The sequence below is a fragment of the Malikia sp. genome (assembly GCF_028687635.1).
In the GTDB taxonomy this organism is placed as follows: Bacteria; Pseudomonadota; Gammaproteobacteria; order Burkholderiales; family Burkholderiaceae_C; genus Malikia.
This window is the reverse complement of the sequence record NZ_JAQTZS010000019.1, coordinates 1-51,417: the sequence shown is the minus strand read 5'-3', so window position 1 is coordinate 51,417 and position 51,417 is coordinate 1. Positions and strand designations below refer to the sequence as shown.

General features: G+C 65.9%; 52 protein-coding genes, 1 tRNA gene, 1 pseudogene and 1 riboswitch. Of the genes and pseudogenes, 30 read left to right on the top strand and 24 right to left on the bottom strand.

Going from position 1 to position 51,417, the window contains the following annotated elements; all coding sequences use genetic code 11:
- Positions 1-226 precede the first annotated feature (226 nt).
- Together PHR85_RS11365 and PHR85_RS11360 are read left to right on the top strand one after the other, a co-directional pair.
- On the top strand, positions 227-2,188 hold the full coding sequence (locus tag PHR85_RS11365) for a diguanylate cyclase (RefSeq protein WP_300054377.1): 1,962 nt from the start codon (positions 227-229) through the stop codon (positions 2,186-2,188).
- 9 nt (positions 2,189-2,197) lie between these two features.
- Positions 2,198-2,914 carry a bifunctional diguanylate cyclase/phosphodiesterase gene (locus tag PHR85_RS11360; protein ID WP_300054375.1) on the top strand — a complete coding sequence of 239 codons (717 nt, stop codon included), beginning with the start codon at positions 2,198-2,200 and terminating at the stop codon, positions 2,912-2,914.
- Here PHR85_RS11360 and pgi read toward each other — a convergent pair.
- Entirely contained in the window at positions 2,895-4,523 is a 1,629-nt protein-coding gene (pgi, locus tag PHR85_RS11355) for a glucose-6-phosphate isomerase (protein WP_300054374.1), read from the bottom strand. The genes PHR85_RS11360 and pgi overlap by 20 nt on opposite strands.
- Before the next feature lie 304 nt (positions 4,524-4,827).
- Here pgi and PHR85_RS11350 point away from each other — a divergent pair, with 304 nt between their 5' ends.
- Positions 4,828-5,085, top strand: a complete 258-nt coding sequence (locus PHR85_RS11350; protein WP_300054373.1) for a hypothetical protein — start codon at positions 4,828-4,830, stop codon at positions 5,083-5,085.
- Between the two features lie 15 nt (positions 5,086-5,100).
- Here PHR85_RS11350 and PHR85_RS11345 read toward each other — a convergent pair whose 3' ends face one another.
- From PHR85_RS11345 to PHR85_RS11260, 18 genes are all read right to left on the bottom strand, one after another.
- The gene (locus tag PHR85_RS11345; protein ID WP_300054371.1) at positions 5,101-6,063 is read right to left on the bottom strand and encodes a hypothetical protein; all 963 of its coding nucleotides are present in this window, start codon (positions 6,061-6,063) and stop codon (positions 5,101-5,103) included.
- A 238-nt stretch (positions 6,064-6,301) separates the two neighbouring features.
- Positions 6,302-7,819 (bottom strand): terminase TerL endonuclease subunit, encoded by a 1,518-nt coding sequence (locus PHR85_RS11340; RefSeq protein WP_300054369.1) that lies wholly within the window; start codon positions 7,817-7,819, stop codon positions 6,302-6,304.
- 4 nt (positions 7,820-7,823) lie between these two features.
- Positions 7,824-8,306: a TerS protein gene (locus PHR85_RS11335; RefSeq protein WP_300054367.1), complete on the bottom strand. Its 483-nt coding sequence runs from the start codon at positions 8,304-8,306 to the stop codon at positions 7,824-7,826.
- Between the two features lie 44 nt (positions 8,307-8,350).
- Entirely contained in the window at positions 8,351-8,650 is a 300-nt protein-coding gene (locus PHR85_RS11330) for an HNH endonuclease (protein ID WP_300054365.1), read from the bottom strand.
- Positions 8,651-8,735: 85 nt separating this feature from the next.
- The gene (locus PHR85_RS11325) at positions 8,736-9,905 is read right to left on the bottom strand and encodes a phage portal protein (protein ID WP_300054363.1); all 1,170 of its coding nucleotides are present in this window, start codon (positions 9,903-9,905) and stop codon (positions 8,736-8,738) included.
- Between the two features lie 9 nt (positions 9,906-9,914).
- Entirely contained in the window at positions 9,915-10,439 is a 525-nt protein-coding gene (locus PHR85_RS11320) for an HK97 family phage prohead protease (RefSeq protein WP_300054361.1), read from the bottom strand.
- Positions 10,440-10,451: 12 nt separating this feature from the next.
- A complete protein-coding gene (locus PHR85_RS11315; protein WP_300054359.1) occupies positions 10,452-11,678 on the bottom strand; it encodes a phage major capsid protein in 1,227 nt (408 codons plus the stop codon).
- Between the two features lie 217 nt (positions 11,679-11,895).
- Positions 11,896-13,131 carry an AAA family ATPase gene (locus PHR85_RS11310; protein ID WP_300054357.1) on the bottom strand — a complete coding sequence of 412 codons (1,236 nt, stop codon included), beginning with the start codon at positions 13,129-13,131 and terminating at the stop codon, positions 11,896-11,898.
- Positions 13,131-13,595: a hypothetical protein gene (locus tag PHR85_RS11305; protein WP_300054355.1), complete on the bottom strand. Its 465-nt coding sequence runs from the start codon at positions 13,593-13,595 to the stop codon at positions 13,131-13,133. The genes PHR85_RS11310 and PHR85_RS11305 overlap by 1 nt, the downstream gene beginning before the upstream one ends.
- A complete protein-coding gene (locus PHR85_RS11300) occupies positions 13,592-13,921 on the bottom strand; it encodes a hypothetical protein (RefSeq protein ID WP_300054354.1) in 330 nt (109 codons plus the stop codon). The genes PHR85_RS11305 and PHR85_RS11300 overlap by 4 nt, the downstream gene beginning before the upstream one ends.
- Complete coding sequence (locus tag PHR85_RS11295) at positions 13,918-14,271, bottom strand: hypothetical protein (RefSeq protein ID WP_300054352.1); 354 nt, start codon at positions 14,269-14,271, stop codon at positions 13,918-13,920. Before PHR85_RS11295 ends, PHR85_RS11300 begins: the two co-directional genes overlap by 4 nt.
- Positions 14,268-14,543: a hypothetical protein gene (locus tag PHR85_RS11290; protein WP_300054351.1), complete on the bottom strand. Its 276-nt coding sequence runs from the start codon at positions 14,541-14,543 to the stop codon at positions 14,268-14,270. Before PHR85_RS11290 ends, PHR85_RS11295 begins: the two co-directional genes overlap by 4 nt.
- A gap of 419 nt (positions 14,544-14,962) precedes the next feature.
- On the bottom strand, positions 14,963-15,181 hold the full coding sequence (locus PHR85_RS11285; RefSeq protein ID WP_300054349.1) for a hypothetical protein: 219 nt from the start codon (positions 15,179-15,181) through the stop codon (positions 14,963-14,965).
- A 120-nt stretch (positions 15,182-15,301) separates the two neighbouring features.
- Positions 15,302-15,754, bottom strand: a complete 453-nt coding sequence (locus PHR85_RS11280; RefSeq protein ID WP_300054347.1) for a hypothetical protein — start codon at positions 15,752-15,754, stop codon at positions 15,302-15,304.
- Position 15,755: 1 nt separating this feature from the next.
- Entirely contained in the window at positions 15,756-16,940 is a 1,185-nt protein-coding gene (locus PHR85_RS11275; protein WP_300054346.1) for a tyrosine-type recombinase/integrase, read from the bottom strand.
- A 208-nt stretch (positions 16,941-17,148) separates the two neighbouring features.
- A tRNA-Ser gene (locus PHR85_RS11270) sits at positions 17,149-17,238 on the bottom strand.
- Between the two features lie 58 nt (positions 17,239-17,296).
- Complete coding sequence (locus PHR85_RS11265; RefSeq protein ID WP_300054345.1) at positions 17,297-18,208, bottom strand: SPFH domain-containing protein; 912 nt, start codon at positions 18,206-18,208, stop codon at positions 17,297-17,299.
- A gap of 11 nt (positions 18,209-18,219) precedes the next feature.
- Positions 18,220-18,654 (bottom strand): NfeD family protein, encoded by a 435-nt coding sequence (locus PHR85_RS11260; RefSeq protein WP_300054344.1) that lies wholly within the window; start codon positions 18,652-18,654, stop codon positions 18,220-18,222.
- A 182-nt stretch (positions 18,655-18,836) separates the two neighbouring features.
- Here PHR85_RS11260 and PHR85_RS11255 point away from each other — a divergent pair, with 182 nt between their 5' ends.
- Together PHR85_RS11255 and PHR85_RS11250 are read left to right on the top strand one after the other, a co-directional pair.
- Entirely contained in the window at positions 18,837-21,131 is a 2,295-nt protein-coding gene (locus tag PHR85_RS11255) for an arginine/lysine/ornithine decarboxylase (RefSeq protein WP_300054342.1), read from the top strand.
- 60 nt (positions 21,132-21,191) lie between these two features.
- The gene (locus PHR85_RS11250; RefSeq protein WP_300054341.1) at positions 21,192-21,410 is read left to right on the top strand and encodes a YdcH family protein; all 219 of its coding nucleotides are present in this window, start codon (positions 21,192-21,194) and stop codon (positions 21,408-21,410) included.
- A gap of 97 nt (positions 21,411-21,507) precedes the next feature.
- Here PHR85_RS11250 and fabI read toward each other — a convergent pair whose 3' ends face one another.
- Positions 21,508-22,317, bottom strand: coding sequence for an enoyl-ACP reductase FabI (gene fabI / locus PHR85_RS11245; RefSeq protein WP_300054339.1), 810 nt, complete (start codon positions 22,315-22,317; stop codon positions 21,508-21,510).
- Positions 22,318-22,354: 37 nt separating this feature from the next.
- Between fabI and PHR85_RS11240 the strand changes: the two genes are divergently transcribed.
- From PHR85_RS11240 to PHR85_RS11205, 8 genes are read left to right on the top strand one after another with little or no spacing between them, the layout of a single operon-like run.
- The gene (locus PHR85_RS11240) at positions 22,355-24,220 is read left to right on the top strand and encodes an extracellular solute-binding protein (RefSeq protein ID WP_300054337.1); all 1,866 of its coding nucleotides are present in this window, start codon (positions 22,355-22,357) and stop codon (positions 24,218-24,220) included.
- 1 nt (position 24,221) lies between these two features.
- Positions 24,222-25,256, top strand: coding sequence for a microcin C ABC transporter permease YejB (locus PHR85_RS11235; RefSeq protein WP_300054335.1), 1,035 nt, complete (start codon positions 24,222-24,224; stop codon positions 25,254-25,256).
- Entirely contained in the window at positions 25,240-26,286 is a 1,047-nt protein-coding gene (locus PHR85_RS11230) for an ABC transporter permease (protein ID WP_300054334.1), read from the top strand. Before PHR85_RS11235 ends, PHR85_RS11230 begins: the two co-directional genes overlap by 17 nt.
- Before the next feature lie 23 nt (positions 26,287-26,309).
- Positions 26,310-27,926, top strand: coding sequence for an ABC transporter ATP-binding protein (locus PHR85_RS11225; RefSeq protein ID WP_300054333.1), 1,617 nt, complete (start codon positions 26,310-26,312; stop codon positions 27,924-27,926).
- A gap of 45 nt (positions 27,927-27,971) precedes the next feature.
- Entirely contained in the window at positions 27,972-28,739 is a 768-nt protein-coding gene (locus PHR85_RS11220) for a DUF2189 domain-containing protein (RefSeq protein ID WP_300054332.1), read from the top strand.
- Positions 28,740-28,741: 2 nt separating this feature from the next.
- Complete coding sequence (locus tag PHR85_RS11215; protein ID WP_300054331.1) at positions 28,742-28,963, top strand: DUF2788 domain-containing protein; 222 nt, start codon at positions 28,742-28,744, stop codon at positions 28,961-28,963.
- A 25-nt stretch (positions 28,964-28,988) separates the two neighbouring features.
- Positions 28,989-31,001, top strand: a complete 2,013-nt coding sequence (locus tag PHR85_RS11210; RefSeq protein WP_300054330.1) for a GspE/PulE family protein — start codon at positions 28,989-28,991, stop codon at positions 30,999-31,001.
- A gap of 54 nt (positions 31,002-31,055) precedes the next feature.
- The gene (locus PHR85_RS11205; RefSeq protein WP_300054328.1) at positions 31,056-32,069 is read left to right on the top strand and encodes a hypothetical protein; all 1,014 of its coding nucleotides are present in this window, start codon (positions 31,056-31,058) and stop codon (positions 32,067-32,069) included.
- A 39-nt stretch (positions 32,070-32,108) separates the two neighbouring features.
- Here the strand turns inward: PHR85_RS11205 and PHR85_RS11200 are convergent, their stop codons facing one another.
- Positions 32,109-33,116 (bottom strand): D-2-hydroxyacid dehydrogenase family protein, encoded by a 1,008-nt coding sequence (locus tag PHR85_RS11200; protein ID WP_300054326.1) that lies wholly within the window; start codon positions 33,114-33,116, stop codon positions 32,109-32,111.
- A 76-nt stretch (positions 33,117-33,192) separates the two neighbouring features.
- On the opposite strand from PHR85_RS11200, the gene PHR85_RS11195 reads away from it, so the two are divergent.
- Entirely contained in the window at positions 33,193-34,422 is a 1,230-nt protein-coding gene (locus PHR85_RS11195; RefSeq protein ID WP_300054324.1) for an MFS transporter, read from the top strand.
- A gap of 101 nt (positions 34,423-34,523) precedes the next feature.
- Here PHR85_RS11195 and PHR85_RS11190 read toward each other — a convergent pair whose 3' ends face one another.
- The 3 genes from PHR85_RS11190 to PHR85_RS11180 all read right to left on the bottom strand — a co-directional run bounded on the left by PHR85_RS11190 (position 34,524) and on the right by PHR85_RS11180 (position 35,843).
- Positions 34,524-34,844 (bottom strand): SWIB/MDM2 domain-containing protein, encoded by a 321-nt coding sequence (locus tag PHR85_RS11190; protein WP_300054323.1) that lies wholly within the window; start codon positions 34,842-34,844, stop codon positions 34,524-34,526.
- A 475-nt stretch (positions 34,845-35,319) separates the two neighbouring features.
- A complete protein-coding gene (locus tag PHR85_RS11185) occupies positions 35,320-35,631 on the bottom strand; it encodes a cell division protein ZapA (protein WP_300054321.1) in 312 nt (103 codons plus the stop codon).
- Positions 35,628-35,843, bottom strand: a complete 216-nt coding sequence (locus PHR85_RS11180; protein ID WP_300054320.1) for a DUF904 domain-containing protein — start codon at positions 35,841-35,843, stop codon at positions 35,628-35,630. Before PHR85_RS11180 ends, PHR85_RS11185 begins: the two co-directional genes overlap by 4 nt.
- 33 nt (positions 35,844-35,876) lie before the next feature.
- Positions 35,877-36,112, top strand: a riboswitch (cobalamin riboswitch).
- 55 nt (positions 36,113-36,167) lie between these two features.
- On the opposite strand from PHR85_RS11180, the gene PHR85_RS11175 reads away from it, so the two are divergent.
- From PHR85_RS11175 to actP, 16 genes and pseudogenes are all read left to right on the top strand, one after another.
- Positions 36,168-38,057 (top strand): TonB-dependent receptor, encoded by a 1,890-nt coding sequence (locus PHR85_RS11175; protein WP_300054318.1) that lies wholly within the window; start codon positions 36,168-36,170, stop codon positions 38,055-38,057.
- Positions 38,058-38,084: 27 nt separating this feature from the next.
- Entirely contained in the window at positions 38,085-39,422 is a 1,338-nt protein-coding gene (locus PHR85_RS11170; RefSeq protein ID WP_300054316.1) for a cobyrinate a,c-diamide synthase, read from the top strand.
- The gene (locus PHR85_RS11165; RefSeq protein ID WP_300054383.1) at positions 39,419-39,988 is read left to right on the top strand and encodes a bifunctional adenosylcobinamide kinase/adenosylcobinamide-phosphate guanylyltransferase; all 570 of its coding nucleotides are present in this window, start codon (positions 39,419-39,421) and stop codon (positions 39,986-39,988) included. The genes PHR85_RS11170 and PHR85_RS11165 overlap by 4 nt, the downstream gene beginning before the upstream one ends.
- Positions 39,985-40,887 (top strand): ABC transporter substrate-binding protein, encoded by a 903-nt coding sequence (locus PHR85_RS11160; RefSeq protein WP_300054314.1) that lies wholly within the window; start codon positions 39,985-39,987, stop codon positions 40,885-40,887. The genes PHR85_RS11165 and PHR85_RS11160 overlap by 4 nt, the downstream gene beginning before the upstream one ends.
- A gap of 2 nt (positions 40,888-40,889) precedes the next feature.
- Positions 40,890-41,963, top strand: a complete 1,074-nt coding sequence (locus PHR85_RS11155) for an iron ABC transporter permease (protein ID WP_300054381.1) — start codon at positions 40,890-40,892, stop codon at positions 41,961-41,963.
- Positions 41,960-42,736 (top strand): ABC transporter ATP-binding protein, encoded by a 777-nt coding sequence (locus PHR85_RS11150; RefSeq protein ID WP_300054312.1) that lies wholly within the window; start codon positions 41,960-41,962, stop codon positions 42,734-42,736. Before PHR85_RS11155 ends, PHR85_RS11150 begins: the two co-directional genes overlap by 4 nt.
- A 37-nt stretch (positions 42,737-42,773) precedes the next feature.
- Entirely contained in the window at positions 42,774-43,343 is a 570-nt protein-coding gene (gene cobO, locus PHR85_RS11145) for a cob(I)yrinic acid a,c-diamide adenosyltransferase (protein ID WP_300054310.1), read from the top strand.
- 9 nt (positions 43,344-43,352) lie between these two features.
- Complete coding sequence (gene bluB / locus PHR85_RS11140) at positions 43,353-44,213, top strand: 5,6-dimethylbenzimidazole synthase (protein ID WP_300054308.1); 861 nt, start codon at positions 43,353-43,355, stop codon at positions 44,211-44,213.
- Positions 44,207-45,295, top strand: a complete 1,089-nt coding sequence (locus tag PHR85_RS11135; protein ID WP_300054306.1) for a CobD/CbiB family cobalamin biosynthesis protein — start codon at positions 44,207-44,209, stop codon at positions 45,293-45,295. Before bluB ends, PHR85_RS11135 begins: the two co-directional genes overlap by 7 nt.
- Positions 45,288-46,337 carry an aminotransferase class I/II-fold pyridoxal phosphate-dependent enzyme gene (locus PHR85_RS11130; RefSeq protein ID WP_300054304.1) on the top strand — a complete coding sequence of 350 codons (1,050 nt, stop codon included), beginning with the start codon at positions 45,288-45,290 and terminating at the stop codon, positions 46,335-46,337. The genes PHR85_RS11135 and PHR85_RS11130 overlap by 8 nt, the downstream gene beginning before the upstream one ends.
- Positions 46,334-47,818: a cobyric acid synthase gene (locus tag PHR85_RS11125; protein ID WP_300054302.1), complete on the top strand. Its 1,485-nt coding sequence runs from the start codon at positions 46,334-46,336 to the stop codon at positions 47,816-47,818. The genes PHR85_RS11130 and PHR85_RS11125 overlap by 4 nt, the downstream gene beginning before the upstream one ends.
- Before the next feature lie 57 nt (positions 47,819-47,875).
- On the top strand, positions 47,876-48,922 hold the full coding sequence (gene cobT, locus PHR85_RS11120; RefSeq protein WP_300054300.1) for a nicotinate-nucleotide--dimethylbenzimidazole phosphoribosyltransferase: 1,047 nt from the start codon (positions 47,876-47,878) through the stop codon (positions 48,920-48,922).
- A 26-nt stretch (positions 48,923-48,948) separates the two neighbouring features.
- On the top strand, positions 48,949-49,764 hold the full coding sequence (locus PHR85_RS11115; protein WP_300054379.1) for an adenosylcobinamide-GDP ribazoletransferase: 816 nt from the start codon (positions 48,949-48,951) through the stop codon (positions 49,762-49,764).
- Positions 49,761-50,357: a histidine phosphatase family protein gene (locus PHR85_RS11110; protein ID WP_300054298.1), complete on the top strand. Its 597-nt coding sequence runs from the start codon at positions 49,761-49,763 to the stop codon at positions 50,355-50,357. The genes PHR85_RS11115 and PHR85_RS11110 overlap by 4 nt, the downstream gene beginning before the upstream one ends.
- 156 nt (positions 50,358-50,513) lie before the next feature.
- The gene (locus tag PHR85_RS11105) at positions 50,514-50,822 is read left to right on the top strand and encodes a DUF485 domain-containing protein (protein ID WP_300054296.1); all 309 of its coding nucleotides are present in this window, start codon (positions 50,514-50,516) and stop codon (positions 50,820-50,822) included.
- Positions 50,819-51,417, top strand: a pseudogene (gene actP / locus PHR85_RS11100) (cation acetate symporter); the annotation flags it as partial. The gene PHR85_RS11105 and the pseudogene actP, both read left to right, overlap by 4 nt.

The window sequence follows — 51,417 nt, the reverse complement described above, 5'->3', positions numbered from 1 at the left end:
CGCGACAACGACAGCAGCAACGTGAGCATACGCCGGCGCAAGATGCGCGCCGGCACCAGCCTCGACTACCGCCAGCAGATCCTGTTCGGTCAAATCTCGCCAGACTCAACATAGCGCGATCGCCCTGCCGTCATCGACCAGGCTTGCCTCAAATGATTGGCTATATGATATAGTTTTCTTATATGCATGATTTTTCATGAAACCGTCAAACCTCCTGCTCAGGTGCTTGACCTCTTCCTGGAACGCGCTGGCAGTCCTGTTGCTGGCGCTGGCGGGTTTCGTCGGTTTCGATCTGCATGTCTCCCATGCCGCCATCGAGGCGCAGGAGCGCCAGCGGCTGATGCAGCTGGCTGGCATGGTCGAGGCCAACCTCAGCAGTCGCCTGCAATCGACCAGCAATGCCCTTGACTCGATCCGGCGCGATTTGCCCGAGCTGCTGCTGCCGCGCCGCGACATGAGCGCGCTCAACCAGCGTCTGCAGTCCATGATCGCTGGCATGACTGGCATGACTGGCGTGCGCTCGCTGAGCGTCGTGAGTCGCGATGGCGACCTGATCGCGAGTAACCGGTCTGATTTTCTCGGTCTGAACTTCCGCGAGGCCGAGCGCTATCAGGCCATGCGCCGAGGCGGTGACCCGAACCTGCTGTATGTCTCGAACCCCTTTCTAAGCCCGGACGGAGTGTCCAGCCTGGCGGTCGGCAAGGTGGTGCTCGACGCCAAGGGCGAGCTCAAGGGCTATGTGTCGGCCGTGCTCGATCCGGACTATTTCAGCGTGCTGCTCGAATCGGTGCTTTACGCGCTGGACATGCGCGCCGCGCTGATTCACGGCGATGGTCAGGGGGTATTCCAGGTGCCCGACAGCGAAGGGGTTGCTGGCATGAATTTCGCCAACACGCCCAGCGTCTTGTTCACGCGCCATATCCAGAGCGGACTGCGGAGCAGCCTGCAAGAAGGCATGGCCGTTCCGACCGGGCGGCACAGCCTGGCCGTGCTGAGCTCGATCCAGCCCACCATCACCCCGTCCAACAAGTTCCTGGTGATTTCCCTTAGCCGGCAGCTTCCTGCCATTTACCACGACTGGGAGCGGCAGTCATGGATCAAGCTCGCCCTGTTTGGTGCCATCGCCGGGGTGGCCAGTCTCGGTTGGCTGGCGATCCAGTGGCGCCAACGGGCTTACGCCCAGCTGCGCCACAGCCATGAGGCCGAGTCCAGCCTGGCCGACGAGCGGCTGCGCGAGAGCGAGGAGCGTTTTCGCAAGCTGTTCGAGGACACGGTCCAGGCCGTCTTGCTGCTCGAGAACGACCGCTGCACCGCCGCCAACCAGGCCGCCCTGGCCATGCATGGCATGGAGCGCCTCGATCAGTGGGTCGGCCGCTCGCTGAGCGAACTCTCGCCCCTGTTCCAGCCCGATGGCCAGCCTTCGGCGGACAAGGCGGCTCAGCTGGCGCGAGCCGCCTTGGAGCAGGGCGCCTGCGAGTTCGAATGGACCTTCCTGCGTCCCGACGGTCAGGCCTTCATCGCGCATCTGGTGGTGACCCTGATCCAGCAGGGCGGCCAGGCCTTGCTGCATGTCGTCGGCACCGACATCACCGAGCAGAAGAAGGCGCGCGAGCAGGTCGAGTTCCTGGCCTATCACGATGCCCTGACCGGCCTGCCCAATCGGGTCCTGGGCCAGGACCGCTTGCAGCAGGCCCTGGAGGTCGCCAAGCGCCAGCGCAACGGCCTGGCCGTGCTCTACCTGGACCTGGACAAGTTCAAGTATGTCAACGACTCCTATGGCCATGCCGTGGGAGACGCCTTGCTCAAGGGCGTGGCGATGCGGCTGAGCCTGTGCCTGCGGGCCGAGGACACGGTGTGTCGCCTCTCGGGCGACGAGTTCATGGCGGTCCTGCCCGAGGTGCTGGCCTACCCGCAGGTTTCCAATCTCTGTGTCCGCATCCTGTCCGAGCTGGGCGCCCCCTTCGAGCTAGAGGGAGTCCAGCTCTTCACTTCGTTCTCGATTGGCGTCGCACTCTATCCGCAGGATGGCAGCGACAGCGAAACCCTGATGCTCAACGCCGATACGGCGCTCTACGAGGCCAAGAAGGCCGGACATAACCTGTACCGTGTCTTCGAGCCGGCCATGAACGTTAAGTTGCTGCATTACGTCGAGACCTGCGAGGCCTTGCGGCTGGCGCTCGAGCGCTAGCAGTTCGAATTGCACTACCAGCCGCAGATCGACCTGCGCGGCGGGCAGGTGGTGGGCGTCGAGGCCCTGATCCGCTGGCGCCGGCCGGGACAGGGCCTGATCCAGCCGGGTGCCTTCATTGGCATCGCCGAGGAAAGCGGGTTGATCGCGCCGATCGGTCGCTGGATCCTGCAGGAGGCCTGTCGCCAGGCGGCGGCCTGGCAGCGCGCGGGATTGTCGCTCGGGCGGGTGGCGGTCAACCTGTCGGCCGTCCAGTTCCGCCAGGGCGTGGTCGAGCAGGATGTCCGATCCGCCCTCAAGACCAGCGGTCTCGATCCCAATCGCCTGGAGCTCGAGCTGACCGAGTCCACCCTGCTGCAGCACGACGAGTCGGTCATGGCCATGCTGGCCCAATGGAGCGCGCTGGGCATTCACCTGGCCATCGACGATTTCGGCACCGGTTACTCAAGCCTGGCCTACCTCAAGCGGATGAAGGTCGACAAGCTCAAGATCGACCGCAGCTTCATCACCGGCCTGCTGCACGAGGACGAGAACCGGGCCATCGTGCGCGCCATGATCCAGATCGCCCGCAGCCTGCAGATCGACACCCTGGCCGAAGGCATAGAGGACCCGCTGGTGGCGGAGCAACTCAAGGCGCTGGGCTGCGACGGCGTGCAGGGCCACTGGTATTCCGAACCGCTGCCCGCCGCCGAACTCGAGCAGTGGCTCAAACGGCGTGCGGCTTGATTCCTGGCCGCTGGAAGCTGCCAGGATCGGCTTCCATCTGCCTGGCCATGGTCTTGCCGAGCTCGACGCCCCATTGGTCGAAGGCGTGGATGCCCCAGATCGCGGCCTGGCAGAACACCTTGTGCTCGTAGAGCGCGACCATGGCGCCCATGGTGTGGGGGGTGAGTGCCGGCAGCCAGAGGGTCGAGTTCGGCACATTGCCGCGGAAGATGCGGTGCGGCAGCAGTTCCGCCACGCGGGCCTCGTCCAGTCCATTGGCGCGCAGCTCGGCCTCGGTCGCTGTGGCGTCGCGCCCCAGCGCCAGCGCCTGGGCCTGGGCTTGCAGATTCAGCAACGCGACGCGATGGTGCTCGGCCGCCAGCGGCAGCAGGCAGTCCTCGCTTTGCACGCCGATGAAATCGACCGGTACCCGGTGCTGGCCCTGGTGCAGCAGCTGGAAGTAGGCGTGCTGGCCCTCGATGCCCAGGCCGCCCCAGACGATGGGGCCGGTGCCGACCTCGACCGGGCTGCCGTCGACATGGGTGCTCTTGCCATTGGATTCCATGTCGAGCTGCTGCACGAAGCGCGCGAAGTGGAACAGCCGGCTGGCGTAGGCCGCGATCAGGTGGGTCGGGCAGCCCAGGAAGTTGCGGTTCCAGATGCCCAGCAGCGCCATCAGCAGCGGCATGTTCTGCTCGGGCGGCGCTTTCCAGAAATGGCGGTCCATCGCGTGGCCTCCAGCCAGGAAGGCGCGGAACTGCTCGGCGCCGATCGCGATCGCCAGCGGCAGGCCGATCGCCGACCAGACCGAGTAGCGCCCGCCGACCCAGTCCCAGAAGCCGAAGGTGTTTTCCGGGGCATAGCCCTGGGCGGCCGACACTGCCGGTGAGGCGGTCACGGCGATCAGGTGCGGCGCCTGTTGCTCCGTCGTGCTCAGACCGTGGTCAGCCAGCCAGCGTTGCGCCGATGCGGCCAGCGTCAGGGTCTCCTGGGTGGTGAAGGTCTTGCTCTGGACGATGAACAGCGTGCTGTCGGGCTTGCACCAGCGCAGGATCGACTGTAGCGCCCAACAGTCTGGGTTGGAGACAAAGTGCACCCGCACCGCGCTGGAGGCACAGGCGTCGAGCGCCTGCACCGCCATGCGCGGGCCCAGATCCGAGCCGCCGATGCCGATATTGATCACGTTGGCAATGCGCTGTCCGCGCTGGCCAAGCCAGCGGCCGTCGCGGATGCGCTCGGCGGCATCCAGGAAACGGTCGAGCTCCTGGCGCACCGCGCTGGAAACCGCCTCGCCCCAGGGGGCGTCAGCCATGTCGGCGCCGCGCAAGGCCATGTGCAGCACGGCGCGCTGCTCGGTCGCGTTGATGGCAACGCCTCGGCGCTGGGCCTCGCTCTGCTGGAGCACGCCCGATTCGGCGGCCAGCTCCAGCAGCGCCTGCAGCACTTCAGGCGTGACCTGTTGGCGGGAGGCGTCCAGTTGCAGGCCGGCGACGTTCAGCTGCAGGCCGCTGGCGCGAGCGCGGGACTGATCGGCGAGCAGCTCGCGCAGATGGGGCAGTTCACTCTGGGCCAGCGCCTGGAGCTTGTTCCAGGCAGCGCGTTTTTGCGGGGGGATGAAGGCGTTATTCATGGGCTTGCCTCCTCGGTCCGCTGGATCAGCGGGGGCGCGGGGAGTTCATGGACAGTTTCGAAGAATGATAGGGGATTTCGAGGGCGAAACCGGGTTCAGCCCTGGTCCGATTTGCCCATTGCCACTCGATCCGAGCCAGCGCGCCCACGTCGCCGTCTATGTGAGTCAAGTCGGCTAGACCTGAAATGTTAATTACAGTAACATGGCCATCAAGCGAGAGGACTGTTTTGATTGCTCATCGACGTCTGACAAGCATCGGGCATCAGTTCCTCGCCGTTCATGAGCAGGCTGAAAGGAGCGCACCATGCTGGAAAACAACCCACACTACAGCGCGATCAACCAAGCGTTCCCTCACATCGGAAGCAAGCTCAAGTTGCACTGGGGGCAGCCGGATTTCATCCATTACATGGAGGAGTTGCTGCACGATACCCGCAACGGTCAGCGCAGGGGATTCCCCTTCGAGGTCGTCGTGGCGCTGACCTCGATAGCCGAGGAACATCACGCCCTTTTTTCGCACCTTGATCCACGCAGCGACGTCTGGTCGATGGCGCACCTGCGCTGAATCGCCGGCATTGAGTCAGCGAGGCACGGTGCAATCTGTGCGCTGTGGCTGGCGTCGAAACACCAGCACCTCGCAGCCGAGCTCGGGCGGCAGCAACAGGCGGGCCAGATCAGGGCGGCGCTCGACCGTGAACGCCTGCTGTGAGTCGTAATCCGCCCAGTTGCCGCTGGCGAAACGGTGAGTGCTCACGACGGCGATGTACAGCTCCACGCTGCCGGTGCGGAACACCTCACGCTCGAAGCTGTTTTGGGCGGGCGGCCACGAGCACAGCACCACCTGCGGCTGATAATGGCGCAACGCGGCACCGGCCTCCAGCCGCTCGACCGCGCCGGGAAAGGCGATCCGGTCTTGCCAGCTGTAGTCATCGGTGGCGGTCACCGCCACGCCCTGCTCGTGCAGGAAGCGGCTGAGCGTCCCGTCGCCGGCGGCGATCTCCAGACAACGGCGACTCCCGATCAGCTCGCCCAGTCGCCGCACGAACTCAAGCGAATAGAAGCAGTAAATCCCCTTGCGCTCCACCAGCGGCATCAGCAGGCGCTTTTGCCAGACCAACGGCCACAGCAGCTTGAACCAGCGCAGCGATACCGGTTTGCGTTCGAGATCGCGCCGAAACAGCAAGCGCTGCGCGAGCCAGCCGTTGAACAGGTTGAAGCGTACCTTGCCTGAAGTCCGCCCGGTGGCGATGGCCAGGCCATGGCGCTCGATCGCCAGCGCGGCCATGCGCTGCCGAATGGCCGCCCGCACCAGGTCTTGTTTCTCCCGCTTGTTGAGGGCGATCTTCGCGCGCGTTTCCGGAGTTTCCGGCTTGGCGCCGGGATGCAGCAGACGGTGCAGCCGCGTCGTATCGCGTGTGGCCAGCGCGGCCTGCAACTCCTGCTCCATGGCCTTCCACTCCTCGGGAAACGCCGCATGCAAGTCATGGGCCGAAGGCCGCTGCTGCAGCCAGGCCAGCACCTTGATGGGATCGTTCAGCTTCATGTGGGATTTGTTGGACTTCAAGCAACAAAAAACCCCGCCAAGGGCCTGATTCTTTATCAGTTCTTGCGGGGCTTGTTGCGGTGCGGTAAGTTGGCTTACCGTTTGCTGTTCATGGCGGAGAGGGCGTCAATTGAATCATTCTTGTAACTCTTTGAATTTCAAGATTGTTTTTGATTCGATTTTTTCCGAGTACCCCCAGCGATACCCCCAGCACTCCAAAACCCCGTAAAAGTCCAGTTTACACGAACATAAAACCGCCGTCCTCGTAGGCGCTGCCTGTCTCGCCGGCACGGGCAGCGGCACCCATGGCCATGGCGAGGGCCTGCATGCCGTCTATTCGGCCCGTGGCGCGGCTTTTGTCCAGCTTCCTGGCGCCGGTAGGGTCTTTGGTCACGGTGGCGTTAGCGGCGCACATGGTCAGGACTGGATGGGCGCCGTGGGCGATCCGCGCGTTCAGCAACTCGGCTTCCAGTGCGTCCAGGGCGGGCGCCATGTCCTTGTACCCTTGCCCCCACTCGACCAGCGGCAGGTCGGCGCCGATCTTGTCCAGCTCCTTGCGCAACAGGTCGATACGCCAGCGGTCATAGGCCACGGCCTCGACGTTCAGCTCGCTCAGGATCTCGGCCATCTCTTGCGCGACGAACTCGTAATCCACCGTGGCGCCGGGGGTGGTGCGCAGGAAGCCTTGGCGCTGCCACACGTCATAGGGCGCGCGATCGCGCCGGGCGCGTTCCTCAAGCCCTTGTTCAGGGGTCCAGAAGTGGGGCACCACATGCCAGATGCCATCAATCTGCCCGACGATCACCAGGGCCGTCAGATCGGTCCTGGCGCTCAGATCCATGCCGCAGAACACCGGGGCGTCGTAGAACGGCTGTACGGGCTCAGAGCAGGCCTTCCAGATGTCCGGGCTGATGAATGGGCTGTCGGTGCTGACGCGCTGATTCAGCAGCAGGTTGCGGGCCGTGTTTTCCATGCTCGGCATGCGCTGGGCTTGGGTCATCTGCTCGCGCAGATCCGCCTGGCTGCGAAAGATGCCCAGCGCCGGGTTTGCGGCCTTCCAGGCCTCCAGGTCCAGCAGGTCGCACCCCTCGGGTGCAGCGTAGAGGCGCGAGACGATGCGCGGGTCGGCGCTGGCGTGGGCATCGTCCAGCCAGACAGACAACAGATCCGCGTCGCTGGCCGCTTGTGTGCTGATGGCGATTAGCAGCGGCGCCTCGTGCGCACCCTGGCTGGTGGTGATCGCGTCCACGAAGTCCGATTGCGGGCCGCGCACCTGGCCGATTTCGTCTAGGATGGCCAGCACTGGGGAAAGGCCGTGGGCGGTCTTGCCATCGGCGGCAAGGGCGCGGTACTCAGTGTTGAGCGGCAGGCCCAGCAGGCGCTTGCCGCTCGGGATCACGCGCACCAGGGCTGACAGCTTGGGCGAGAGCTGAACCATCTTGGCGGCCAGGTTGAACACCAGGGCGGCCTGATCGCGGCTCATGGCGCCGCTGACGATCTGGCTGTTCTGCTTGGCCTCTGGCCCCACCAGGTGGGCCAGCAGCAGGCCCGCTATCAGGCCCGTCTTGCCGTTCTTGCGGCTCACGCTCAGGATGGCGCGGCGCGTGCCCGCTGGGTTGTCGTACACGTCCCGGATGAAATCCCTCTGGAATTCGGCCAGGACCATCGGCATGCCGACATGGGCGCCGTCAGGCGTGACGCAGTGCTTTTCGATGAAGGCGATCACGCGGCCGGCGCGGGTCAGGGTGGTCTTCATGGCCTCACCCCACCAGCCGCAGGCGCGGGATCAGTTCATCGTCGTCGTCGAGGGGCAAGGCGGCCTGGCGCTCGTTGGCCAGGGCGTTGCCGGCATCCCGGCTGCGGCCCACGGTCGCCTCGGCATGCACATGCAGCACGCGGGACAGGGCCACGGCGCGGCGTGACATGGTTTCGAGCAGCTTGTGCTTGGGGTTCACCATCGGCACGCCCTTGCCGTTGAGGATGGTGAAGCCCTCAAGATCCACTTCGACCTGCAGGCGCTCAATATCGGACTGACAGCGGGACAGGGTGGCCGCGATGGCCAGGTCGGATTCAGTCCAGGTGTCGCGGGCACGCGCGGTGACGATGGCATTCCAGAATGGCAGGTCGGCAGCGCGAAGCGACACATGGGCGGGCGGCTCCAAGGGGCCAAGTGCTGCCGACTGCGAAGCCGCAACGGCAGCCGCCGGGCTGTCTGACCTCATGCGCTTGTCGTTGATTTTCATAGGTTTTTTTGGACTTAGGGCAAAAAAGAGAGGAACTGATCGGTCTAGGGCCGCCGGTTCCTGGTGATTTCCGGGATCAGATCCATCTGAGGATCAGCCGGTCTTGGGGCTGCGGGCCGATTCCAAGGGTGATCCGGGTCAGCCGGCTTGCCGCTGGGGTCGCAGCCGTAGGCCACCCGCTTGCCCTGGTCGCGTGCGGTCTTGCGCGAGTGGCATTCATGGCACAACGGCTGCAGCGATTCGAGGCGGTTGTCGTCGGCCCCGTTCATGTGGTCCACGTCCGTGGCGGGCACCACCAGGCCGCGCGCGGCACAGTGACGGCACAGCGGCTCACGACTCAGCACGTCAGCCCGCACCCGCTGCCAGGCCGCTGTATTCAGCTTGAGCGTGCGGCGGGGGTCGGAGTCTCGCCCCGTCCGATTGGCTCGCTTACTGCGGTCCCACGGCTGGCGCATGGTCTATTCCTTCAATGGTGGGCAGGTTTTCCAGGCGCCGGGCCTCGGATGGCAGCAGCCAGCCGGCCGCGATGCCCTTGTCGTAGAAGTCGGCGCGGTTCACGCTGTCGCCGCGCAGCAGGCCCTCGACCTGGTGCTCGACAAAGTAGATTTGCTGGCCGTCCAACATAAGCATCTGTTTGGCGATTGCCTGTTCCCAGGCCACGAGATGGCGGCGCAAGGTCATGGTGACGAACTGGCGGGCCATCTCGACCGAGTTGGAATAGTTGCCGTGCCTCAAGTCGCCGATGACCGTGGGCGGCACGCGGAACAGGCGCGCGACCTCCTCGACACTGAACTGACGCGCGGCGATCCATTCGGCATCTTCCAGGCTCATGCTGACGGACTGGAAGTCCACGCCATGCTCCAGGATGGCGGTCCTGCCGGAGTTTCTTCCGCCTGCATACTGGCTAGACCAGCTCGCTTTTATGGCCGCCCGTTGGTCGGCATTGAGCTTGCCGGGGAACTTGAGCAGGCCCAGCAGCTTGGCGCCGTTGGTGAAGGTGTTGATGCCGTGGTCGGACTCGGCCAGCGCCAGTTCAACCACCCCGCGTGCTGCAGCAATGGGACTTACGCCCAGCACGCCGTCGTCGCCCAGGCGGTGACGCAGGTGCAGCACTTCATGGGCCAGCAGCCGATGCAGCACGCCGTTGCCGTCGGTGTAGTCGTAGGCCAGATTGCCAGCCGCCCGGACCACTGAGACGCGATCAGGCGACAAGGGCCACAGCTCGCGGACCTGGCCGTCGAAGCCGCGCACGATCCGCGCATAGCCATTGCCGCGCAGCAACACGCAGGCCTGCAGGTATTCGCGCACTTCGAGTGCGGTCTGCTCGGGGTTGGCCATGTCGTGCAGCACGCGATAGAGCGGGTGATCGGTGGCCCGCTCGCGGTCTTCCCCGCTGCGCTTGAACAGGATCAGCGGCAAGCTGGCGACTGTCTCGGAGATGGCTTGAACGCAGGCATACACGGCGCTCACTTTTTGTGCGGTAGCTTCGTTGATGGCGCTACTTCGCCCGCTGGCGAAGTCACTCCAATAGGAGTCGCCACCGGGAACCCCTCTACGTTCCAAGTTGAAGGCGCCCCAGGCGCGTTTGATGATGTTCACGTCAGACTTTCAGCAGGTCTCAAGCCATAGTCGGCGGGTATCGGTCAGCACGGCGGCGCAACGGCTACGCATGGCGACAGTGGTGTCCTGGTAGGCCGGGTCGCTGGTCAGAGTGATCTCGACCAGCTCCACGTCGATCAGCTCGCGCACCGGCTTGCCGGATCGCTGCTCCCAGCGTTCCCCGCCAGCCCGCACCCTGAACCCGAAGGAGCAACCCGCCACGTCCCCCCGACCGACCAGGATGGCCAGGTCGCGGCCATGGCTGGTGTCGGGTAAGGCCAGATCGAAGGCCAGCCCCTTGCCGTCCTCCCTGAGCTGCAGCGTGCCGCCTCGGGTCGTCCCCAGCAGGGCGTCGCCCTGGTGCTGGTAGAGGGCGCGAATGTTGGCCCCGCCCCCCAGGGACTTCGTGAAGGCGCCATTGCGGATCACCTCAGTGAAACCGCCCAGGTCAGTCTCGCTGTTGAACACGGCGGCATAGCCTGTCAGGGTCTTGCCCGTCGCCGTCAGGCCGCCGTTTGAACGGATCTCCAACATTCGCGCGGTTCCTCAGATGGCGATGTCGTCAACGACGACGAAGGCGTCTTCGCGGCGCGGCACCATGTCCATGGTCGTGAGGATGCGAATCTGTACCGCACCCCGGCTGTACGGGCCTTCGGCAAATTGGTTGGCTAGGATGTCCACGGCGCCCCAGGTGCCGACGAACATCTCGGAGAAGTCGCCCAGGATCATTCGACCCTTTGCCGGCGTGCCGGCCTTCTTTTCGATTTGCTGGGTCACTGCCACCGGAATGCCGGCCAGGTTGCCCGCTTCCATCAGATAGCCCGGCAGGCCAGCTTCGCGCAGAGTAGTGCGCAGCTTGGTGGCTACCTCGGGATGCGTCAGCCAGGCATTCGGGTTGACGTTCTTGAGGGCCATCCATTCGATCAGCTTCATGGCATTCGCCCAGTTCAGGGTCGAAAGGCTCCCGGTGCCAGTCTCGGAATTCAGCAGGCCTTTCGGTTGCTTGATGCCGTCGCCATGGATCAATGCCTTGTCAACTGCCAGGGAAACCACGTTGATGAAATCATCGCGCACCAGCGATTCAATCGCGGGATTGCTTTGTTGCAGCAATTGGCGCGATAGCTCGGTAATGGCGCCGACATGCTTGGGCTTCAGCGTGATGTTGTTGAAGGTCATTCCCGAATCAGTCAGGGAATCGCCTTCAGCCAGCCATTGCGCCGTGCTGCTGGTGGCCTGGCGCGGAATCACCACATCGCCACGAAGATTCGGCAGAACGCGGGCGCCCAGCGAGCGGACCACCATTGAATTGCGCAGCAGGCCGACGAATTGATCCGCGCGGAAATCCTCGGGGACGATGCCGGCTGCCGTGGTTGTGGTTTGGGCCGCGCGGGTTTCATTGAACAGGGCGGTCGGCACCAGGATGCCGCGCGCCTGAATGCCGTTGCGCTTTTGCTCCTGGTTGAATTCAGCCAGGGCACCCGACAGGGCGCGGCCCTCGACCTGGGCATTGATGGCTTCCATCACGCTGACGCGAGATTCCAGGTCGGTGCGGGCCTTGTCCACCGGCACGCCAGCGGTGCGGCGCTCGGCGTCTTCCACGAATTGGGCGCGGGCTTCGTCGCCTTCGATGACGTGGATGGTGGCCTTCAGGACATCGAAGCGCGCCTTTTCGTCGGCGTTCAGTTGGCGCTTTTCGGTCTCGGCGGTGGAGAGCAGGGCGCGGGCTTCGGCCACATGGGCCGCCTTCCTTTGGCGGAGTTCGTGAAGTTTCATGTTGGTGTTGCGGGTGGGTAATGCCTGCAGTGAACACCAGCCCAGCGGGGTTTGTAACCGGGGGTCAGCAGTTAAAACCCGGTTGAACCGTGGCGAACCAATTAGCATTTGTCATGTATAAAATGATAAAAGCCAGCATCGGAACGGGTGCCCGGTGCTGGCTTTGTGATCAGGATGAAATCAGTTTGAAGATTCCAAGATTCCAAGATTCCATGTTTTAGGAACGGGAATCTTCGGAATCTTCACGGGAATCTTCGGAATCTTGGCCCGTTTCAGGCCCTCCCGGTAGCCTCCAGTACCATCCATCGCGTGATCCGTCGGTTCCCTTCCTCCTAAGGATGCCTAGCTTCTTGGATGCCGACCAGATCTGTTTTTTGCTAAATCCGGCATCAATGACTGGCTTGCTTGCTAGGTCGGATTTTGTCCAGGCCTCGCTGCTCAGTTCATCGCGCAGCAGGTCGCAGACATCCCGCGAGTCTTCGCTTTCGGTGTCTGAGGCTGGTTCGGCCAGCAGCTCGATGGCCGTGCCTTCCAAGGTCTCGCCCCAGACGGTCCGGCTGGTCCAGATACCAGGCAGCGCCTCGCACTGCTCCAGGCTGTAGGCGAAGCCGCCACCGTCCGGGCCGATGTTGGACTTGGCGCGCGCCAGGATGCGGCGCTCGTTGCCTTCGGCGTCCTTGGTCTTGGCGCAGACCATGACCACGCGGGGCAGAGCGGCGAAGGCGATAGAGCCCGTCAGGCGCGAGGCCGGATCTGACCCGGCACCGCCCTTGGAGAAGTGCGTGATGCCGACCAGGGCGGCGCCGATGGCGGCGGCGAAGTCCACCAGCGGCTGCAGCGCACGCCGAACCTCGGTGTTCTTGTGGCTGTCGCCCGCCACGGCGCTGACGATGGGGTCCACCAGGATGAACTTGAGAGAGGGCAGCTCGCGCGCCGCTTCCAGCAGGGCCGCCACATCGGTCGAAGGGTCGAAGGGGCGGATCTCGCCGTTCACGTTCACGCCGCTGACGAAGTAGACCCGGCTTCGATCCACGCCGGCCGCGATCAGGCGGGGCAGCAGCGTGTCGCATGGGTCGTCCTCGCCCGACCAGATCAGCACATCGCCCACGGAGCAGCGGTTGCCGTCCGGCCAGTGCCCGCCTGTCGTGACGGTCGCGGCCATGCTCAAGGCCGCCGTGGTCTTGCCGGTGCCGGGTGCGCCGCCCAGGATCACCAGCTTGCCCAGGGCCAGCCAGCCCGGCCACAGCCAGCGAACCGGCTCTGGGTTCATGACGGCGCCACTGAGCAGCACCACGCGGTTCACGGGCTTGTTTTCTGGCGGCCAGGCGGCCTGGTCGCTCATGGATGGTGGCAAGTCGCTGAAATCCATCGGGTCAGCGCCAAACCCGGCATCGTTGTTGTAGGTCTGTGCGTCCATCATGGCCTGGCTGCGGTTGATTCGGTCGAAGTCCATCAGGCAAACTCCCTTTGCACGCCTTGTATGCGGGCACTGGCCGTCAGCAGGCGATCGAAGTTGTCTGGGGTCAGCGGACCTTGGCGCGCCATGGCCGCGGCTGCCAGCACGACGCCGACCTCGATAGCCAGCAGCTCCAGCGCCGCCCGTGGCGACAGCGTAGTCGGGCGTGTGATGGCTTGGGGTTTGCCGTTCTCGACCCAGCAGCCCAGCGCCTTGGCGGCCTCAATGAACTCCAGGCCGCTGGTGGCCATTTCGTAGGCCAGCACGTCGCCACCGCGCGCGCCACAGCCCGCCATGCAGCAGAAGGCGCCGGTCTGGGTGTTGATGCGCATGGAGTCTGAGCCGCCGTGGAAGCGGCATTCAGTGGTTTTCCACTTGGCCCTGTTCGGGCCTGTCAGCTTGAGGCCTTGCGCCTCGTAGTAGGCCACGGGGTCGGGTAGGAGGTTTCGGTCGAAGCTCATTCGGCCTCCCTTCGCGCGGTGCCGAACACCTCGCGCTCAAGGTTCGCCAGCGGCTCGCTGTCATCGCTCAGGCCTGAAATGATGACCCGCGACATGCTGCGGATGCGCCCGGCGATGCCTCGCACGACAAGGTGCAGCGGGTCATCGTCCGGGATCACGTTGCTGGCCAGATGCGCGGCCAGTTGCTCAATTTCCCAGCTTGCCCCAAGGCACGCGGACTGTCGTTCAGTGCTCAGGGTGACGGAGTAGTCCGGGTGTTCTGTCAGTCCTGCGGGGCGCAGCCAGTCGGAGGTGCGGCGCTTTGGGATCACGGTGTCGGCGCTCATGCTGCAACTCCCTCGGCCGCAGCCTGGTAGCGGCGGAACGACGGCGGCATCATCCATTTTTCAGCATCGCCGTACACGGCACTACCAGCCCCATCAATGCGGTCGGAAGCCATGTCGGACGCCCAGCCGATGCGCTGTGCCATCGCCTCGACGGCCGCCAGGTAGGTCTCTTCGTCGTCCTGTCCGGGCAGCAGGTTGACCATCAGCAGCGAGGTGAAGCGCTCGATGTGCTTCGCCATCGCGGCGATGTCGTTGAGCACGATGCCCAATTGCTCGACGGTCATGGTCGGCGTGGCCGGTTTCTGCCAGTCGGTCGATCGGCGGCGCTGGGTGATGTTGTCGGCGCTCATGCTGCAACACCTTCTGCCTGAGTGGCACATGCGCGCTTCAGAAGCGTTGCGGCACGGATCGCGCGGCCCGTGGCCTGCTGCAGTTTGGCCGGGTCGCAGTCGAGCGAGCGCAGCAGGTGCAGGGCGCCGGCCAGGGCGTTTTCGGCAGCGACATGCAGCCGGATGATTTCGGGGTTGGTGGTGTCCGTGGCGGACTGGATGGGCGCAGCGCGGCGGCTGGCCAGGGAGAGGATGGGCGCAGCAGTGCGCACCATGGGATTGACCTTGGTCATGGTTTCAGGTTCCGTTGTGAGACTGAAAACCACTCGCCACGTTCTTACGCGCAGCGGGTGGGCAGATGTTAAGAACACGTACAACGCCGTGCGGCCAGCCTCGCGGACAAGCCCATCTGCCCAAAACCATGCCGCACCGGGAAACCCCGGAACGGACGAATTCGGACATGACAAAACCCCGCTTTTAGGTGGGGGCTGCAACCTCGTTGTACAGGTGTTCTTACGCACCGGGCCTTTCGGCTTGCGAAGAATGTAGCACGGCTGGGCCGCGTCCCGGCCAGCGGCTTCGGGAAAATTTGAAGATTCCCGTGAAGATTCCGAAGATTCCCGTCTCAGAAACATGGAATCTTGGAATCTTCGAATGTTCAAACCCGTCCGGGGGCGGTCTGTAGACTGCCGGCGGCAGCTCGGGCGCCGGATCATTGCAGCCCTTCCAGGGCGGCGGCGCCGGTCTCGACTTCCATGTGCTTGCGCCAGTCGGCGGCGGCTTCGGCGCTGACCAGGGTGCGCCGGCCCACCTTCATCAGGCGCGGCCCCTTGCCCTCCTTGACCAGGGCATAGAAGTGGGTCCGGCTGACGTTATGGGAACTCAGGAACTGAGGGACGGTGTAGGTGGCGGGGGCGTGGGGCTGATTCATGGCCGTTCATTTGGTTTGTTGCGAACAGCCACGAATGCTAGAGACGTTTATTGATGAAATCTATTTATATGTTTTCGACTTTTTTATAAAAAGCACATGGAAAAAATAAAATATGAAAACTCACTCTTTGCCCTGGTTTCCATAGGAATTGTAGTAGGCGGCTCTACAAACTGAGACACTGGTGATGTGCTTTTCGGCGGCCTTCTCGAAGGCTTCCATGACCTTCATTCCGTCATCATGAATCATCACCCAACATTCCATGGCAATCCGATCATCCTTGTCGCGCTTTTCGTTTGGAAAATCTTCCTTTTCGAAGAATGGAGATGGGAATACGACAAAGGCTTTCTTGTCCTTTATTTCGTAGTTGGATAAGATTCTCTTTGCCAGCACATATCGGGCCTTTTCCTCAATCGTTTCTGGATGCTGTATGCACATTGCTTCCATGCTGAAGATGCAGGCGGCAAGCTTTACCAGTTCCTCGTTTGCTGAATCGAAATTTGAATCGCATATTTCATTGAATCGCCTGTTGATTTCGGTGTAATCTTTGTGTGTGAATCCGTTGGTGGCCTTCATGTCATTCCTTGATGCAATTGGTTAGGTGGTCACTCCAGGCCTGCATCATAGCCGCGCGCTGCAGAATATAGGTGGCGTGGTTGTAACTGGCGCTGACTGAATTTCGCTCCTGGTGCGCGAGCTGTATCTCGATATGCGCATGATCGAATCCCTGTTCGTGCAGAATGGTTGATGCAATGCCGCGAAATCCGTGTCCGGTCATTCGGTGCTTGTAGCCCATTCGCGCCAATGCCATCAGGATGGTGTTATTGCTCATGGGACGCTTTGGGCTGCGCTCGCCAGGAAACAGCAACTCCCGATGGCCCGTCACCAGGTGCAGCGTTCGCAGCACTTCCAGGGCCTGCCTGGACAGCGGCACGACATGGGGCGTCTTCATCTTCATGCGCTCGGCTGGAATGTCCCAGCGGGCCGCTACCAGGTCGAATTCGTCCCAGCGGGCGCCGATCAGTTCAGACGTGCGAACGAAGGTCATGGCCATCAGCTTCATGGCCAGGCGCGTGGTGGGCGTGCCCTGGTAGGCCTCGATCTTGCGCAGCAGCTCGGGCAGCTCCCTGGCGTCGAGCCGGGCGTAGTTCTCGCGCTTGCGGGTGGTCAGCACGTCGCCGGGCTTGATGTCGGCGGCTGGGTTGCGGCTGGCCAGGCCGTGGGCGATGGCATAGCGGAAGATCTGGCCGCAGGTCTGCAGAGCCCGCTTGGCGATGTCCAGGGCGCCGCGCGCCTCGATGGTCTTGGCCATGCGCACCAGCTCGGGCGCCTCGATGTCGGATATGGGTCGGGTGCCGATGGCCGGGAACACGTCAGCCTGCAGTCGGCGCCAGGTCGATTCGACATGGTTGTCGGACCGGGCGGCCTTCCAGCTATCGAACCAGAGTTGGGCGACCGTGGCGAATGAGTTGTCGGCTGCCAGCTTGCGGGCGTGCCGGTCTGACTTGCGTTGCGCCATGGGGTCGATGCCGGCCAGCAGCTTGCGCCGCTCATCCTCATGCCGCATGCGAGCCGTAGGCCCATTCATGTCGGGGTAGATGCCGATGGCCATCACCTTCTCCTTGCCGTCCACGCGGTACTTCCAGCGCCACAGTTTGGAGCCGGTCGGCGTCACCAGTAGGTACAGGCCACGGCCATCGGTCAGCTTGAAGGCTTTTTCGGCGGGCTTGGCCTTGCGGATCTCGGTCTCGGTCAGGGGCATGTCGGGGCGGTTTTGCTAGGGGGTTTTCAGAATACCCCCAAACCGATACCCCCATGCCCCCAAAAATACCCCCAAAAAACACTGACTACAGCAGAACAGCAGCGAACACAAAAGAACGACGGCAAACAAAAAGCCCCTCTAAATCAACGACTTAGAAGGGCTTTTGTGGACTTTGGCGAACCGTTAGGAACAGCCAAAAACTGAATCATGGCGGAGAGGGCGGGATTCGAACCCGCGGTGGGGATAAACCCACACACGCTTTCCAGGCGTGCGACTTAAACCGCTCATCCACCTCTCCGTGAAGACTCGTATTGTAGACAGGAATGCCGGCTTTTTTCAAGGGCTGCCGATTTTTTTCAATTCCTGCTCGACTTGATCAGTTGCATGGCCGAGGCGACCAGGCCGGCGACCTCGTTCATGTTGCCGGGGACCACCAGCGTGGTGGTCGCATCGGCGGCCACGCGGCTGTAGGCGGCCACTGCCTGCTCGGCCACCTTGAGCTGCACCGCCTGCTCGCCGCCCGGCACCTGCAGGGCGGCCGCGATGCGTTCGAGCGCCTGCGCCGAGGCATTGGCCACGGTCAGGATCGCGGCCGCCTCGCCCTCGGCCTTGTTGATGGCTGCCTGCTTGTCGCCTTCCGAGCGCGCGATCGAGGCCTGGCGCTCGCCGGTGGCGATGTTGATCTGCTCCTGCTGGCGGCCTTCGGAGGCGGCTATCAGCGCGCGCTTCTCGCGCTCGGCGGTGATCTGGGCCTGCATCGCGTGCAGGATCTCGGCCGGCGGGGTCAGGTCCTTGATCTCGTAGCGCAGCACCTTGACCCCCCAGTTGAGGGCGGCCTCGTCGATCGCGGCGACCACCTGGGCGTTGATGATCGCGCGCTCCTCGAAGGTCTTGTCGAGTTCGAGCTTGCCGATCACGCTGCGCAGCGTGGTCTGGGCCAGCTGGGTGATGGCGGTCACGTAGTTGGAGCTGCCGTAGCTCGCGCGCATCGGGTCGGTGACCTGGAAGTAGAGGATGCCGTCGACCTGCAACTGGGTGTTGTCGCGCGTGATGCAGACCTGGCTCGGCACGTCGAGCGGGATTTCCTTCAGGCTGTGCTTGTAGGTGACCTGATCGATGAAGGGCAGCACGAAGTTGAGGCCCGGCGCCAGCGTGCCGGCGTACTTGCCGAGACGCTCCTTGACCCAGGCGTTCTGCTGCGGAACGATCTTGATCGACTTGATGACGAAGATCGCGGCGATGACGAAGAGAACGAAGGCGATTTCCATGATGAAGACTCCTAGTCGGGTTGGGCTTGCACGATCAGGTGACTGCCGCGCACGGCCACGATGCGGTAGCGGCCCGCAGCGGGCGAAACCGCCGGCTGATCAAGCTCGACGGTCCATTCTGCGCCGCGATGCCTGACCTGGGCACTGCCGTCGGCACGCCAGTGCCCGACCTGCACGAGCTGGCCGATGTCGAGGTTGAGATCCGGGCTGTCGGAGCGGTCGCTGGAGTCGGTGCGTTGTCGGGCCAGCTGGCTCCAGAGCAGCACCGCGCCGCCGCCGATCAGCGCGGCGGCACCGAGTTGCACGGTCGGTCCGGCGCCCAGCTGTGCGGCCAGCGCCGCCGCCGCCAGTCCGAGCGCCAGCATGAGCAGGTAGAAGGTGCCGCTCAGCAGTTCCAGCGCCACCGCCGCTCCGGCCAGCAGCCACCAGACGGTCGAATCCTTCATGCTTGCACTCCCAGGGTTGATGGCCGAATTTGCGCTCAAACGCGTGCGCGAGCGAACAGCTGACACATTATTTCCTTACACTTGGCGCCATTGCGCGCCGGACCAGATTCCTGGCGCATACAAGCCGTGCGGCCGGTGACCCGGTTCGCGTGTTTTTTGGCGCTCAACCGTTGTCACGCTTCATGAAATTTCGCTTTCCCATAATCATTATTGACGAAGACTACCGCTCCGAGAATGCCTCGGGTCTGAGCATCCGTGCCCTGGCCCAGGCGATCGAGGTCGAGGGCTTCGAGGTGCTGGGCGTGACCAGCTACGGCGACCTGAGCCAGTTCGCCCAGCAGCAAAGCCGCGCCAGCGCCTTCATCCTGTCGATCGACGACGAGGAGTTCACGCCCGGCCCGGATCTCGATCCGGCGGTGCTCAACTTGCGCGCCTTCATCCAGGAAGTGCGGCGCAAGAACCTGGACGTGCCGATCTACATCTACGGCGAGACCAAGACCAGCCGCCACCTGCCCAACGACATCCTGCGCGAACTGCATGGCTTCATCCACATGCACGAGGACACGCCGGAGTTCATGTCCAAGCACATCATCCGCGAGGCCAAGTCCTACCTGGAGGGCATCCAGCCGCCGTTCTTCAAGGCGCTGCTCGACTACGCCGAGGACGGCTCCTATTCTTGGCATTGCCCGGGTCACTCGGGTGGCGTGGCCTTCCTGAAGTCGCCGGTGGGTCAGATGTACCATCAGTTCTACGGCGAGAACATGCTGCGCGCCGACGTCTGCAACGCGGTCGAGGAGCTCGGCCAGCTGCTCGACCACAACGGCGCCATCGGCGAGAGCGAGCGCAACGCGGCGCGCATCTTCAATGCCGACCACTGCTTCTTCGTCACCAACGGCACCTCGACCTCGAACAAGATGGTCTGGCACCACACGGTGGCCCCTGGCGACGTGGTCGTGGTGGACCGCAACTGCCACAAGTCCAACCTGCACGCGATCATCATGACCGGGGCCATCCCCGTGTTCCTCAAGCCGACGCGCAACCACTGGGGCATCATCGGCCCGATCCAGCAAAGCGAGTTCGAGCCCGAGGCGATCAAGGCCAAGATTCGCGCCAACCCGCTGCTCAAGGGCGTGGACGCCGACGCCGTCAAGCCGCGCATCCTGACGCTGACCCAGTCGACCTACGACGGCGTGCTCTACAACACCGAGACCATCAAGGGCATGCTCGACGGCTACGTCGAGAACCTGCATTTCGACGAGGCCTGGCTGCCGCACGCGGCCTTCCACCCCTTCTATGGCGCCTTCCACGCCATGGGCCGCAAGCGCGCGCGCCCCGAGCACACCATGGTGTACTCGACCCAGTCGATCCACAAGCTGCTGGCCGGTATCAGCCAGGCCAGCCATGTGCTGGTGCAGGAATCGCAGAACACCAAGCTGGACCGCAACCTGTTCAACGAGTCCTACCTGATGCACACCAGCACCAGCCCGCAGTACAGCATCATTGCGAGCTGTGACGTGGCCGCGGCGATGATGGAGCCTCCGGGGGGCACCGCACTGGTTGAGGAGAGCATCGCCGAGGCGCTCGACTTCCGCCGCGCGATGCGCAAGATCGATGACGAATTCGGCGTCGATGACTGGTGGTTCCAGGTCTGGGGTCCGGAAGAGCTGGCCGAAGAGGGCATCGGCGAGGCCCGCGACTGGGTGCTCAAGCGCACCGACAGCGAGGGCGTGCAGCCGGTCGATGGCGAGGAGGCCTGGCACGGCTTTGGCGACATGGCGCCGGGCTTCAACATGCTCGATCCGATCAAGGCCACCATCGTGACGCCGGGCCTGAACATGAACGGTGATTTCGCCACCAGTGGCATCCCGGCCAGCATCGTGACCAAGTTCCTGGCCGAGCATGGCGTGGTGGTCGAGAAGACCGGCCTCTACAGCTTCTTCGTGATGTTCACCATCGGCATCACCAAGGGCCGCTGGAACACGCTGCTGACCGCGCTGCAGCAGTTCAAGGACGACTACGACCGCAACCAGCCGATGTGGCGCATCCTGCCCGAGTTCTGCCAGAAGCATCGCCGCTACGAGAAGATGGGCCTGCGCGACCTGTGCCAGTATGTGCACGAGATGTACGCCAAGTACGACATCGCGCGCCTGACCACCGACATGTACCTGAGCGAGCTGCAACCGGCCATGACGCCGACCGACGCCTTTGCCCAGATCGCGCGCAAGAACACCGACCGCGTGTCGATCGATGAGCTGGCGGGCCGGATCACGGTCGGCCTGGTCACGCCTTACCCGCCGGGCATCCCGTTGCTGATTCCGGGCGAGGTCTTCAACCAGAAGATCGTCGACTACCTGAAGTTCTCGCGCGAGTTCAACCAGCATTGCCCGGGCTTCGAGACCGACATCCACGGTCTGGTGGTCGAGGACGGCGAGGACGGCAAGAAGCGCTACTTCGCCGACTGCGTGAAGGTTTCTTGAACTAGATCAATACGCCATCCATGGGATGGCGCAAGAATTCAACTTTTATCAGGAGTAAACATGTTTCCCGAGTACCGCGAACTGATCACCCAGCTCAAGACCAGCGACCACCATTTCTCGCGCCTGTTCGACAAGCACAACGAACTCGATCAGCAGATCAAGAACATGGAATCCCACATCGCTCCCGGCACCCAGGTCGAGATCGAAACCCTCAAGAAGGAAAAGCTGGCGCTCAAGGATGAGCTCTACGTGATCCTCAAGAAGGCTTCGCAGGCCTGACGGACTTCCCCCGGCTCCAGCCATGAGAAAACCCGCCTAGGCGGGTTTTTTTGCGGGTGGCTGACGACGGCCGCTGGGCCGCCGGAGCAAGGACCGATCAGACGATCTGCGCGCTGTCGCGGCTGACGCCGGCGGTCGAGCTGAAGCCGCAGTCGACGTAGGAGATCTCGGCGGTCATGCCCGAGGCCAGGTCCGACAGCAGGAAGGCTGCGACGTTGCCGACCTCGTCGATCGTGACGTTGCGGCGCAAGGGGGCTGCGGCCGCGCCCATGCCCAGCAGCTTGCCGAAGTCCTTGATGCCGCTGGCGGCCAGGGTCTTGATCGGGCCGGCGCTGATGCCGTTGACGCGGATGCTGCGGCCGTCGGGCAGGGTGCCCAGGGCTTCGGCCAGGTAGCGCACGCTGGCTTCCAGGCTGGCCTTGGCCAGGCCCATGGTGTTGTAGTGCGGGATGGTGCGCACCGCGCCCAGGTAGGTCAGCGTCAGCAGCGCGGCCTTGTCGTTCAGGTAGGGCTTGGCGGCCTTGGCCATGCCGGGGAAGCTGTAGGCGCTGATGTCGAGCGCGATCTTGAACGCCTCGCGGCTCAGGCCGTCGAGGAAGTCGCCCGAAATCGCCTCGCGCGGCGCGAAGCCGATGCTGTGCACGAAGCCGTCGAAGGTCGGCCAGTGAACCGACAGGTCCTTGAACATCTGCTCGATCTGCTCGTCGCTGCCGACGTCGCAATCGAACACCAGCTTGGAGTCGAATTCGGCGGCGAACTCGCAGATGCGGTCCTTGAAGCGCTCACCGACGTAGCTGAAGGCCAGCTCGGCGCCTTGCGCGTGGCAGGCCTTGGCGACACCGTAAGCAATCGAACGGTTGGACAGCAGACCAGTGATCAGCAATTTCTTGCCAGCGAGAAAACCCATGAGTCAATCTCCAGAAAAACTTGGGCAGAATTGTCGCATGCGTTTACCCCTCCTGAGCCTGGGGCTGTCGAGTTTGCTGTTTTGCTGCGTCCTGCCCGCGCGGGCCGCGCACGCCTGGGCCCAGTTCGGCGAGCTCAAGTACCCGGCTGGCTTCGCCCATTTCGACTATGTCAACCCGCGCGCGCCCAAGGGCGGCGAGATCGCGCTGGTGCCGCCCACCCGGGCGAGCCAGTACGACAAGTTCAACCCCTTCACGCTCAAGGGCACGGCGCCGCCAGGCCTGAACGCTCTGGTGCTAGAAACCCTGCTGACCGGCTCGCTCGACGAGCCCAACACCGCCTACGGCCTGCTGGCCGAGGACGTCACGGTGACGCCGGACGGCCTGTCGGCGACCTTCCGGCTGCACCCGAAGGCGCGCTTTCACAATGGCGAGCCGGTGCTGGCGGCCGACGTCAAGCATGCCTTCGATACGCTGACCGGGCCCGAGGCGGCGCCGCAGTACCGCAGCTACTTCGCCGACATCCGGCGCGCGACCGTGCTGGGGGAGCGCCTGTTGCGCTTCGATTTCGCGCGTCGCAGCGCCGAGCTGCCCCTGATCGCCGGCAGCCTGCCGGTGTTCAGCCGGCAATGGGGCTTGGTGGGCGGCAAGCGTCAGCCGCTGGACCGCATCGTGGCCGAGCCGCCGATCGGCTCCGGTCCCTACCGGCTGGCTACCCAAGGTTACGGGCGGGACGTCAGCTATGAGAGCGATCCGCACTGGTGGGCGGCTGACCTCAATGTGCGCCGGGGCATGTACAACTTCGACCGCATCACCTACCGGCTCTACCAGGACAGCACGGCCCAGCTCGAGGCCTTCAAGGCCGGCGAGTTCGACTATATCCAGGCCTTCGTCGCGCGCGAGTGGGCCAAGGCCTACCAGGGCCGGCCCTTCGAGCGCGGCCTGCTGGTCAAGGAAGAGCTGGCGCATGGCAATGCGGGTGATTTCCAGGGCTTCCTGTTCAATACCCGGCTGGCGAAATTCAGCGACCCGCGCGTGCGCGAGGCGATCGGGCTGGCGCTGGATTTCGAGTGGATGAACCGCCAGTTGTTCTACAACGCCTACACCCGGGTGCGCGGGTTCTTCGTCGCGAGCGACTTCGAGGCAAGCGGACTGCCTGGTGCCGACGAGCTCGCGCTGTTGACACCCTGGCGCCAGCGGCTGCCGGCGGCCGTCTTCGAGCAGCCCGTGCCGCTGCCGCCCGCGACCCGCCTGGACCCCGACTCGGGTCAGATGCTGCGCGACCACCTGCGGCGCGCGCGTGACCTGCTCGCGCAGGCGGGCTGGCATTACCGTGATGGCGCGCTGCGCAACGATCGTGGCGAAGCCTTCACGATCGAGTTCGTCGACAACAGCGCCGCCATGGGACGGGTCTTCACGCCCTTCGCCAGGAACCTCGAAAAGCTTGGCATCCAGGCACGCCACAAGATGGTGGATTTCGCGCTGCTGCAGAAACGGCTGGATGGTTTCGACTTCGAGCTCATCAGCAGCCGCATCGTGGGCAGCGAGGCGCCAGGGGCCGAGCTGATCGAGCGCTTTGGCTCGCGCGCCGCCACGGTCGAAGGCTCGGCCAACCTGATCGGCGTGCGCGACCCGGTGGTCGATGCGCTGATCGAGCGCGCCCTGGCCGCCCGCAAGCGCCCCGAGCTGGTGGCGGCCTTGCGTGCGCTCGACCGCGTGCTGCGCCATGGCTACTATGCGGTGCCGCACTGGTACGGAGGCGTGCACCGCATCGCCTGGCGCGCTGGCCGCTTCGAGCGACCCCGCCAGCTGCCCAGGTATTACCAGCCGGAAAACTGGCTGCTGTCGAGCTGGTGGGCGAGCCCGGTCAACCGCGCCGCCCGCCCGGTGAAGGGCGGGCACTGAGATGTGGCACTACCTCCTCAAGCGCCTGCTGCTGATGGTGCCGACCCTGTTCGGCGTGCTGCTGCTGACCTTCGTCGTGATCCAGTTCGTGCCGGGCGGCCCGGTCGAGCAGATGGTCGCCCAGCTGCAGGGGCGCGACAGCGGCGGCGAGGGTGCCACCCAGGCTGGTGCCGGTTACCGTGGGCGCCAGGGCGTGGACCCTGAGCGCATCGAGGAGATCCGGCGTCTTTACGGTTTCGACCAGCCCGCGCCCGAGCGTTTCGTGCGGATGCTGGGCCAGTTCGCGCGCTTTGATCTGGGGCAGAGCTTCTACCACCACAAGGATGTCTGGACCCTGGTCAAGGAGAAGCTGCCGGTCTCGATCAGCCTGGGGCTGTGGACCTTCCTGTTGACCTACTCGGTCTCGCTGCCGCTGGGCATCGCCAAGGCGGTGCGTGCCGGCAGCCGCTTCGACACCGTGACCTCGATCCTGGTGCTGGCGGGCTACGCGATTCCAGGTTTTGTCCTGGGCGTGGTGCTGCTGGTGGTGTTCGGCGGCCAGCTGCAGTGGTTTCCGCTGCGCGGGCTGACCTCGTCGAACTGGGAAACGCTCGGCTGGGGCGCCAGGGTGGTTGACTATCTCTGGCATATCGCGCTGCCGGTGACGGCCAGCGTGCTGGGCGCCTTCGCGGTCACGACGCTGCTGACGCGCAACGCGATGCTCGAAGAGATCGGCAAGCAGTATGTGCTGACCGCGCGCGCCAAGGGTCTGTCAGAGCGCCGCGTGCTGACGCGCCATGTGCTGCGCAACGCGCTGCTGCCGATCGTGACCGGCTTTCCAGCCGCCTTCGTCGGCGCCTTCTTCACCGGCTCGCTGCTGATCGAGACCCTGTTCTCGCTCGACGGCCTGGGCCTGCTGAGCTACGAGAGCGTGATCCGGCGCGACTACCCCGTCGTGCTCGGCACGCTCTACCTCTTCACGCTGATCGGCCTGCTGACCAAGCTGGTGAGCGACCTCTGTTATCTGTGGGTGGACCCGCGTGTCAAGTTCGACTGATCAACTCGCTGCCAGCCCCTGGCGCCTGGCCTGGCGGCGCTTTCGCGCCCATCGGCTGGGCTGGTTCAGCCTGCGGCTGTTCGCGCTGCTGTTCGCGCTCAGCCTGGTGGCCGAGCTGGTTTCCAACGACCGGCCGCTGCTGGTGCGCTACCAGGGGCATTGGTATGTTCCGGTGCTGCAGGAGCTGCCCGAGACGACCTTTGGTGGCGACTTCGAGACGCCGACCGACTACCTCGACCCCTTCATCCGGCGCCAGCTCGACCAGCCCGACAACTGGGTGCTGCACGCACCGAACCGCCACCACCACGGCACCATCAACTACTTCGCGCGCGAGCCGCACCCGGCGCCGCCTTCGGCGGACAACTGGCTGGGCACCGACGACCGTGGCCGCGACGTGCTGGCGCGGCTGCTCTATGGTTTCAGGCTATCCGTGCTGTTCGCGCTCGCGCTGACCGGCTCGGGCGTGCTGCTGGGGCTGGTGGCGGGGGCGATCCAGGGCTATTTCGGCGGCCGCACCGACTTGCTGGTGCAGCGCCTGATCGAGATCTGGAGCGCGCTGCCCGAGCTCTACCTGCTGATCATCTTTTCGGCGCTGTTCGAGCCCGGCCTCTGGCTGCTGCTGATCCTGCTGAGCCTGTTCGGCTGGATGGGCCTGAGCGACTACGTGCGGGCCGAGTTCCTGCGCAACCGCCAGCTCGACTATGTGCGCGCGGCGCGCGCCCTCGGGCTGGGACATTGGCAGATCATCTGGCGCCACCTGCTGCCCAACAGCCTGACGCCGGTGGTGACCTTCCTGCCGTTTCGCATGAGCGCGGCCATCCTGGCCTTGACCTCGCTCGATTTCCTGGGGCTGGGGGTGCCGCCGGGCACGCCCTCGCTGGGCGAGCTGCTGGCGCAGGGCAAGGCCAATCTGGACGCCTGGTGGATCACCCTGTCGACCTTCACGCTGCTGGTGGGCACGCTGCTGCTGCTGACCTTCATGGGTGATGCGCTGCGCGATGCGCTTGACCCGAGAAAGGCCGTGCTGTGACTTCGCTGGAGACAACGCTACCCGTGCCGCCGCCCCTGCTCGATGTGCGGGACCTGCGCGTCAGCCTGGGCGGGCGCGAGCTGGTGCATGGCATCGACTTCAGCCTGAACGCGGGCGAGAAGCTCGCCATCGTCGGCGAGTCGGGCTCGGGCAAGACGATCACGGCGCTGAGCCTGCTGCGCCTGCTGCCGCAGGCCCGGGTGACGGGATCGGTGCGACTGCAGGGGGTCGAACTGGGTGAGCTCGACGAGCCCGGTTTGCGCGCGCTGCGCGGCGGCGCGGTGGCCTACGTGTTCCAGGAGCCGATGAGCGCGCTCAACCCGCTGCTGACGCTGGGCGATCAGATCGCCGAGGTGCTGCAGCTGCACAAGGGTCTGACTGGCGCACAGGCTGCGGCCCGCGTGCTTGAGCAGATCGCGGCGGTCGGCCTGCCCGACCCGGTCGCCAAGGCGCGCGCCTACCCGCACCAGCTCAGTGGCGGCCAGCGCCAGCGCGCGCTGATCGCGATGGCACTGGCCAGCGAGCCGCGCCTGCTGGTGGCCGACGAGCCGACCACGGCGCTCGATGCCCACCTGAGGTTGCAGATGCTGGCGCTGCTCGATGAGATGCGTCAGCGCCTGGGCCTGGCGGTGCTGATCATCACCCATGACCTGCATCTGGTGCGGCGCTTCGCCGACCGCGTGCTGGTGATGCGGGACGGCCGCGTGGTCGAGCAGGGCGCGGTCGACCGCCTCTTCGCCGCGCCGAGCCAGCCGTACACCCGCACGCTGCTCGACAGCCTGCCGCGCCGGGACCTGCCGCCAGACGCTGCGCTCCAGTCGCAGGGATCGCCTCCCAGTCTGGTGATTGAGGCCTTGCGGGTCTCGTATCCCGTGCCGCTGCCTGGCTGGCGTGGCTGGTTCCGGCGCGGCAGTAGCCTGGTGATCGATGGCATCGACCTGTGCCTGCCGCCAGGGCGCACGCTGGGGGTGGTCGGTGAGTCGGGCTCGGGCAAGTCGACGCTGGCGCTGGCGGTGCTCGGCCTGCTGCCGCATCAGGGTCACCTGAGCGTGCTCGGCCAGTCCTGGGATGGCCGCCAGGGCGGGGCGCTGCGCCAGCTGCGCCGGCGCGTGCAGGTGGTGTTCCAGGATCCCTATTCCTCGCTGTCGCCACGCCTGACGCTGGAGCAGATCGTGGGCGAGGGCCTGCGGGTGCACGAACCGGCCTTGCCCGCTGCGGCGCGGCGCGCCCGCGTGCTCGACGCACTGCGCGAGGTCGGCCTGCTGGCCGGCCTGTCGCCGGCCGAGGAGCCGTCCTGGCTGCAGCGCTATCCGCACGAGTTCTCGGGCGGCCAGCGCCAGCGCATCGCGATCGCGCGCGCGCTGATCGTCCAGCCCGAGCTGATCGTGCTCGACGAGCCGACCAGCGCGCTCGACGTGACCGTGCAGCAACAGGTGCTCGCGCTGCTGCTGCGCCTGCAGCGCGAGCGAGGCTTGAGCTATTTGCTGATCACGCATGACCTGGCGGTGGTCTGGGCCATGGCGCACCAGGTCGCGGTGCTGCGCGCGGGCCGGCTGGTCGAGCAAGGGCCTGCCGAGTCCGTGTTGCGGACTCCCCGCACGCCCTATGCCACCACACTGATCCAGGCCTCGGGCTTGTGATCCAATCGGAGCTAACCCTTTTTTCATCCACGATCATTGAATCCAATGCACGACAAGCAAGCTGCCTCGTCCGGCGTGACACTGGCTTCCCCGCTGCGCTGGCTCGCCCGCGGCTGGCTCGACCTGCGCGACGCTCCCCTGCCAGGACTGGTGCACGGTCTGTGCGCCTCGCTGTTTGGCGCCTTGCTGTTTGCCGTCGCCGGTCAGCGCTTCTGGCTGCTGGCGGGGGCCTTCTCCGGCTTCATGCTGGTGGCGCCGGTGCTGGCCACCGGGCTGTACCTGGTCAGCCGCGGACTCGAACAAGGCCGGCTGGCAGGGCTGGGCGAGGTGATCGCGCTCTGGCGCGGGCGCGATTCGCGCCTGGTCGCCTTCGGCCTGCTGCTGGGGCTGGCGGGCACCGGCTGGGTCCTGACCTCGGCCAGCCTGTTGACTCTGCTGACCCCCGAACCGATCAACAGCCTGTCCGACTTCCTGCGGCATGTGGTGCTGGCCGATTCACCCTTCCTGTTCGAGCTCTGGATGCTGCTGGGTGGCCTGCTGGCGGCGCCGGTCTTTGCCTCCAGCGTGCTGACCCTGCCCATGCTGGTGGATCGTGACTGTTCGCTCTGGAGCGCCGTGCGCGCCAGCTGGCGCGCGGTCGCCGATCACCCGGTCGTCATGGCCTGGTGGGCCATCCTGATCGTGTTGCTGGTCATGCTGGGATTGCTGACCTGGCTGATCGGCCTGCTGGTCGTGGTCCCGCTGCTGGGACACGCGAGCTGGCACGCCTACCGCGAGCTCAGCGCTGGCGCATCGGCCGAGGAGGGGCGCTGAAGATGGACAACAGTCTTTTCGGCCTGAACGAGGATCAGATCGCCGAGTTCGGCCTGACCTTCGGCGTCGCCGCCTTCATCCTCTTCATGCTGTTCATTGTGTTCAACCTGGCGCGCGAGTCCAAGGCCGGCAAGTTCGGCACCTTCGTGCTCTTTCTCGTGCTGTCCTTCGGCATGCTTGGATTCATCGCCAAAAACGTGATCCAATGGCTGATCCACATCTGAATGCCATTTTTGCATCTTCAATCCCATGACAGGCACCAGCCGCTTCGACTACGAGGACAAGTCCAGTGCCGAGCCTTCGCTGTCAGACCCTCCAGGCTTCGCGCCGCGGGAGCCTGATCTGCCAGCTTCCGAGCTGGTACCCGCCAGCCTGCTCAACGCGGTCAGGACCAGCCGCGAGGAGTTGAGCGCCGCGCTCGAGTCGCAGCTGCGCTTCAAGCCCATGCCGATCGGCGAGGCCCTGCTGGGCCTGGGCAAGCTTTCGATGGGGCAGCTGTCCGAGGCCCTGTCCCGCCAGTCGCAGGGCAAGACCGTTCCGCTGGGACAGATCCTGCTGGACATGGGGCTGGTCACGACGGCCGACCTGCAGCTCGCGCTCGTGACCAAGATGGGCTATCCCTTCGTCGACCTCAGGCAGTTCAGCATCGATGTCGCGGCCCTGCGCAGGGTAGCGGCGGCGACCGCGGTCAAGCTCAAGGTGCTGCCGCTGATGGAGTGGCGGTCCAACCTGGTCGTCGCGATGACCGACCCGCTGCAGTTCAAGGTGCTCGAAGAGCTCGAATTCACCAGCCAGCGCAAGGTCAGACCGGTGGTCACGACCAGCGCCGACCTGGTGGCGCAAATCGCCAAGGCTTACCGTGGCATTGGCATGGGGGGCAGTCCGGCACCGAAGGAGCGCCCGCCGCGCGTCGAGAGCGAATCCCGCGCCGCCTCCGAGCAGGACGCCTGGATGCTGGCGGCGGAACTGGCGGGGGGAGAGCCCCGGCCAGCCGAGGAAGAAAAGTCGATCGCGCAGTCCGACAATACCCTGGTGCGGCTGATCAACTCGATGATCACCGAGGCCTATCATCAGCGCGCTTCCGACATCCACATCGAGCCCTATCCCGGGCACGAGAAGGTGGCGATCCGCTTTCGCATCGATGGCGAGCTGCGCCCTTACCTGGAGTTGCCGCCCAGCTATCGCAACGCCCTGATCGCGCGCATCAAGATCATGTGCGACCTCGATATCTCGGAGCGGCGCAAGCCCCAGGACGGCAAGATCAACTTCGCGAAATTCGGTGGCCTGCCGATCGAGTTGCGCGTCGCCACCATCCCGACGGCCCACGGGCTCGAGGACGTCGTGATGCGGCTGCTGACAGGCTTCAAGGTCGTGGCACTTGATGCGCTTGAGCTCGCGCCGCGCAACCTCAAGCAACTGGAGCGCCTGATCGAGCGGCCCTACGGCCTGTTCCTGTGCGTGGGGCCGACTGGCTCGGGCAAGACCACCACGCTGCACTCGGCCCTGCAGCGCCTGAACCGGCCCAACCGCAAGATCTGGACCGCCGAGGATCCGGTCGAGATCACCCAGCATGGGCTGCGCCAGATCCAGGTCAATCCCAGGATAGGCTGGAACTTCGCCGCCGCGCTGCGCTCCCTGTTGCGCGCCGATCCCGACGTGATCATGGTCGGCGAGATCCGCGACTCCGAGACCGCTGAGATCGCGATCGAGGCTTCGCTGACCGGCCACCTGGTGCTCTCGACCTTGCACACCAATTCGGCGGCCGAGACCATCGTGCGCCTGAACGACCTGGGGGTCGACAGTTTTTCCTTCGCCGATTCGCTGCAAGGCGTGCTGGCGCAGCGCCTGGTGCGCCGGCTGTGCCCGTCCTGTGTCCAGCCTCGTCCCATGACGCCGGAGCGCTTGCACGAGATGACCGAGGACTACCAGAGCGCCTTGCCGGGCGGACATGCCCAGCGTGACCCCGCCGTCCTGCACGCCGAATGGCGGCACCGGTACGCGGTCAATGGCAGCCTGCAGGAGTACCACGCCGCCGGCTGCGAGCATTGCGCCAATACCGGCTACCTGGGCCGTCTGCCCCTGCACGAACTGCTGGTGGCCACCCCGACGGTGCGCGAGCTGGTGCAAAAGCGCGCGCGTCCCACCGAGATCCGGGAGCTCGCGGTCGCCGAGGGCATGCGTTCGCTGCGTCAGGACGGTATTGACAAGGTCCTCGCCGGACAGACCTCGCTGGCCGAAGTGCGCGCCTCGGCCAACGATTGAGTCCGGGATTGAAGATCCCCACGACATTGCGCCATGCGCTCACCGGAGCTTGAAATGCTGAAACATGCCACGGCGATCACGTTGTTGGCGGCAGCGGGGCAGATTCACGCCTTGACGCTGGGCGCCGCGCAGGGTCAGGTCGTGATCGGCCGCCCGCTGGAACTGATCGTCATGGCGGGCGCGGGCGCGGGCGCGGGCGCGGGCGCGGGCGCGTCCGATGCGGCCGCGGGGCAATGCCTGCAAGCCGAGGTGCACTACGGTGACAGCCGCCTGCCAGCCGCCGCGGTGACGGTGACGACCCTGGCTCCGGATGAATCGGGCGCCGTCCGCTGGCGGGTGCGTGCCAGCCAGCCGGTCAACGAGCCCATCGTGACCCTCCAGATGCGGGTGGGTTGCTCCCATTCCTACACCCGCAGCTATGCCTTGCTGGCCGATCAGGCTTCAGCAGCCCTGCCGCCACGGCGCATGCCGGAGCTGGCCGCTAGGTCGCGTGCGCGAGCCGCGTCGAGCGAGGCGCCAGCCAGGTCCGTTGCCAAGCCGAAGGCGTCCGTTCAGGGCGGGCTGCGCGCGGGTCCGACGCGCCAGCGCAAGCAGAGCTCAGAGGCGCCAAGCCGCCGAACAGTCAGCCCTGCCCCGATCCACCTGCCGCCTCCGCGTCCTCGTCCATCCGGCATCGAGCGCGCGCTGGCCAAGACCCGGCCTGCCCCCGTGCGAGAGGTGCTGGTCGAGGTGGCCGCTGCCGAACAGCCAATCGCCAAGCCGACCGCGCCCGCCACGACGGGACCCAGGCTGGAGCTCGACCTGATCAAGACCGGTGCCATGCCGTTCCAGCTCGCAGGCAGTGGCAGCACAGCGGGGGCAGGCGGCCTTCAGGCCGAGCTCGCGGGCCTGAAGGCCGAGCAGGCCCGCATGCGTGCCGCGGTCGAGGCCGTCCATCTGCAGCTGGCGCAGGCCAGGAGGCCGCGCTGGCAGGATCCGCTGGTGCTGGGGCTGCTCGGCTTGAGCACGGCCTCGCTGGGGGCGCTGGCCTGGACCTGGATCAGGCTTGGGCGCCAGCGTTGGGCCTAGCGCTAGCATTGTGCTTAAAGCGCCAGTCCGTGACCTGCTTCAGCGCCTGGGCTGCAGCGCGCCGGGGTTGACGATGTGGGTCGGCGTGCCGCGCAGGAAGTTGATCACGTTGTCGAAGGCGGCGGCAAAGTAGGTTTCGTAGCTCTCCAGCTCGACGTAGCCGATGTGGGGCGTGCAGACGCAGTTCTCCAGCCGCAGCAGCGCGTGGCCCTGCAGGATGGGCTCGGATTCGAAGACGTCGACCGCTGCCATGCCGGGCCGGCCGCGGTTGAGCGCCGCCACCAGCGCGTCGGGTTGCAGCAGTTCGGCGCGCGAGGTGTTGACCAGCAGCGCGGTCGGCTTCATCAGCGAGAGGTCCTCCAGCGAAATGCTGTCCTGGGTCTGTTCGCCCAGGCGCAAATGCAGACTGAGCACGTCGCTGGTGGAGAACAGCTCTGCCTTGGAGCTCACCGTGTCGTAGCCGTCGGCCCTGGCCTGCTGGCGCGCCGACTCGCTGCCCCAGACCTGCACCCGCATGCCAAAGGCGCGACCGTAGCCCGCCACGATCCGGCCGATACGGCCATAGCTCCAGATGCCCAGGGTCCGTCCCGCCAGCACCATGCCGAGCCCGAAGTTGCTGGGCATGGAGGCCGACTTGAGGCCGGACTGCTGCCAGGCGCCATGCTTGAGGTTGGCCACATATTGCGGAATGCGGCGCATCGCCGCCATGATCAGGGCCCAGGTCAGCTCGGCCGGAGCGATCGGCGAGCCCACACCCTCGGCCACGGCCACGCCGTGGTCGGTGCAGGCCGCCACGTCGATGTGCGCGCCGACACGGCCGGTCTGTGCGATCAGCTTGAGGCGCGGCAGCTTTTCCACCAACTGGCGGCTGATCTGCGTGCGATCCCGTATCAGTACCAGGATGTCGGCGTCGCGCAAACGCACCGCCAGCTGGCCCACCCCCTTGACGGTATTGGTGAACACCTTGGCCTTGTAAGGTTCCAGCTTGTTCGCGCACTGCAGCTTGCGAACTGCATCCTGGTAGTCGTCGAGGATCACGATGTTCATGCCCGATATTGTGCCGGCATATCGGTCCGCATCAGCGCCGCAACGCCAGTCTTATGCATAACTTAATATTGTCGTCATGAGTCATACCCTTGAATCCGGTGCCTGTGCCCGATCTGCGACCACCTGGCGCGCCGACGCGAAGGTCATGGCGTTGGTTGGTGTCGCGCACGCGATGTCGCATTTCTCCCATCTGCTGCTGCCAGCCTTGTTTCCGTTCTTCCAGCGCGATTTCGGCCTGTCCTATTCCGAGCTCGGCTGGATGATGATGCTGTTCTTCACGGTCTCGGGCCTGGGCCAGGCCCTGTCGGGCTTCGTCGTCGACCGGGTAGGTGCCCGGCCGGTGCTGTTTGGCTCGATCACCTTGTTCATGGGGGCGGCGCTGTCGGCCTCGCTGGCCCAAGGCTATGCTGGCCTGATGCTCTCGGCTTTGCTGGCGGGTCTGGGTAACGCCCCCTTTCACCCGGTGGATTTTTCCATCCTGAATCAGCGTGTTTCTGCGCCCAGGCTGGGGCATGCCTACAGCGTGCATGGGCTGTCCGGCAACCTGGGCTGGGCCTTGAGCACGGCCTTCCTGGTCGGCATCGGTGCCACCAGCGACTGGCGCCTGGCCTGCCTGGGGGCCTTGCTGATTTACTCACTGGTGCTGGCGCTGCTGGTCTGGCAACGCCAGCACCTGGGCACGGTCGCCGCACCCCGGCGCACCGAGGTGGGCGGGGAGGGGGAATTCGACTTCCTGCGCCTGCCTGTCGTCTGGTGGTGCTTCGCTTTCTTCCTGCTCACCACCACCACGCTGGCCGTGGTGCACACTTTTTCGGTCTCGATCCTGCGCGCGCTCTATGGCGTCAGCCTGGAGACGGCCTCGGCGACGCTGACCGCCTACATGCTGTGCGGTGCCGCCGGCATGCTGGCCGGCGGTTTCCTGGCCGCGCGAGTCCGCCGCAGCGAGCGGGTCGTCGCGATCTGCATGAGCGGTGGCGCGGCGCTGCTGATCTTGTGCGCCAGCGGCTGGCTGGGAGCGACCGGCACCATGGTGGCGCTGGCGGCCACGGGCTTCGCGGTCGGCATCGGCGGTCCCAGTCGCGACATGATGATCAGGCGAGCCACGCCCGCCGGCGCGACCGGACGCATCTACGGCACCGTGTATTCCGGCCTGGACGCCGGTCTGGCCTTGTCGCCGCTGCTGTTCGGCGTGCTGATGGACCGGGATTGGTACGCCGCCACGCTGGCTGGCGCCGGCCTGGTGCTGCTGTTGGCCGTGGCCGTGGCGCTGGGGGTCGGGCAGCGCACCGTCCGCGCGAGCGCCTGAAAACCAGACTGCCCCGGGCCGGAGCCTGGCAGGATACAGGCAAGAAAAAACCGACCCAGGTGTTACCCTCGGGTCGGTTTTTCACGGAATGCCGCAGCGGATCAGGACAGGTGTTCGTTGATCAGCTTGGTCATCTCGAACATCGAAACCTGGGGCTTCTTGAAGATGGCCTTGAGCTTGTCGTCAGCGTTGATGTTGCGACGGTTGGCACTGTCTTGCAGGTCGTGCTTCTTGATGTATTCCCACACCTTCTTGGTGACTTCGGTGCGCGGCAGTGCGGCAGCGCCCACGATGGCTGCGAGAGCGGCGCTCGGCGTCATGGCTTTCATGAACGCGGCGTTCGGGGTGCGCTTGGCGGCAGGAGCCGGAGCGGCAGCCGGAGCAGCAGCAGTCTTGGTGGAGACTTTCTTTGCAGTTGCCATATAGCAAATCCTTCTGGAAGTTGAACTCTGTGCTTGCGGGCAGCGGGGCTGCAAGCAGGTGTGCGAATCCTAAACGCAAAGCGGGGCTTTTCCTAGCCGGTACTGGGTAAAAACGGGTTTTTTTGCCGGCTTGGAGCGTGACTCCAGCGTGCGGCACTGGGCCGCACGGCCACCGGACCGCCTGAATGCCAAGGCGTCGTCGAGTCAGGTGGGTGGGGGGCGCTGGGGCCGAATGAGGGTGTCTGCCGCCAAGTCGGACCGTCATCCTGAACGGAGGGGTTCAGGGGGGCGAGGGCAACGCAGCTTCGGGTTCATCTGACGCGAGACGCTCGCACCAGCCGCGCAATGTACCAAGCCCGGGCTCAGAGAGCATTGGTTCAAGGAAATATAAAGCCACGACAGTGGCGACAGACAGCTTCATTGTAAGGCCAAAAAGCGTCTGGCGCCAAGCGGGAACGAAGGTCTGGTAACGAACTCAGGACAGGCCGTCATCGGTGGTGAGTGTCTGGTCCAGGCGCTCGATCAGGCCGGACAGGCGCTGCTGGCGTGCGGTTTCGTCCAGTGCCGACTGCTGCTGCTCGATCTCGTGTGCGATGTTGAGACAGGCCAGCACCGCGATGCGGTCGCGCGACTTGATCTTGCCGGCGTCGCGGATCGCGCACATCGCGGCGTCGACCCTGGCGACGGCAGCCTGCAACGCGGCTTCGCCAGTTTCCGGGCATGAGAGGGTGTAGCTCTGGTCCATGATCTGGACTTCGAGCAGCTGGGGCGTGTGGCGTGGGTTCATTGGGCGTCTCCAACGGGAAGTGGCAGTTGTTCCAGCAGCGCATCCAGCCGCACCGTGGCGGTCTGCAGCCGTTGGCTCAACGCGTCGCGCTGCTCCCGGGCTTGCTGGAGTTCGCGTGCAAGTTCGGCATGGCGCTGCTGCAACTCGGCGTACCGATACAGCAAGCGCTCGACGCGATCTGCGATCTGGTCAATCTGGAACTGAGAAGACATGCGCCAATTCTATGGCCGAGTGGGGTGGTGGTGGATAGAATGTGGCCTGTTGGTGCTCGCTGCGCGGTTCTCGCGTGGCAGTTCAACGGGAAGCTGGGGGGATGATGCCGCACGGCGGACTCCTAACCAGCGCTGCCCCCGCAACGGTAAGCGGACGAGCTTTTCAGCTCCGCTTTCATCTCCCAGCCACTGGGCGCCTCGGGCGCCTGGGAAGGCGATGAAGGTTGTCTCCGCCAGCCCGGATACCGGCCAACGAAGTGGCCGCGCCTAGGCGCGGCCGTGACGTCCATGCACCGTCGGGGAAGGCGGTGAGGGCATCCTTCTATGTTTCATCTCATGAAAGTTTGCAGTTCCCCTGCACGCCTGGCCGTGCTCAACCTGGCGCTGGCCGCCGCATTGCCCGCGCTTGCGCAATCCCCACTGAAGGAAGTGGTGGTGACGGCCACCCGGGTCGCGCAGCCGCTGACCGATGTGGTCGCGGATGTCAGCATCATCGATCGGGAGGCGATCGAGCGCAGTGGCCAGAGTTCGCTGCGCGAGCTGCTGGCGTTCCAGCCTGGTGTGCAGTTGGTAACCAATGGAGGTTATCGTTCCTCTTCTGGCGTGTTTTTGCGCGGTGCTGCCTCATCGCAGACTGTTGTGCTGATCGATGGTGTCCGTATCGGTTCAGCGACCTCGGGCGGTGCGCCACTGGAAAACATTCCTCTCGATCGCATAGAACGTATCGAGATCCTGCGCGGCGCAGCGTCGGCCTTGTATGGACCTGATGCCGTGGGTGGCGTGATTCAGATATTCACCCGCGAACCAGCCGATGAATTACAACTGGGTGCTGGCGTGGGCGCCGGCACCGCAGGCCAGCGGCAGGCCAATGCCTCCTTGCGTGGCAGCAGTGGTGCCTTGGGTTACAGCCTGGGACTTTCGCGCGAGCAGGGAACAGGAACCAGTGTGGTGAGTAATCCAGCTGCCGGTGGATACAACCCAGATGATGACCACTTCAAGACCGAGAGTTTCGATGCCAAGCTGACTGCCAAGCTGAGCAAGGAGCATATGCTGACGCTGGGTCTCATGCACAGCGAATCCGAATATCAATTCGATGGTGCGCCTCCTCGTCTGGATAACCCGCTGAAGTTGAATCCCCTGACCTCGGATTCCTGGTCTTATCCCAAACTGGATAACACTTATGTGAAGTGGGATGCGCAATGGCTGCCTGTCTGGAAGTCCAGTCTGACTCTCGCGTCTGTCGATGAAGAGGCCGTCAGCCATTACTACCGGGTAGCGGATGGATTCCTGGGGAGCAGCAGCAAGTTCAATACCCAGCGCCAGCAGGCGACCTGGCAGAACGATATTGCCATCGGCAGGGATTTGCTGTCGCTCGTTCTGGAAAACCGAACGGAAACTGTTGATAGTACGACAAGCTATACGGTAAAGGATCGCGATACCAACAGCGCAGTGGCTTCCTATGCGCTCAACCGAAACAACTGGAACGCCTTGGCGGTTTTGCGGCACGATGACAGTTCGCAGTTTGGCGGATTCGATAACTGGGCGCTTTCCGGTGGCTACAAGTTGTCGGGCAATTTGAGGGCCATCGCGAGCGTGGGAACCAGTTTCCAGGCACCGACCTTCAATCAGCTCTACTACCCAGGATATGGCAACCCCACATTGACTCCGCAACTGAACCACGCCAAAGAGATCGGCTTGAAGTACAGTGCGGCGGGGCTGAACTTTACCGGGGTGGTTTACCGCAACGAGATCGATGGTTTCATTCTGCCCGCGACCAACACGCAGAGTTCGATGGCCGTATTGCGCGGCATGACGATCAGTGCTGACAGGCAGCATGGCAACAGCAACTACGCCATCTCCTACGACTATGCCGATCCACGCAGCCGTTCCAGCGATCCATTGACCGATAACCAGCGTCTGGTACGAGTGGCTCGCGGTACCCTGAACATGACTGCGCGTCATCGTCTGGGTGATGTGACGGTGTTCGGCGAACTCAAGCTCGCCAGCGATCGCGAAGACAACAGTCTGGACTTTACCGGTCGTGACACGCTCGGTGGTTACGCTCTGCTGAACTTGGGAGCAACCTGGAAGCTGAGCAAGGAGTTGTCGCTGCTTGGACGCATCAACAACGTCACCGACAAGAACTATGTGCTGGCAAATGGCTACTCCATGCCAGGGCGTAATGCCTTTGTCTCATTGTCCTGGGCAAGGTAACAAGCTGCTCTCACCAGGCCTTTAACGATGACGTCAACCCCCCGCTGCCCCGCCATCCTCGTCGCCGCCCCCGCCTCCGGCCAGGGCAAGACCACCATCACCTCGGCGCTGGCGCGCCTGCACGCGCGCCAGGGGCGGCGGGTGCGGGTCTTCAAGTGCGGCCCGGATTTCCTCGATCCGTTCTGGCACCAGCTCGCCAGCGGCCAACCGGTCTACCAGATCGACCTCTGGATGACGGGCGAGACCGATGTGCGCGTCCGGCTGCACGCGGCGGCGCGGGAGTCGGACCTGATCATCGTCGAGGGCGTGATGGGGCTGTTCGACGGCGAGCCGAGCGCCGCCGACCTGGCGCAGCGCTTCGGTCTGCCGGTGCTGGCGGTGATCGATGCCTCGGCCATGGCCGGCACCTTTGCCGCGCTGGCCTTCGGGCTGCAGCATTACCGGCCCGGGCTGCCCTGGGCCGGCGCGCTGGCCAATCGCGTCGCCAGCGAGGGGCATGGCCGCATGCTGGAGCAGGGCGTGGTGGCGGAGCACTGGCTGGGCGCGCTGCTGCGCAATCCGGCGCTGACCCTGCCCGAGCGCCATCTGGGCTTGACGGTGGCGACCGAGCTGGCCGATGCGATGGAGCGGCTCGATGCCGCCGCCGACGCGCTGGCAGCAACCCCGCTGGGCCGGATGGACGAGGTCGCGTTGCAGCGCTGGGCGGTCGATTTCGCCGCACCAGAGCCGATGCCCCCGCTGCCGCAGCTGCTGGCGGGACGCAAGATCGCGGTCGCGCGCGATGCGGCGTTCTGCTTCATTTACCAGGCCAATCTCGACACCTTGCGCGCGCTCGGTGCCGAGCTGGTCTGTTTTTCGCCACTGCTTGACGCCGCGCTGCCGCCGTGCGATGCGGTCTGGCTGCCGGGCGGCTACCCGGAGCTGCACGCCCAGCGGCTGGGTGCCAACTCGGGCTTGCGCGCGAGCCTGGCGGATCATGTCGCGGCGGGTAAGCCGGTCTGGGCCGAGTGCGGCGGCATGATGGCGCTGTTCGATGCCATCGTCCACCAGGAAGGCGAGTCCCATCCGATGTGGGGCCTGCTGCCTGGCTCTGTGACGATGCAGCAGCGCCTGGCGGGGCTGGGGCCGCAGCAACTGGAGTTGAGCGCGGGCACGCTGCGCGGCCATACTTTCCACTATTCGACCGCCGTGACCGATGTACCCGAATGCGCCCGTACCGCGCGCCCCGGCATGCCTGTCGTGCCGGACAAGGGCGAGGCGGTCTACGGAAAAGGATCGATCCGGGCCAGTTATTTCCATGCCTGGTTCCCGTCCAGCCCCGAGGCGGCGGCCAGCCTGTTCCTGCCGCAGGAGGCCCTGTGCTGAATGTCGCGCGCAGCGAGCTGATCCTGGGCGGCCAGAAAAGCGGCAAGTCCCGGCGCGCCGAATTGCTGGCGCGCGCCTGGCTGGAGTCGTCGCCCGGGCACCGGGCCGCGCTGGTCGCGACCGGCCAACCCTGGGACGAGGAGATGCGCGAGCGGATCCGGCGCCACAGAATAGACCGCGCCGAGCGGGTGCCCGGGCTGGAGACGATCGAGGAGCCGCTGCGGCTGGCCGAAACCCTGCTTGAGCGCAGCCGGCCCGATACCTTGCTGGTGGTCGACTGCCTGACGCTGTGGCTGACCAATCTGATGCTGCCGGTTGCCGGCACCGGCCTGCAGGGTGACGAGCTGGAATCGAAAATTATGAAACTTACGCAATCGATGGTTGCCACTCCAGGGCCAATCGTGCTGGTCGGCAACGAAATCGGGCTCGGCGTGATCCCGCTCGGGCGCGAGGTGCGTGCCTTCGTCGATACGCTGGGTCGGCTGAACCAGGCCGTTGCCGCCGCCTGCTCGCGTGCCACGCTGATGGCGGCCGGGCTGCCACTGACCCTGAAGGACTCCGCATGAAGCGCCTGCTGTCCCTGCTGCTGTGCTGCGGCGCCACGCTGGCTTCGGCGCTGACGCTGCCCGACGATCGTGGCCGCCCGGTCAATCTGCCGAAGTCGCCACGGCGCATCGTCAGCATCCTGCCTTCGCTGACCGAGATGGTCTGCCAGCTCGACCAGTGCCAGCGTCTGGTCGGTGTCGATCGCTATTCGACCTGGCCGGCCAGCCTCAGCAAGCTGCCGCGCGTCGGTGGCGGGCTCGACCCCAATATCGAGGCCATCGTCGCGCTGCGGCCAGATCTGGTGCTGGCGGGAACCTCGTCGCGTGCCGCCGAGCGACTCGTGGCGCTCGGCATTCCGGTGCTGGCGCTGGAGCCCAAGACGCATGCCGATGTGCAGCGTGTGCTCGGCAAGATCGGCCAGGTGCTGGAGGTGCCGGACGCGCAGCGGATCTGGCGCCATATCGACGCCGGCGTCTCGGCCGCCGCGCAGTCGCTGCCGCCCAGCGTGCGCCAGGTGCGGGTGTATTTCGAGGTCAACCGAGGCCCCTATGGCGCGGGGGAGGCCAGCTTCATCGGCGAAACCCTGGCGCGCCTGGGCGCGAAGAACATCCTGCCGGCCAGCCTGGGGCCGTTCCCCAAGCTCAATCCCGAGTACATCGTGCGCGCCAACCCGGACGTGATCATGATCGGCGAGCGCAACGCCGAGGGCCTCATGCAGCGTCCGGGCTGGCAGAACATCCGCGCCGTGCGCGAGGGCCGGGTCTGCATTTTCCCGGTCGCCGAATCCGACGTGCTGGTGCGTCCCGGGCCGCGCATGGCCGACGGCGCGCGACTGATGGCGCGCTGCCTGGCCGAGAAGGCGCCCGGCGCCGTCAAGTTCGATCAGCCCCAGGGCAAGAACGCCGGGGGCAAGGCGTGAACCTGCGCCAGGCTTCCCTGCTGGGCTGGGGGCTGCTGTTCATCGGGCTGGCGTTGGCCGCCCTGGGTACCTGTGTCGGCAGCGCCGGCTTCGAGAACCTGCTGCGCCCGTTGCTCGACGCTGGCGCCGATCCGGCCGAGCGCGACATGGCCTGGCGGATCGTGACCGAGATCCGGCTGCCGCGCACGCTGGGCGCCTGGGCCGCCGGCGGCCTGCTGGGCCTGGCTGGCGCGTTGGCGCAGGGGCTGTTTCGCAATCCGCTGGCCGATCCTTACCTGCTGGGCAGCGCCTCGGGCGCCTCGCTGGGTGTCGCGATCGCGCTGGCCGCCGTTGGCGGTGGCGCCGGCATGGTGGGCGCCAGCATGATGAATGGCGCCTCCTTCAGCATGCTGTCGGGCAGTCTCTGGGTGCGGCTGGGTCTGACCGGCGCGGCCTTTGCCGGCGCGGTGCTCGCGGTGATGTTGACGCTGGCGCTCGCGCGCGGCGTCGGCCACACCTTGCGCCTCTTGCTGGCTGGCGTGATCGTCGGCGTGGTACTGGGCGCGCTGACCTCGCTGGTGCTGCTGTTCTCGCCCGAATCGCTGCAGGCGATGCAGGCCTTCATGCTCGGCACCACCGGCTTCATCGGCTGGACCGCCTGGGGGCTGATGTTCGGTTGCTGGTGCCTGTGTTCGATCATTGCCTGGTCCCTGGCGCGGGTGCTCGACGGCCTGAGCCTGGGCGAGGCGACCGCGCACAGCCTGGGCCTGCCGCTGGCGCCGCTGCGTGCCGCGCTGGTCGGCACGCTGGCGCTGGCGACCGGCACCGCGGTCGCGCAGACCGGCCTGATCGCCTTCGTCGGCCTGGCCGCGCCGCACCTGGTGCGCGCGGTGGTCAAGGTGCCGCACCGCCAGCTGATGTGGCTGGCCAGTCTGATGGGCGGCGTGCTGCTGGAGGCGGCCGACCTGCTGGCGCGCTGGGTGATCGCGCCGCAGGAATTGCCCGTTGGTGTCGTCACCGCGGCGCTGGGCGGCGGCTATCTGCTCTGGCTGATGCACCGCCGCAGCAGCGGCCTCAGCGCGGGAGGACTGTCGTGAACGCGCCGGCCTACGTGATCCGCAGTCTGGGCGCTAGCCTGGGCGGGCGCCCCATCCTGCACGGCATCGATCTGGAGCTGCGCGCCTCGGCCTGGACTTCCATCGTCGGTCCGAACGGCGCCGGCAAGTCGACGCTGCTGCGAGCCATCGGCGGCTTGCTGCCCCGCAGCGGCCGGGTCGAGCTGCTCGGACGCGAGCTGCATGACTGGCCGCGTCAGGAACGCGCGCGGGCGCTGTCCTGGCTGGGCCAGAACCAGGTCGCGGCCGAGGACCTGACGGTGCATGACGTCGCGATGCTGGGGCGATTGCCGCACCAGGGCTGGCTGGCGCCGGCCAGTCCCGCCGACCAGGCGGCGGTCGAGCGTGCGCTGCGCCAGACCCAGGCCTGGGACTGGCGCGACCGGCCGCTGGGCGCGCTGTCGGGCGGCGAGCGCCAGCGCGTGCTGCTGGCGCGTGCGCTGGCGGTCGAGGCGCAGCTGTTGCTGATGGATGAGCCGCTGGCCAACCTCGACCCGCCACACCAGGCCGACTGGCTGCTGCTGGTGCGCGAGCTGGTCTCTGCCGGTCGCACCGTGGTCAGCGTGCTGCACGAGATCTCGATCGCGCTGCATGCCGACGACCTGGTCGTGATGGACCGGGGCCGGATTGCCCACCACGGAGCTTGCGACGAAGCGGCGACGCAGCGCGCGCTGGAACAGGTGTTCGACCACCGGATCGCGATCCACGCCCTGGCCGGGCAGTGGGTGGCGCTGCCGGTCACATCGGTCGCATGAACAAGACTCACCCGCAGGACTTAAAGGACTCAACAAGATGCAGATCGAAACCCCACCGACCGAAAAACCCTACGAGAAGGCCGAAGGCGAGCGCCGCGGCCTCGTCATCGTCAACACCGGCGACGGCAAGGGCAAGAGCACGGCCGCCTTCGGCCTGGCCTTGCGCGCACACGGCCGTGGCAAGGCGGTCAAGATCTTCCAGTTCATGAAGGTGCCGTCGGCGCGCTTTGGCGAGCATCGGATGTTCGAGCAGATCGGTATCCCGATCGAAGGCCTGGGCGACGGCTTCAGCTGGAAGAGCCAGGACCTGGAGCGCTCGGCCCAGCTCGCGCGTGACGGCTGGCAGAAGGCCAAGGCGGCGATCCTGTCGGGCGAGCTGTTCCTGGTCGTGCTCGACGAGATCACCTATCCGCTGATCTACGGCTGGCTGCCGCTGCCGGAGGTGCTGGATACCCTGAAAAGCCGGCCCGGCCAGGTCCATGTCTGCCTGACCGGTCGCCGCTGCCCCGAGGAGATCGTCGAGCTGGCCGACACCGTGACCGAGATGAAGCTGATCAAGCACGCGTTCCAGGCTGGCATCCCGGCCCAGCGCGGCATCGAGGACTGAGGCCGGTCGATGGAGACTATCCCGTCGCCTGCCGTTAGCTTTTTTGCCGCTGATGCCGCTGATGCCGCTGATGCCGCTGATGCCGCTGATGCCGCTGATGCCGCTGATGCCGCTGATGCCGCTGATGCCAAGCCGTCGCAGGCCTTCTCCCCTGAGACGCGTGAAGCCGTCTACCGCGCGATCTTCGAGCGGCGCGACATGCGCCATTTCGCCGGCGGATCGGTCGAGCCCGAAACCTTGCGTCGTTTGTTGACGGCCGCGCACCATGCGCCCAGCGTCGGCTTCATGCAGCCCTGGCGCTTCATCCGGGTGCAGGACCGGGCCTTGCGCCTGCGCCTGCGCGAGGCAGTCGAGCGCGAGCGCATCGAGACCGCGCGCGCCCTGGGCAAGCGCGAGGACGAGTTCATGCAGCTCAAGGTCGAGGGCCTGCTCGACGCCGCCGAGCTGCTGGCGGTCTGCCTGGCCGACGGGCGCGAGCAGCATCTGTTTGGTCGCCGTACCTTGCCGCAGATGGACCTGGCCTCGGCCAGCTGCGCGATCCAGAACCTCTGGCTGGCCGCACGGGCCGAAGGGCTGGGCATGGGCTGGGTCTCGCTGTTCGACCCGGCCGAGCTTGCATCCCTGCTGGGTCTGCCGCCGGGCGCGGAGCCGATCGCCTTGCTTTGCCTCGGTCCGGTGCACGAGTTCTATGCCGAGCCGATGCTGCAGCAGCAGAAATGGGCCAGGCGCCAGCCCTTGAACGAGCTGGTGTTCGATGAAGGCTGGGGACGTGCGAGCACGTTGTTCGCACCATCCATACCATCCGCATCGTCCGGCGTGGCGGCGGAGGATGCGGCCACTTTGAACGACCAGGGCGAGACCGCATGCTAGTCGGCGAGCTCGAACCGGCCATCCTGGCATCGGCCTTGCTGCTGGCGCTGGCGATCGACCGTTGGCTGGGCGAGCCGCCGGTGCGCTGGCATCCGGTGGTCTGGATCGGGAATTACCTGGGCTGGGCCGGTCAGCGCATTGCGCCGCTTGCCAGCGCGCCCCTGTCGGGCCAAGCCGACAAGCTGTCTGGCGGCCAGGTTGAGAGCCAGAGCACCAGTCAGGCCATCAGTCCGGTCGCGACCGTTGATCTCGCCGCCTTTGTTCGGGGCGCGCTGGCCTGGTGTGCTGGTGGCGCGGTCGTGCTGGCTGTAACCGCTGGCTTGCAATCCCGGCTGCTGCAACTGCCCGGCTGGGCGACTGCCATCCTGCTGGGTCTGCTGCTCAAGCCGTTGCTGGCCTGGGCCATGCTCAGGCGCGAAGTGCAGGCGGTCGAGGCTGCGCTGTCGATCTCGCTGGCGCGGGGCCGCGAACGCCTGTCCTGGCTTTGTAGCCGCGACACTTCACAACTGAGTGCATCGCAGGTACGCGAAACCGCGCTCGAGTCACTGGCCGAGAACCTGAACGATTCGGTCGTCGCGCCGCTGTTCTGGTTTGCCGTGGCGGGCCTGCCGGGCGCCGCGCTCTATCGTTTTGCCAACACGGCGGATGCGATGTGGGGCTACCGTGGCGAGCGTGGCGGGCGCCATTGGGAATGGGCCGGCAAATGGGCGGCGCATGCCGACGATCTGCTGTCCTGGCTGCCGGCACGCCTGAGCGCGCTGCTGCTGGCGGCGGGTGGCTTCTCGCTGGTGCCGCTGGCGCGGTTGCGGCGCGAGGCGGTCCTTACGCCTTCGCCCAACGGTGGCTGGCCGATGGGCGCGCTGGCGCTGGCGCTCGGCATCCGGCTCGGCAAGCCGGGGGTTTACACGCTCAACGCCGCGGGCCGGGCGCCCGAGCCGCAGGACACCGATCGGGCCTGCGCGCTGGCAGGGCGTGCGATCGGCTTGATCGGACTTGTCGCGCTAATTTTGTTACTTACGCAATTGCGGCTTGATATCTGGCTGTCAGGCCTGTGGCCGGCAAGCGGAGGCGGGCATGGCTGAATCCGTCCGTTTGCACGGCGGCCCCGACGCCTTCGGCGTGCCCCGCTTCGACTTCTCGACCAACAGCAACGCCTGCGGTCCCTGTCCGGCGGCACTGGCGGCGGTTCAGTTGGCGGACCCGACCCGCTATCCCGACCCGGCCTATCAGTCCCTGCGCGAGTCATTGGCCGCTTTTCATCAGGTTTCGGCCGAACGCATCGTGCTGGCTGGCAGCGCGAGCGAATTCATCTTCCGCATCAGCGCGCTGGCGGCCCAGAGGGCCAGTTCGCTGCAGTATCTTTCCTCGGACAGGACACAGCCACCGCAGAGACCAGCCACGGTCTGTCTGCCGCCGTTTCACTATGGCGACTACGCCCAGGCGGCCAGCGCCTGGGGCCTGCAGACCGTGACTGACTCCGCCGAGGCGGACCTGTCTTGGGCCTGCGACCCGTCGAGTCCGCTGGGGCAGCCGCATGAGCCGCTGGCGCAGCAGGTTCAGGGCCTGCATCCCGATCAGACGCTGGTGCTCGACTGCGCCTACCGTCCGCTGCGCCTGGAGGGCCGGCTGGCGCTGGATGCCGATGAACTGGACCGGATCTGGCAGCTCTGGACCCCGAACAAGGCGCTGGGCCTGACCGGCGTGCGCGCGGCCTATGCGATCGCGCCTCGGGACGCTGGCGACCGGGTCGAGGCCCTGCAGGCGCGATCGCCTTCCTGGCCGGTTGGCGCCCATGGTGTCGCGATGTTGCAAGCCTGGACTCAGTCGGCAGTGCAGCAATGGTTGGCAGACAGCCTGCAGACCTTGCGCGCCTGGAAACGCCGGCAGCTTGGTCTGTGCCAGGAAATGGGCTGGCAGGTCGAGCCCAGCCAGGCCAATTACTTCGTCGCCCGTCCCGTCAGTCCCGAGCTCGGGCATGATCTGGACCGCCTGCGCGCATGCGGCATCAAGCTGCGCGACGCCACTTCATTCGGCCTGTCCGGTGCCGTGCGCCTGGGCGTGCTCGCGCCCGAGGCGCAGGACGCGCTGGCGCAGGTCTGGACCTCCATTCGCCATCAGACATGACCCTTCAAGCCGACTTATCCATTCATCGGGCCAAATGCGTGATGGTGCTGGGCACCTCCAGCGGCGCCGGCAAGAGCTGGCTCGCCACCGCGCTGTGCCGCCACTACGCGCGCCAGGGCCTCAAGGTAGCGCCGTTCAAGGCGCAGAACATGAGCAACAACGCGCGCGTGGTCGCGTCGCCCAGCGGATCGGGCGAGATCGGCTCGGCGCAGTATTTCCAGGCCCTGGCCGCGCGCGCCGAGCCCGACGTGCGCATGAACCCGCTGCTGCTCAAGCCCGAGGCCGACACCCGCAGCCAGGTCGTCATGCTGGGCCAGGTCGATGCCGAACTCAGCGCCATGCCTTGGCGTGGCCGCTCGGAAAAGGTCTGGCCCCGGATCGTGCGGGCGCTCGATGACCTGCGCGCCGAGCACGACGTGGTCGTGATCGAGGGCGCGGGCTCGCCGGCCGAAATCAACCTGATGGCCAGCGACATCGTCAACCTGCGCGTGGCGCGCGCGGCCGACGCGCGCTGCCTGCTGGTGACCGACATCGACCGTGGCGGCGCCTTCGCCCATCTCTACGGTACCTGGGCCTTGTTGCCCGAGGCCGACCGAGCCCGCATCGACGGCTTCGTGCTCAACAAGTTCCGTGGCGACGCGTCGCTGCTCGCGCCCGCGCCCGAGCAGCTCGAACAGTTGACAGGTGTGCCGACCGTCGCCACCTTGCCGATGTGGTGGCAGCATGGCCTGCCCGAGGAAGACGGCGTGTTCGATGACCGCAGCCACGGCCAGGGCGCGGTCACGCGCACGGTCGCGGTGGTGGCCTATCCGCGCCTGAGCAACCTCGACGAGTTCCAGCCGCTGAAGAACATTCCCGGCCTGCGCCTGGTCTGGGCGCGCAGCCCGGCCGAGCTCGCTGGCGCCGACTGGATCGTGCTGCCCGGCTCCAAGCACAGCAGCTCCGACCTGGCCTGGCTGCGCGCCCAGGGCCTGGACCGCGCGATCGCCGACCATGCGGGGCAGGGCGGTGCGGTGCTCGGCATCTGCGGCGGCCTGCAGATGCTGGGCGAGGCCCTGATCGATACCCATGGCGTCGACGGCAACGCGCCCGGACTGGGCCTGCTGCCGCTGGTCACCGTTTTCGATCCCGACAAGACCGTCCAGCGCACCCAGGCCGGTTTCGGCCATCTGGTGGGTGCCTGGTCGGCCTTGTCGGGCGTGGCGGTGCGGGGCTACGAGATCCACCATGGCCAGACCGCGCAGCATCCAGCCATGGCCGCCGCCGGCGACATCGCGCGCGAGGTGCTGCCCGGCCTGGCCTGGCAGAACGAGCGCGGCAATGTGCTGGGCTGCTACCTGCATGGCCTGTTCGAGGATCCGGCCGTGCTGCAGGCGCTGTTTGGTGCCTCGGCCCCGACGCTGGACCGCGTGTTCGATGGCCTGGCGGACTATCTTGAGCGGCATACCGCCCCCGGCGTGCTCGACGCGCTGATCGCCTGAAGCCAGTTCGGCTGGAGCTGGTCAAAAAATCGGTCTCTGACCCCAATAGGAAAATCCATGACTTTTACCCTGCCCCGGATCGACAGCCTGCACAACGAGGTGCTGGCGCAAGCGCTGCAGCGCAAGCTCGATCACAAGACCAAGCCGCTGGGTTCGCTCGGCGCGCTCGAAGCGCTGGCGTTGCGCCTGGGCCTGATCCTGGGCAGTGACTCGCCCGAGCTGCGCGCGCCGCAGATGGTGGTGTTCGCGGGCGACCATGGCCTGACCCGGCGCGGCGTCTCGGCCTACCCGAGCGACGTGACCTGGCAGATGGTCGAGAACTTCCTGGCCGGTGGCGCCGCCGTCACCGTGCTGGCGCGCCAACATGGCATCGGCATGACCGTGGTCGATTGCGGCGTCGCGCACGACTTCGCGCCGCGCCCGGGCCTGCAGATCCGCAAGGTGGCTGCTGGCACCGCCGACTGCTCGACCGAGCCGGCCATGACTTCCACGCAATGCGAGCAGGCGCTCGCGCACGGCATCGAACTGGTCAAGGGCCTGCCCGGCAACGCGCTGCTGCTGGGCGAGATGGGCATCGGCAACACCTCGCCGGCCTCGCTGATCCTGGCCCGCCTGGGCGGCCTGGACATCGCCGACTGCACCGGGGCTGGTACCGGGCTGGACCAGCCTGGCATCGCGCGCAAGACCGATGTGCTGCGCGAGGTGCTGCTGCGCCACGAGGGGGTGACCGAGCCGCTGGCCGTGCTGGCCGCGATGGGCGGCTTCGAGATCGCGACCATGGTCGGCGCCGTGCTGCAGGCCGCCGCCGAGCGGCGCGTGATCCTGGTCGACGGCTTCATCACCTGCTCGGCGGTGCTGGTCGCCTCGCGGCTGGTGCCGGCGGTGCTGCAGCGCTGCGTGTTCGCGCACCGCTCGGGCGAGCGTGGCCACAGCCTGATGCTGGCCCAGCTCGATGCCCGGCCGTTGCTCGACCTCGGGCTGCGCCTGGGCGAGGGCTCGGGCGCCGCATTGGCCTGGCCGCTGCTGCCTTCGGCCTGCGCCATCCTGCGCGAGATGGCCAGTTTCGAGTCGGCCGGGGTCTCGAACCGGGACGGCGCGGCCTGACGCGGTCCAGCATGACGCAGCGCCTGTTGCTGTCCGTGCGCCACTGGCTGCTGGCTCTGCAGTTCTTCACCCGGATTCCGGTCACGGGCCGGCTGGCGGCCTGGGTCGGCTACAGCCCCGCCATGCTGCGTGCCAGTGCCGCGCACATGCCATCGATAGGTGCTCTGATCGGTTTCCTGGCCGCGCTACCTTTCGCCGTTCTGCTGTGGGCCTTGCCGGCGGTGCCGGCCGCGCCCTGGGTCGCGGCCTTGGCCAGCACGGCCTGGACGGTCTGGCTGACCGGCGCCTTCCACGAGGACGGCCTGGCCGACCTCGCCGATGGCCTGGGCGGCAGTTACGACCGCGAGCGCGCGCTCGAGATCATGAAGGACTCGCGCATCGGCTCCTTCGGTTCGGTGGCGCTGGTGCTGGCCTTCGGCCTCAAGTGCGCGCTGCTCGCGACGCTGGCGCAGGTCGATGCCGCGCTGGCCGTCGCGGCGCTGTTCGGCGCCCATGTGACGTCCAGGCTGGCGCCGCTGTTCGTGATCGCGACCTTGCCCCATGTCGGCGATACCCCTCGCTCCAAGTCCAAGCCGCTGGCCGATGCGATCAGCACCGGCGCGCTGGTCACCGGAACGCTCTGGTGGGGCTTGGCGATGGCGCTGCTGGTCGGCTGGAGGGCGGACCCGAGCTGGGGTGCGGCCTTGCTGGGCACGGCCCTGGCGGCGCTCTGGATGCGGCGCCTGCTCAAGCGCCGGCTGCAAGGCTTCACGGGCGACGGACTTGGTGCGACCCAGCAGGTCGGCGAGATCGCCTTCTACCTCGGCCTGGCCCTGGCCTTGGGCGCCGGGGTGGCCCGATGAGCGCCTCGCGCCGCCTCTGGCTGGTGCGCCACGCCCGGCCGCTGGTCGAGCCGGGCCTTTGCTACGGCAGCAGCGACCTGCCGGCCGATGCGGCCGATACCGCGCGCGCCGCCCATGAACTCGCTGCGGTGCTGCCCGCCGGCGCGACCTTGCTGATGTCCGGGCTGCGGCGCGCCCAGCAGCTCGCGCTCGCCTTGCACGCGCTGCGCCCCGAGCTGGCGCCGCCGGTCAGCGACCCGCGCCTCAACGAGATGGATTTCGGTCGCTTCGAGCTCAGCCGCTGGGACGCCATCGACCGCGCCGAATTCGACGCCTGGACCGCCGATTTTCATTCGCACCGCTTTGGCGGGCGCGAAAGCGTGGCCGAGCTGCTCGCGCGGGTCGGCCAAGTGCTGCGCGACCGGGTTCAGGGCCACCCATCGGCTGGAATGCCCGACAGCCGCGACAGGGTCTGGTTCACCCATGCCGGCGTGATCCGTGCCGCCAGCCTGCTGCACGCGCAGCCCGATGCCCGGCCCAGGGCCACCGACTGGCCGGTCCATGCGCCCGCTTTTGGTGGCTGGCTCCGTCTCGACTGGCCGCGTCTGGATTGATGGGGGCAGGGTAATTCCCGTCTAGGGTAAACCCGTGAACGTGATCGGGTTGACCGGCTTCGTAAGGCGACCGTCAGACCCGACCTGAGAATGGGATGCATGTGAGCCCTTCACATGAAATGCCACGCCCCATCCACACCATGAGAGGAGACATCCATGAGTGATCCGGTAGTCGACAAGATCCTGCGCAATCCCAAATATCAGGAACTCCAAAGCAAACGCAACAGCTTCGGCGTGTTGCTGTCCATCCTGATGCTGGTCGTGTACTACGGCTACATCGCGCTGATCGCCTTCAACAAGCCCTTCCTGGCCAAGCCAATGGGTGCGGGCGTGACCACGCTCGGCATTCCGATCGGCATGGCCGTGATCATCTTCACGATCGTGATCACCGGCATCTACGTGCGTCGCGCCAACGGCGAGTTCGACCAGCTGACCAAGGAAATCCTCAAGGACGCCGCAAAATGAAGAAAAACCTTAGCGCATTCCTGGGCGCGCTGCTGGTCCTCGCGGCCACCGGCGCGGCTCACGCCGCCGGCGGTGACCTCGGCGAGTCGGCCAAGCAGTCGACCAACTGGACCGCCATCGCGATGTTCGGCCTGTTCGTCTGTGGCACGCTCTACATCACCAAATGGGCGGCTTCCAAGACCAAGTCGGCCGCTGACTTCTACACCGGCGGTGGCGGCATCACCGGCTTCCAGAACGGTCTGGCGATCGCGGGTGACTACATGTCGGCCGCTTCCTTCCTGGGTATTTCCGCCGCCGTGATGGCCAACGGCTACGACGGCCTGATCTATTCGATCGGCTTCCTGGTTGGCTGGCCCGTCATCACCTTCCTGATGGCCGAGCGCCTGCGCAACCTCGGCAAGTTCACCTTTGCCGACGTGGCCGGCTACCGCTTCAAGCAGACCCCGATCCGCGCCTTCGCGGCCTCGGGCACGCTGGTCGTGGTCGCCTTCTACCTGATCGCCCAGATGGTGGGTGCCGGCCAGCTGATCAAGCTGCTGTTCGGCCTCGACTACTGGATGGCGGTGGTGATCGTCGGCGCGCTGATGATGGTCTA

Coding starts and splice junctions, on each gene's coding strand:
- pgi (WP_300054374.1), bottom strand. CDS start 4,523: ATGAATAACGCCTTCATCCCCCCGCAAAAACGCGCTGCCTGGAACAAG.
- PHR85_RS11350 (WP_300054373.1), top strand. CDS start 4,828: ATGCTGGAAAACAACCCACACTACAGCGCGATCAACCAAGCGTTCCCT.
- PHR85_RS11345 (WP_300054371.1), bottom strand. CDS start 6,063: ATGAAGCTGAACGATCCCATCAAGGTGCTGGCCTGGCTGCAGCAGCGG.
- PHR85_RS11340 (WP_300054369.1), bottom strand. CDS start 7,819: ATGAAGACCACCCTGACCCGCGCCGGCCGCGTGATCGCCTTCATCGAA.
- PHR85_RS11335 (WP_300054367.1), bottom strand. CDS start 8,306: ATGAAAATCAACGACAAGCGCATGAGGTCAGACAGCCCGGCGGCTGCC.
- PHR85_RS11320 (WP_300054361.1), bottom strand. CDS start 10,439: ATGTTGGAGATCCGTTCAAACGGCGGCCTGACGGCGACGGGCAAGACC.
- PHR85_RS11315 (WP_300054359.1), bottom strand. CDS start 11,678: ATGAAACTTCACGAACTCCGCCAAAGGAAGGCGGCCCATGTGGCCGAA.
- PHR85_RS11310 (WP_300054357.1), bottom strand. CDS start 13,131: ATGGACTTCGACCGAATCAACCGCAGCCAGGCCATGATGGACGCACAG.
- PHR85_RS11305 (WP_300054355.1), bottom strand. CDS start 13,595: ATGAGCTTCGACCGAAACCTCCTACCCGACCCCGTGGCCTACTACGAG.
- PHR85_RS11300 (WP_300054354.1), bottom strand. CDS start 13,921: ATGAGCGCCGACACCGTGATCCCAAAGCGCCGCACCTCCGACTGGCTG.
- PHR85_RS11295 (WP_300054352.1), bottom strand. CDS start 14,271: ATGAGCGCCGACAACATCACCCAGCGCCGCCGATCGACCGACTGGCAG.
- PHR85_RS11290 (WP_300054351.1), bottom strand. CDS start 14,543: ATGACCAAGGTCAATCCCATGGTGCGCACTGCTGCGCCCATCCTCTCC.
- PHR85_RS11285 (WP_300054349.1), bottom strand. CDS start 15,181: ATGAATCAGCCCCACGCCCCCGCCACCTACACCGTCCCTCAGTTCCTG.
- PHR85_RS11280 (WP_300054347.1), bottom strand. CDS start 15,754: ATGAAGGCCACCAACGGATTCACACACAAAGATTACACCGAAATCAAC.
- PHR85_RS11275 (WP_300054346.1), bottom strand. CDS start 16,940: ATGCCCCTGACCGAGACCGAGATCCGCAAGGCCAAGCCCGCCGAAAAA.
- PHR85_RS11265 (WP_300054345.1), bottom strand. CDS start 18,208: ATGGAAATCGCCTTCGTTCTCTTCGTCATCGCCGCGATCTTCGTCATC.
- PHR85_RS11260 (WP_300054344.1), bottom strand. CDS start 18,654: ATGAAGGATTCGACCGTCTGGTGGCTGCTGGCCGGAGCGGCGGTGGCG.
- PHR85_RS11255 (WP_300054342.1), top strand. CDS start 18,837: ATGAAATTTCGCTTTCCCATAATCATTATTGACGAAGACTACCGCTCC.
- PHR85_RS11250 (WP_300054341.1), top strand. CDS start 21,192: ATGTTTCCCGAGTACCGCGAACTGATCACCCAGCTCAAGACCAGCGAC.
- fabI (WP_300054339.1), bottom strand. CDS start 22,317: ATGGGTTTTCTCGCTGGCAAGAAATTGCTGATCACTGGTCTGCTGTCC.
- PHR85_RS11240 (WP_300054337.1), top strand. CDS start 22,355: ATGCGTTTACCCCTCCTGAGCCTGGGGCTGTCGAGTTTGCTGTTTTGC.
- PHR85_RS11235 (WP_300054335.1), top strand. CDS start 24,222: ATGTGGCACTACCTCCTCAAGCGCCTGCTGCTGATGGTGCCGACCCTG.
- PHR85_RS11220 (WP_300054332.1), top strand. CDS start 27,972: ATGCACGACAAGCAAGCTGCCTCGTCCGGCGTGACACTGGCTTCCCCG.
- PHR85_RS11215 (WP_300054331.1), top strand. CDS start 28,742: ATGGACAACAGTCTTTTCGGCCTGAACGAGGATCAGATCGCCGAGTTC.
- PHR85_RS11210 (WP_300054330.1), top strand. CDS start 28,989: ATGACAGGCACCAGCCGCTTCGACTACGAGGACAAGTCCAGTGCCGAG.
- PHR85_RS11205 (WP_300054328.1), top strand. CDS start 31,056: ATGCTGAAACATGCCACGGCGATCACGTTGTTGGCGGCAGCGGGGCAG.
- PHR85_RS11200 (WP_300054326.1), bottom strand. CDS start 33,116: ATGAACATCGTGATCCTCGACGACTACCAGGATGCAGTTCGCAAGCTG.
- PHR85_RS11195 (WP_300054324.1), top strand. CDS start 33,193: ATGAGTCATACCCTTGAATCCGGTGCCTGTGCCCGATCTGCGACCACC.
- PHR85_RS11190 (WP_300054323.1), bottom strand. CDS start 34,844: ATGGCAACTGCAAAGAAAGTCTCCACCAAGACTGCTGCTGCTCCGGCT.
- PHR85_RS11185 (WP_300054321.1), bottom strand. CDS start 35,631: ATGAACCCACGCCACACGCCCCAGCTGCTCGAAGTCCAGATCATGGAC.
- PHR85_RS11180 (WP_300054320.1), bottom strand. CDS start 35,843: ATGTCTTCTCAGTTCCAGATTGACCAGATCGCAGATCGCGTCGAGCGC.
- PHR85_RS11175 (WP_300054318.1), top strand. CDS start 36,168: ATGTTTCATCTCATGAAAGTTTGCAGTTCCCCTGCACGCCTGGCCGTG.
- PHR85_RS11170 (WP_300054316.1), top strand. CDS start 38,085: ATGACGTCAACCCCCCGCTGCCCCGCCATCCTCGTCGCCGCCCCCGCC.
- PHR85_RS11160 (WP_300054314.1), top strand. CDS start 39,985: ATGAAGCGCCTGCTGTCCCTGCTGCTGTGCTGCGGCGCCACGCTGGCT.
- cobO (WP_300054310.1), top strand. CDS start 42,774: ATGCAGATCGAAACCCCACCGACCGAAAAACCCTACGAGAAGGCCGAA.
- bluB (WP_300054308.1), top strand. CDS start 43,353: ATGGAGACTATCCCGTCGCCTGCCGTTAGCTTTTTTGCCGCTGATGCC.
- PHR85_RS11135 (WP_300054306.1), top strand. CDS start 44,207: ATGCTAGTCGGCGAGCTCGAACCGGCCATCCTGGCATCGGCCTTGCTG.
- PHR85_RS11130 (WP_300054304.1), top strand. CDS start 45,288: ATGGCTGAATCCGTCCGTTTGCACGGCGGCCCCGACGCCTTCGGCGTG.
- PHR85_RS11125 (WP_300054302.1), top strand. CDS start 46,334: ATGACCCTTCAAGCCGACTTATCCATTCATCGGGCCAAATGCGTGATG.
- cobT (WP_300054300.1), top strand. CDS start 47,876: ATGACTTTTACCCTGCCCCGGATCGACAGCCTGCACAACGAGGTGCTG.
- PHR85_RS11110 (WP_300054298.1), top strand. CDS start 49,761: ATGAGCGCCTCGCGCCGCCTCTGGCTGGTGCGCCACGCCCGGCCGCTG.
- PHR85_RS11105 (WP_300054296.1), top strand. CDS start 50,514: ATGAGTGATCCGGTAGTCGACAAGATCCTGCGCAATCCCAAATATCAG.